Source organism: Pontibacter sp. JAM-7 (genome assembly GCF_048548695.2).
In the GTDB taxonomy this organism is placed as follows: domain Bacteria; phylum Pseudomonadota; class Gammaproteobacteria; order Pseudomonadales; family Balneatricaceae; genus Neptuniibacter.
In genome coordinates this window covers 72,890-130,431 of sequence record NZ_JBLYIF020000007.1, presented here as the reverse complement: position 1 = coordinate 130,431, position 57,542 = coordinate 72,890, and the positions used below count along the sequence as shown (strand labels likewise).

The 57,542-nt window shown below is 53.5% G+C and carries 51 protein-coding genes and 5 tRNA genes; 34 read left to right on the top strand and 22 right to left on the bottom strand.

All coding sequences use genetic code 11. The features are described 5' to 3' along the window. The first annotated feature begins 123 nt into the window (after positions 1 to 123). The 16 genes from ACFVYJ_RS10970 to ACFVYJ_RS10895 all read left to right on the top strand — a co-directional run bounded on the left by ACFVYJ_RS10970 (position 124) and on the right by ACFVYJ_RS10895 (position 15,264). Positions 124 to 624: a DUF411 domain-containing protein gene (locus ACFVYJ_RS10970; protein WP_419414948.1), complete on the top strand. Its 501-nt coding sequence runs from the start codon at positions 124 to 126 to the stop codon at positions 622 to 624. 11 nt (positions 625 to 635) lie between these two features. Next, a complete protein-coding gene (locus tag ACFVYJ_RS10965; RefSeq protein WP_419414949.1) occupies positions 636 to 1,973 on the top strand; it encodes a TolC family protein in 1,338 nt (445 codons plus the stop codon). Beyond that, on the top strand, positions 1,970 to 3,571 hold the full coding sequence (locus ACFVYJ_RS10960) for an efflux RND transporter periplasmic adaptor subunit (RefSeq protein WP_419414950.1): 1,602 nt from the start codon (positions 1,970 to 1,972) through the stop codon (positions 3,569 to 3,571). Before ACFVYJ_RS10965 ends, ACFVYJ_RS10960 begins: the two co-directional genes overlap by 4 nt. Then, the gene (locus ACFVYJ_RS10955; RefSeq protein ID WP_419414951.1) at positions 3,568 to 6,708 is read left to right on the top strand and encodes an efflux RND transporter permease subunit; all 3,141 of its coding nucleotides are present in this window, start codon (positions 3,568 to 3,570) and stop codon (positions 6,706 to 6,708) included. Before ACFVYJ_RS10960 ends, ACFVYJ_RS10955 begins: the two co-directional genes overlap by 4 nt. Positions 6,709 to 7,136: 428 nt before the next feature. Continuing rightward, positions 7,137 to 7,553, top strand: coding sequence for a MerR family transcriptional regulator (locus tag ACFVYJ_RS10950; RefSeq protein ID WP_419414952.1), 417 nt, complete (start codon positions 7,137 to 7,139; stop codon positions 7,551 to 7,553). Next, the gene (locus ACFVYJ_RS10945) at positions 7,550 to 7,870 is read left to right on the top strand and encodes a heavy-metal-associated domain-containing protein (protein WP_419414953.1); all 321 of its coding nucleotides are present in this window, start codon (positions 7,550 to 7,552) and stop codon (positions 7,868 to 7,870) included. Before ACFVYJ_RS10950 ends, ACFVYJ_RS10945 begins: the two co-directional genes overlap by 4 nt. A gap of 29 nt (positions 7,871 to 7,899) precedes the next feature. Further along, positions 7,900 to 10,224 carry a heavy metal translocating P-type ATPase gene (locus tag ACFVYJ_RS10940; protein ID WP_419414954.1) on the top strand — a complete coding sequence of 775 codons (2,325 nt, stop codon included), beginning with the start codon at positions 7,900 to 7,902 and terminating at the stop codon, positions 10,222 to 10,224. A 24-nt stretch (positions 10,225 to 10,248) separates the two neighbouring features. Continuing rightward, positions 10,249 to 10,602: a cupredoxin domain-containing protein gene (locus ACFVYJ_RS10935; RefSeq protein WP_419414955.1), complete on the top strand. Its 354-nt coding sequence runs from the start codon at positions 10,249 to 10,251 to the stop codon at positions 10,600 to 10,602. A 13-nt stretch (positions 10,603 to 10,615) separates the two neighbouring features. After that, a complete protein-coding gene (locus ACFVYJ_RS10930) occupies positions 10,616 to 10,954 on the top strand; it encodes a P-II family nitrogen regulator (protein WP_419414956.1) in 339 nt (112 codons plus the stop codon). 8 nt (positions 10,955 to 10,962) lie between these two features. After that, positions 10,963 to 11,232, top strand: coding sequence for a DUF2933 domain-containing protein (locus ACFVYJ_RS10925; RefSeq protein ID WP_419414957.1), 270 nt, complete (start codon positions 10,963 to 10,965; stop codon positions 11,230 to 11,232). A gap of 24 nt (positions 11,233 to 11,256) precedes the next feature. After that, positions 11,257 to 11,907, top strand: a complete 651-nt coding sequence (locus ACFVYJ_RS10920; protein ID WP_419414958.1) for a methyltransferase family protein — start codon at positions 11,257 to 11,259, stop codon at positions 11,905 to 11,907. 13 nt (positions 11,908 to 11,920) lie between these two features. Next, positions 11,921 to 12,364: a hypothetical protein gene (locus ACFVYJ_RS10915; protein ID WP_419414959.1), complete on the top strand. Its 444-nt coding sequence runs from the start codon at positions 11,921 to 11,923 to the stop codon at positions 12,362 to 12,364. Positions 12,365 to 12,405: 41 nt separating this feature from the next. Further along, positions 12,406 to 12,753 (top strand): hypothetical protein, encoded by a 348-nt coding sequence (locus ACFVYJ_RS10910; protein WP_419414960.1) that lies wholly within the window; start codon positions 12,406 to 12,408, stop codon positions 12,751 to 12,753. 189 nt (positions 12,754 to 12,942) lie between these two features. Continuing rightward, positions 12,943 to 14,295 (top strand): APC family permease, encoded by a 1,353-nt coding sequence (locus tag ACFVYJ_RS10905; RefSeq protein WP_419414961.1) that lies wholly within the window; start codon positions 12,943 to 12,945, stop codon positions 14,293 to 14,295. Positions 14,296 to 14,503: 208 nt separating this feature from the next. Further along, complete coding sequence (locus ACFVYJ_RS10900; protein WP_022960192.1) at positions 14,504 to 14,962, top strand: hypothetical protein; 459 nt, start codon at positions 14,504 to 14,506, stop codon at positions 14,960 to 14,962. Positions 14,963 to 15,009: 47 nt separating this feature from the next. Beyond that, on the top strand, positions 15,010 to 15,264 hold the full coding sequence (locus ACFVYJ_RS10895; RefSeq protein ID WP_022960193.1) for a DUF5676 family membrane protein: 255 nt from the start codon (positions 15,010 to 15,012) through the stop codon (positions 15,262 to 15,264). 24 nt (positions 15,265 to 15,288) lie between these two features. Here ACFVYJ_RS10895 and ACFVYJ_RS10890 read toward each other — a convergent pair whose 3' ends face one another. The 4 genes from ACFVYJ_RS10890 to ACFVYJ_RS10875 are packed head-to-tail and all read right to left on the bottom strand — an operon-like array spanning position 15,289 to position 18,966. Then, positions 15,289 to 15,870 (bottom strand): c-type cytochrome, encoded by a 582-nt coding sequence (locus ACFVYJ_RS10890; protein WP_419414962.1) that lies wholly within the window; start codon positions 15,868 to 15,870, stop codon positions 15,289 to 15,291. Positions 15,871 to 15,888: 18 nt separating this feature from the next. Beyond that, positions 15,889 to 16,182: a hypothetical protein gene (locus tag ACFVYJ_RS10885; protein ID WP_348431660.1), complete on the bottom strand. Its 294-nt coding sequence runs from the start codon at positions 16,180 to 16,182 to the stop codon at positions 15,889 to 15,891. Between the two features lie 52 nt (positions 16,183 to 16,234). Beyond that, positions 16,235 to 17,095, bottom strand: coding sequence for a copper resistance protein B (locus ACFVYJ_RS10880; RefSeq protein WP_419414963.1), 861 nt, complete (start codon positions 17,093 to 17,095; stop codon positions 16,235 to 16,237). Continuing rightward, a complete protein-coding gene (locus ACFVYJ_RS10875) occupies positions 17,092 to 18,966 on the bottom strand; it encodes a copper resistance system multicopper oxidase (protein ID WP_419414964.1) in 1,875 nt (624 codons plus the stop codon). Before ACFVYJ_RS10875 ends, ACFVYJ_RS10880 begins: the two co-directional genes overlap by 4 nt. A gap of 184 nt (positions 18,967 to 19,150) precedes the next feature. Between ACFVYJ_RS10875 and ACFVYJ_RS10870 the strand changes: the two genes are divergently transcribed. The 5 genes from ACFVYJ_RS10870 to ACFVYJ_RS10850 all read left to right on the top strand — a co-directional run bounded on the left by ACFVYJ_RS10870 (position 19,151) and on the right by ACFVYJ_RS10850 (position 25,120). Next, positions 19,151 to 19,843, top strand: coding sequence for a heavy metal response regulator transcription factor (locus ACFVYJ_RS10870; protein ID WP_419414965.1), 693 nt, complete (start codon positions 19,151 to 19,153; stop codon positions 19,841 to 19,843). Continuing rightward, positions 19,830 to 21,287, top strand: a complete 1,458-nt coding sequence (locus tag ACFVYJ_RS10865) for a Cu(+)/Ag(+) sensor histidine kinase (RefSeq protein WP_419414966.1) — start codon at positions 19,830 to 19,832, stop codon at positions 21,285 to 21,287. The genes ACFVYJ_RS10870 and ACFVYJ_RS10865 overlap by 14 nt, the downstream gene beginning before the upstream one ends. Further along, positions 21,265 to 21,375, top strand: coding sequence for a MerR family DNA-binding transcriptional regulator (locus ACFVYJ_RS10860; protein WP_231580283.1), 111 nt, complete (start codon positions 21,265 to 21,267; stop codon positions 21,373 to 21,375). The genes ACFVYJ_RS10865 and ACFVYJ_RS10860 overlap by 23 nt, the downstream gene beginning before the upstream one ends. A 187-nt stretch (positions 21,376 to 21,562) precedes the next feature. Next, complete coding sequence (locus ACFVYJ_RS10855) at positions 21,563 to 22,639, top strand: IS5 family transposase (RefSeq protein WP_419414967.1); 1,077 nt, start codon at positions 21,563 to 21,565, stop codon at positions 22,637 to 22,639. A 582-nt stretch (positions 22,640 to 23,221) separates the two neighbouring features. After that, positions 23,222 to 25,120 carry a cytochrome c/FTR1 family iron permease gene (locus ACFVYJ_RS10850; protein WP_419414968.1) on the top strand — a complete coding sequence of 633 codons (1,899 nt, stop codon included), beginning with the start codon at positions 23,222 to 23,224 and terminating at the stop codon, positions 25,118 to 25,120. On the opposite strand, the gene cadR is transcribed toward ACFVYJ_RS10850, so the two are convergent. Then, positions 25,098 to 25,508, bottom strand: coding sequence for a Cd(II)/Pb(II)-responsive transcriptional regulator (gene cadR, locus ACFVYJ_RS10845; protein ID WP_419414969.1), 411 nt, complete (start codon positions 25,506 to 25,508; stop codon positions 25,098 to 25,100). The genes ACFVYJ_RS10850 and cadR overlap by 23 nt on opposite strands. 77 nt (positions 25,509 to 25,585) lie before the next feature. On the opposite strand from cadR, the gene ACFVYJ_RS10840 reads away from it, so the two are divergent. Beyond that, positions 25,586 to 26,491 (top strand): cation efflux transmembrane domain-containing protein, encoded by a 906-nt coding sequence (locus ACFVYJ_RS10840; protein ID WP_419414970.1) that lies wholly within the window; start codon positions 25,586 to 25,588, stop codon positions 26,489 to 26,491. 106 nt (positions 26,492 to 26,597) lie between these two features. Here the strand turns inward: ACFVYJ_RS10840 and ACFVYJ_RS10835 are convergent, their stop codons facing one another. From ACFVYJ_RS10835 to merR, 8 genes are all read right to left on the bottom strand, one after another. Further along, positions 26,598 to 27,506 (bottom strand): cation diffusion facilitator family transporter, encoded by a 909-nt coding sequence (locus ACFVYJ_RS10835; RefSeq protein ID WP_027948657.1) that lies wholly within the window; start codon positions 27,504 to 27,506, stop codon positions 26,598 to 26,600. 109 nt (positions 27,507 to 27,615) lie between these two features. After that, a complete protein-coding gene (locus tag ACFVYJ_RS10830; protein ID WP_035526224.1) occupies positions 27,616 to 27,810 on the bottom strand; it encodes a DUF6316 family protein in 195 nt (64 codons plus the stop codon). A gap of 168 nt (positions 27,811 to 27,978) precedes the next feature. Then, complete coding sequence (locus tag ACFVYJ_RS10825) at positions 27,979 to 28,320, bottom strand: P-II family nitrogen regulator (protein WP_419414971.1); 342 nt, start codon at positions 28,318 to 28,320, stop codon at positions 27,979 to 27,981. Between the two features lie 15 nt (positions 28,321 to 28,335). After that, positions 28,336 to 31,437 carry an efflux RND transporter permease subunit gene (locus ACFVYJ_RS10820; RefSeq protein WP_419414972.1) on the bottom strand — a complete coding sequence of 1,034 codons (3,102 nt, stop codon included), beginning with the start codon at positions 31,435 to 31,437 and terminating at the stop codon, positions 28,336 to 28,338. A 15-nt stretch (positions 31,438 to 31,452) separates the two neighbouring features. Further along, complete coding sequence (locus ACFVYJ_RS10815; RefSeq protein WP_348432080.1) at positions 31,453 to 32,499, bottom strand: efflux RND transporter periplasmic adaptor subunit; 1,047 nt, start codon at positions 32,497 to 32,499, stop codon at positions 31,453 to 31,455. Then, positions 32,496 to 33,911 (bottom strand): TolC family protein, encoded by a 1,416-nt coding sequence (locus ACFVYJ_RS10810; RefSeq protein ID WP_419414973.1) that lies wholly within the window; start codon positions 33,909 to 33,911, stop codon positions 32,496 to 32,498. Before ACFVYJ_RS10810 ends, ACFVYJ_RS10815 begins: the two co-directional genes overlap by 4 nt. A 62-nt stretch (positions 33,912 to 33,973) precedes the next feature. Further along, positions 33,974 to 34,318 (bottom strand): hypothetical protein, encoded by a 345-nt coding sequence (locus tag ACFVYJ_RS10805; RefSeq protein ID WP_419414974.1) that lies wholly within the window; start codon positions 34,316 to 34,318, stop codon positions 33,974 to 33,976. A gap of 198 nt (positions 34,319 to 34,516) precedes the next feature. Continuing rightward, entirely contained in the window at positions 34,517 to 34,945 is a 429-nt protein-coding gene (merR, locus tag ACFVYJ_RS10800) for an Hg(II)-responsive transcriptional regulator (protein WP_431603795.1), read from the bottom strand. Between the two features lie 73 nt (positions 34,946 to 35,018). Between merR and merT the strand changes: the two genes are divergently transcribed. From merT to merA, 3 genes are read left to right on the top strand one after another with little or no spacing between them, the layout of a single operon-like run. Beyond that, positions 35,019 to 35,369, top strand: coding sequence for a mercuric ion transporter MerT (merT, locus tag ACFVYJ_RS10795; RefSeq protein WP_419414975.1), 351 nt, complete (start codon positions 35,019 to 35,021; stop codon positions 35,367 to 35,369). 12 nt (positions 35,370 to 35,381) lie between these two features. Then, the gene (gene merP / locus ACFVYJ_RS10790; protein ID WP_348680366.1) at positions 35,382 to 35,678 is read left to right on the top strand and encodes a mercury resistance system periplasmic binding protein MerP; all 297 of its coding nucleotides are present in this window, start codon (positions 35,382 to 35,384) and stop codon (positions 35,676 to 35,678) included. A gap of 36 nt (positions 35,679 to 35,714) precedes the next feature. Beyond that, positions 35,715 to 37,121 (top strand): mercury(II) reductase, encoded by a 1,407-nt coding sequence (gene merA, locus ACFVYJ_RS10785; RefSeq protein WP_419414976.1) that lies wholly within the window; start codon positions 35,715 to 35,717, stop codon positions 37,119 to 37,121. A 15-nt stretch (positions 37,122 to 37,136) separates the two neighbouring features. On the opposite strand, the gene ACFVYJ_RS10780 is transcribed toward merA, so the two are convergent. After that, positions 37,137 to 38,093 carry an arsenic resistance protein gene (locus tag ACFVYJ_RS10780; protein WP_419414977.1) on the bottom strand — a complete coding sequence of 319 codons (957 nt, stop codon included), beginning with the start codon at positions 38,091 to 38,093 and terminating at the stop codon, positions 37,137 to 37,139. Positions 38,094 to 38,595: 502 nt separating this feature from the next. Beyond that, a tRNA-Leu gene (locus tag ACFVYJ_RS10775) sits at positions 38,596 to 38,682 on the bottom strand. A 270-nt stretch (positions 38,683 to 38,952) separates the two neighbouring features. Here ACFVYJ_RS10775 and ACFVYJ_RS10770 point away from each other — a divergent pair. The 8 genes from ACFVYJ_RS10770 (at position 38,953) to rnr (ending at position 49,067) form a co-directional block, all read left to right on the top strand. Further along, a complete protein-coding gene (locus ACFVYJ_RS10770) occupies positions 38,953 to 39,486 on the top strand; it encodes a CHRD domain-containing protein (protein WP_419414978.1) in 534 nt (177 codons plus the stop codon). Positions 39,487 to 39,649: 163 nt separating this feature from the next. Beyond that, complete coding sequence (gene queA / locus ACFVYJ_RS10765) at positions 39,650 to 40,714, top strand: tRNA preQ1(34) S-adenosylmethionine ribosyltransferase-isomerase QueA (protein ID WP_419414979.1); 1,065 nt, start codon at positions 39,650 to 39,652, stop codon at positions 40,712 to 40,714. After that, entirely contained in the window at positions 40,711 to 41,850 is a 1,140-nt protein-coding gene (gene tgt, locus ACFVYJ_RS10760; RefSeq protein WP_419414980.1) for a tRNA guanosine(34) transglycosylase Tgt, read from the top strand. Before queA ends, tgt begins: the two co-directional genes overlap by 4 nt. A gap of 33 nt (positions 41,851 to 41,883) precedes the next feature. Continuing rightward, complete coding sequence (gene yajC, locus ACFVYJ_RS10755; protein WP_419414981.1) at positions 41,884 to 42,213, top strand: preprotein translocase subunit YajC; 330 nt, start codon at positions 41,884 to 41,886, stop codon at positions 42,211 to 42,213. Between the two features lie 65 nt (positions 42,214 to 42,278). Beyond that, the gene (gene secD, locus ACFVYJ_RS10750; RefSeq protein ID WP_419414982.1) at positions 42,279 to 44,129 is read left to right on the top strand and encodes a protein translocase subunit SecD; all 1,851 of its coding nucleotides are present in this window, start codon (positions 42,279 to 42,281) and stop codon (positions 44,127 to 44,129) included. A 10-nt stretch (positions 44,130 to 44,139) separates the two neighbouring features. Further along, positions 44,140 to 45,060, top strand: a complete 921-nt coding sequence (gene secF, locus ACFVYJ_RS10745; RefSeq protein WP_419414983.1) for a protein translocase subunit SecF — start codon at positions 44,140 to 44,142, stop codon at positions 45,058 to 45,060. A 208-nt stretch (positions 45,061 to 45,268) separates the two neighbouring features. Next, on the top strand, positions 45,269 to 46,504 hold the full coding sequence (gene nhaD / locus ACFVYJ_RS10740) for a sodium:proton antiporter NhaD (RefSeq protein WP_419414984.1): 1,236 nt from the start codon (positions 45,269 to 45,271) through the stop codon (positions 46,502 to 46,504). Between the two features lie 124 nt (positions 46,505 to 46,628). After that, positions 46,629 to 49,067 carry a ribonuclease R gene (rnr, locus tag ACFVYJ_RS10735; protein WP_419414985.1) on the top strand — a complete coding sequence of 813 codons (2,439 nt, stop codon included), beginning with the start codon at positions 46,629 to 46,631 and terminating at the stop codon, positions 49,065 to 49,067. A 241-nt stretch (positions 49,068 to 49,308) separates the two neighbouring features. Here the strand turns inward: rnr and ACFVYJ_RS10730 are convergent, their stop codons facing one another. Both ACFVYJ_RS10730 and ACFVYJ_RS10725 read right to left on the bottom strand, forming a co-directional pair. Then, positions 49,309 to 51,906, bottom strand: coding sequence for a PKD domain-containing protein (locus ACFVYJ_RS10730; RefSeq protein WP_419414986.1), 2,598 nt, complete (start codon positions 51,904 to 51,906; stop codon positions 49,309 to 49,311). Between the two features lie 110 nt (positions 51,907 to 52,016). Next, positions 52,017 to 53,321: a DedA family protein gene (locus ACFVYJ_RS10725; RefSeq protein WP_419414987.1), complete on the bottom strand. Its 1,305-nt coding sequence runs from the start codon at positions 53,319 to 53,321 to the stop codon at positions 52,017 to 52,019. 126 nt (positions 53,322 to 53,447) lie between these two features. Here ACFVYJ_RS10725 and serB point away from each other — a divergent pair, with 126 nt between their 5' ends. After that, on the top strand, positions 53,448 to 54,671 hold the full coding sequence (gene serB / locus ACFVYJ_RS10720) for a phosphoserine phosphatase SerB (protein ID WP_419414988.1): 1,224 nt from the start codon (positions 53,448 to 53,450) through the stop codon (positions 54,669 to 54,671). 6 nt (positions 54,672 to 54,677) lie between these two features. Here serB and ACFVYJ_RS10715 read toward each other — a convergent pair whose 3' ends face one another. The 5 genes from ACFVYJ_RS10715 to ACFVYJ_RS10695 all read right to left on the bottom strand — a co-directional run bounded on the left by ACFVYJ_RS10715 (position 54,678) and on the right by ACFVYJ_RS10695 (position 57,542). Continuing rightward, on the bottom strand, positions 54,678 to 56,813 hold the full coding sequence (locus tag ACFVYJ_RS10715) for an EAL domain-containing protein (protein ID WP_419414989.1): 2,136 nt from the start codon (positions 56,811 to 56,813) through the stop codon (positions 54,678 to 54,680). A gap of 368 nt (positions 56,814 to 57,181) precedes the next feature. Continuing rightward, a tRNA-Gln gene (locus ACFVYJ_RS10710) sits at positions 57,182 to 57,256 on the bottom strand. A gap of 33 nt (positions 57,257 to 57,289) precedes the next feature. After that, a tRNA-Met gene (locus ACFVYJ_RS10705) sits at positions 57,290 to 57,366 on the bottom strand. Between the two features lie 10 nt (positions 57,367 to 57,376). Then, positions 57,377 to 57,451 (bottom strand) — tRNA-Gln (locus ACFVYJ_RS10700). 15 nt (positions 57,452 to 57,466) lie between these two features. Beyond that, positions 57,467 to 57,542: transfer RNA gene (locus ACFVYJ_RS10695), tRNA-Met, on the bottom strand.

The window sequence follows — 57,542 nt, the reverse complement described above, 5'->3', positions numbered from 1 at the left end:
GGTACGCCTGAAATTCAGGCGTCTGACGACTCGATAAGCGGGAGATAAAAACTCCCATAACGTATGTTTAAAACGCGCCATCGCTACGAGCGCGTTCACTGCAACTCTTGATTGGGAGTCATCATGAAGCCGTTACATACCTATCTGCGCGTTCCGGCGCTGATCGTATTCCTGTTATTTCTCACCGCTTGTTCCGAAAGCGAAAATCACGCAACTAAAAGCGCAACGATTGCCACGTTGGATGTCTATAAAAGCCGCACCTGTCAATGCTGCCAGCAATGGGTTCACCATATGGAAGATGTTGGTTTTGACACAAAAACCCACCACCCGTCGGACTTGAATCGCATTAAAAATGACTATGGCATAGCACCTGAGTTCCAGTCCTGCCATACAGCAGTGACGAGTAACGGTTATGTGTTCGAAGGCCATATCCCTGCGCGCTTTGTTCAGCAGTTTCTGGAAAATCCTCCCGATGACGCCATCGGCCTTAGTGTGCCTGGCATGCCGGCAGGCAGCCCTGGTATGGAGATGGGTGACAGGTTTACGCCTTACAAGGTATGGCTGCTTAAAAAAGACGGTTCGGCTGACGTGTTTGCATCTGTGAATAGTCGCTATCAGCAATAGGACATATAACGATGAACATTCAATGGGTATTTTTATTGTTTTTGCTGGTGGGACTTCCTGTATTTGCGCAGAGCCCGGCTAATACGTTGAGTCTGAATGAGGCCATCGCCCATGCCATTGCCACGGATCCCTGGCTGAACGGTAGCCGGCATCGCGAAGACGCTTTGACCAGCGAATCAATTTCAGCATCGACGCTTCCAGACCCCAAGGTCAGCCTGATGGCGGCTAACTTTCCTACCGATAGCTTCGATATCAACCAGGAGCCTATGACGCAGCTCACTGTAGGTGTTAGTCAGATGTTTCCTCGCGGCGATAGTCTGGCGCTGTCCAGCCGTCAGAAACAGGAGTTGGCGGAACAGGAACCATTGCTCAGGCAGAATCGCCAGGCCAAGGTAGCGGCTACTGTCTCGCAGCTGTGGCTGGACGCATTCAGGGCCCAGGAGAGCATTCGATTGATTGAGCGGGATCGCTCGCTGTTTGAACATTTGGTGGATGCAACCAAAGCGAGCTATTCGTCGGCACTGGGACGTGCCCGCCAGCAGGATATTATCCGGGCCCAATTGGAGCTTACCCGGTTGGACGATCGTTTGACGGTGCTGCGGCAACAGTCGGAGTCAGCCCAACAGCGTTTATCCGAGTGGGTCGGCGGTCGCGCCCGTCTGCCGTTAGCGCAGCTTGTGCCCAGTCAGTACGGTGATGAGCCGACATCGGTGGGAGGTCAGCCGGATAGTGATCGTTGGCTCTATGAACAGGTCAATCGGCACCCACTCTTGCTGGCACTTGATCAGCGTATTGATGCCATGGAGACCGGGGTCGAATTAGCGCGCCAGAAATATAAACCTGAGTGGGGTCTTTCCGCCCAATACGGCTATAGGGACGATGATCCCATGGGTCGCGACCGCGCTGATTTGTTCTCTGTCGGTGTGACCTTTGACCTGCCGCTTTTCACCGGCAAGCGACAGGATAAAGACGTCAGTGCAGCCACTTCTCGGGCCGAGGCCTTGAAAACTGACAAGTTACTGATGGCGCGGCAGCTGATGGCGGAACTTGATACGGCCTTGGTCCAGCTACAGCGTCTGAATGATCGTCGCGCGCTCTACGCCGAGCAGTTATTGCCGCAAATGTCAGAGCAGGCCGAAGCTGCCCTGGCCGCCTACAACAACGACGACGGCGACTTTGCCGAAGCGGTGCGCGCCCGCATTGCTGAGTTAAATGCCAAGATCGACTTTTTAACGATCAGGATTGATCGGCTGAAGATGATTGCCGAGTTGAATTACCTCTTGTCCAAAAATGGTTCAGAACCGTTTCCCGCCACCAGCAGTGACCACGCGGAAGGATTAACCCCATGAAGATTCAATTGAATAAATCTTTTTTTATTACCGTTGCCTTGTTGATTGCGACAGCGACCCTTGCGCACTACTCGGCCCTATGGCGTATGAAAGAGACCACAGGCAGTGACGACGTAGCTGCCGAGAAAAAACCACTCTACTGGGTCGCGCCGATGGACCCCAATTATCAGCGCGATAATCCGGGTAAATCTCCTATGGGGATGGATCTGATACCAGTGTATGAAGACGCGGGCGGCGATCAGGAGATTGGCACTGTCACCATCTCTCCCGATGTGGTCAATAACCTTGGCGTACGTACAGCGTCTGCTACTCGGGGGCAGCTGGACGTCTCTGTCAATACCGTGGGCTATGTGCAATATGATGAAGACCGTCTTGTTCACATTCATCCACGGGTGGAGGGTTGGATTGAAAAACTCCATGTCAAAGCCGCCGGAGATCCGGTCACTCAGGGCGAACCGCTCTATGCCTTATATTCGCCTACCCTGGTCAATGCCCAGGAAGAACTGTTGCTGGCATTAAAGCGAAATAACCCAACACTAATCACTGCTGCCATGGAGCGGCTGTCGGCTTTACAGGTGCCGGAATCGGAGATCCACCGACTGAAAAAATCCGCAAAGGTCAGTCAGACCATCACCATCAAGGCCCCGCAATCCGGTGTATTGGACAATCTTATGGTCCGTGAAGGCATGTTTGTGAAACCCGGTATGGAAATGATGGCCATCGGGCAGCTGGAACATATCTGGGTCATTGGCGAAGTGTTCGAGCGTCAGGTCATGAGCGTACGGGAGGGCGATGCAGTGCGCATGCACCTCGATTATCTGCCAGGACGCACATGGTCTGGCACGGTTGACTATATCTACCCGTCTCTGAATACCCAGACTCGAACAGCTCGGGTGCGGGTACGATTCGACAACCCGGACGGCTACCTGCGACCGGGTATGTTTGCGCAAATGACGATAGCGACACAACCCGCTCGGGAGGCGTTGCTCATTCCCCGTGAAGCACTGATTCGCACGGGTAGTCAATCGCGGGTCGTGTTGGCTAAAGGTGACGGGCGCTTTAAATCCATCGCCGTCGAGGTGGGGCGGATTGGCGAGAACCGGGTGGAGATTCTGTCGGGGCTCAACGAGGGCGACCGGCTTGTGACCTCCGCGCAATTTTTGCTTGATTCCGAATCCAGCAAGACCTCGGATTTTCGTCGCATGAACCACAGCCCGGATGACGATACGCAGCCTGAAACACTGGCATCGGTATCGGTCGGCGCCCGCATTGAAGGCGTCATGGTCGAACACCGAATGCTCAAGCTGGCTCACGACCCCATCGATGTCTGGCAATGGCCGGCCATGACGATGGATTTCACTGTGGACCCTGCTGTGAATCTGGGTGGGCTTAAGCCCGGCATGAAGCTGCATGTGGAGATTCAACGGAACGGGGACAACCACTACGTTATCAGCCAGATCTATCGACTGGAACAGGTGTCCGAAGATGCGCCCAAGGAGGGTGACGGCCAATCCATGGACAACAGCCAGCATCAGGGTATGAGTCATGATGCGATGGATATGGATCAAGGCCAGCGCAACGGGGAGGACAAGCCATGATTGAAGGTATTATCCGCTGGTCTGTCCAAAACCGTTTTTTTGTGCTGCTGGCCACCCTGATTCTGGTGGGGATCGGCGGTTGGTCCCTGAAAAACACGCCGGTAGATGCCATTCCCGATTTGTCGGACGTGCAGGTGATTATCAAAACCAGTTATCCGGGGCAGGCGCCGCAGGTGGTGGAAGATCAGGTCACCTATCCACTGACCACCGCCATGTTATCGGTACCGGGTGCGGTTACCGTACGCGGCTACTCCTTTTTCGGCGACTCCTATGTCTACGTGATTTTTGATGAGGATACCGATGCTTACTGGGCGCGATCGCGGGTGCTGGAATACCTGTCGCAGGTGGCGCCGACTTTGCCGCCCAATGCCAGGCCGCAATTGGGGCCGGATGCCACCGGTGTGGGTTGGGTCTACCTCTACGCGCTGGTGGACCGCACCGGTCAGCACGATCTCAGCCAGCTGCGCAGCCTGCAGGACTGGTTCTTGAAATACGAGCTGCAAACGGTTCCCGGCGTGTCGGAAGTTTCCGCCCTGGGTGGCATGGTGAAGCAATATCAGGTCAGGGTTCACCCGGATAAGTTACGGGCCTTCAACATCCCGCTGTCCCATATCCAAATGGCGATCCAGAAGGGTAACCAGGAGGTCGGGGCGTCGGTGGTGGAAATGGCCGAAGCGGAATACATGGTGCGCGCGTCCGGCTACATCCAGGGGCGTGATGATCTGGCCAATATCCCTTTGGGCCTGAACGTGAACGGTACCCCCTTGCTGTTAAAGGATGTGGCCGACATCGAAATCGGGCCGCAGATGCGCCGGGGCATTGCCGAACTCAATGGCGAAGGTGAAACAGTAGGCGGTATCGTGGTCATGCGCTTTGGCGAGAATGCGCAAAAAACCATTGATGGCGTCAAAGCCAAGCTGGAGACACTCAAGGCCGGGTTGCCTGAGGGTGTGGAAATCGTGACGGTCTATGATCGTTCCGGCCTGATTGAGCGCGCCGTGGAAAACCTGTGGCACAAATTGCTGGAAGAGTTCATCGTCGTGGCCCTGGTGTGTGTCGTCTTCCTGTTTCATATCCGCTCCAGTCTGGTGGCCATTGTCAGTTTGCCAGTGGGTATTCTTGTCGCATTTATCGTCATGCATGCGCAAGGACTCAACGCCAATATCATGTCGTTGGGCGGGATTGCCATTGCCATCGGCGCCATGATCGACGGCGCCATCGTCATGATAGAGAACATGCACAAGCATATGGAGCGAACACCACTGACCAACGAAAATCGCTGGCAGGTAGTCGCGGAATCTGCCGCCGAGGTGGGGCCGGCGCTATTTTTCAGCCTGCTGATCATTACCGTGAGTTTCGTGCCGGTGTTTACCCTGGAGGCGCAGGAAGGCCGTATGTTCTCGCCGCTGGCCTTTACCAAAACCTATGCGATGGCCGCAAGCGCTGCATTAGCGGTAACGCTGGTGCCCGTGCTGATGGGCTATTTTATTCGTGGCAAAGTATTGCCCGAGCACAAAAATCCACTCAATCGCGCGTTGATTGGCGTGTATATGCCTGCGCTTAAAACTGTGCTCAATTACCCTAAAGCTACGCTCGTGTTAGCCCTGGTAATTACGGTTATCGGGTTTTGGCCAGTCAGCCAGATAGGTAGCGAATTTATTCCCCCCCTGGATGAGGGCGATTTGATGTATATGCCCACCACCTATCCTGGACTGTCCATAGGTAAAGCGCGCGAGATCCTGCAGCAGACCGACAAGTTGATTGCCACGGTACCCGAAGTGAAAAGCGTATTCGGCAAAATCGGTCGGGCAGAAACGGCCACTGACCCGGCGCCCCTGACCATGATTGAAACCTTTATCCAATTGAAACCGAGAGAGGAGTGGCGCGATGGCATGACCACCGAAACACTCAAAAAAGAAATGGATGCCCTGGTGAAGTTTCCTGGACTGACCAATGCCTGGGTGATGCCCATCAAAACCCGTATCGATATGCTGGCCACCGGTATTAAAACCCCGGTAGGCATCAAGGTGGCAGGCCCCGACCTCAAGGAAATCGAAAAGATCGGCAAGCGCCTGGAACAAGTACTCAAAGATGTACCGGGCACAGCCTCGGTTTATTCTGAACGGGTGGCCGGCGGTCGTTACATTAAAGTGGATATCCAGCGAGAAAAAGCCGCGCGCTATGGCCTCAATATCGCCGACGTACAGCAGGTGGTGGCCACCGCTATCGGCGGCATGAATGTAACCCAGACGATCGAGGGGCTGGAGCGTTACCCCGTCAATCTGCGTTATCCACAGGATTATCGTAATTCGCCAGAACAATTGGCTCTGTTGCCCATTGTAACAACCAGTGGCCAGCGCATTGCATTGGGGGATGTCGCTCGTGTTTTTGTTGAAGACGGCCCGCCTGCCATCAAGAGCGAGAATGCCCGCCTTAATGGCTGGACCTTTGTTGACATTGATGGCGTGGATATTGGCAGTTACGTAAAAAATGCCATGGCCGTGGTAGCCGATCAGGTCGAGCTACCCGCAGGCTACTCCCTGAACTGGTCGGGGCAGTACGAATACATGCTGAGAGCCAAAGAAAAACTCACCTATGTGGTGCCACTGACGTTGGCCATTATCATCGTGCTGCTCTATTTCAATTTTCGCAGCGTTGCCGAGGTCGCGATCATCATGGGGACTTTGCCGCTAGCCATGGTGGGCTCGATCTGGCTGATGTACTTGCTCGGCTACAACTTCTCCGTTGCGGTCGGCGTTGGGTTTATCGCACTGGCAGGCGTGGCAGTAGAAATCGGCGTCATCATGCTGGTGTACCTCAATCAGGCTTATCGCCAGTTGCTGGAAGAGTGTGAGCAGAAAGGTGTTGAACCGCGAAAGGAAACATTGCGCCACGCGGTGTTGCACGGTGCCGGCCTAAGGGTAAGACCCGTGATGATGACGGCGGCTGCGATTATCGTGGGGCTGTTACCCATTATGTACGGCACGGGTACCGGCTCGGAAGTTATGAGTCGGATTGCGGCGCCTATGGTTGGGGGAATGTTGAGCGCAGTCGTTTTGACCTTGCTGGTACTTCCTGCCATTTACCTGTTGTGGAGGCAAGGAACTTTGAGGGTTGAAAATGAAGCGACGGAATGAAGCCGCTGCTGGACTTCCTTCGACGCGGTTTTCATTCTATCCGGGAAGATTACATAAGCATTACCTAAATGTAATTCTAACGTCATCCGGGCGTCAGGATCACGGCCTTAGCATGGTCAACGGGCCAGTCTCGGTCAAAATTGTCAATGTCGGGGGGATATCGTGGTGAAGGAAATCGCCAGTGGAAATGCCTGGCCGGACTAAGTGCTGTACTACTTGATCCTTGTAGACATAAGCCGGTATGCCCGAGACAAAATGGCTTGACCTGTGCCATGGACACAGGTGTATAACCTCTACTATTACTCGGTGAAGAAGCTCGGTGTATCACCAAGGTTTAAGACTGGTGATTGACTCAGATCAAGATCCAAAACCCGAGTGGTGTTTAGGATGGTGTCTAACTACCTAGACCGGATCGAGAGGAGGGCGGTATGAAGGTAATTGAGGTTGCCAGGCTATTGGAGGTTACAGCAGACACGGTGCGGTTTTATACCCGGATCAAGATTTTGAATCCAACAAAAAGCAAGGCCAATGGTTACCGGGAATACAGTGATAAAGATGTTAATCGCTTACGGTTCGTGCTGAGTGCCCGACAGTTGGGATTTTCGGTAGAGGATATTCAGGAGATTCTCGCCCATGCGGACAAGAAAAAGTCTCCTTGCCCAACGGTGCGTCGCTTGATTGATCAGCGCCTGCATGAAACCGAGCGACAGCTCAGGGAAACATTGAAATTGCGGGATCGCATGCAACAGGCTGTGTTGGAGTGGAGTCAAAAGCCGGATAAGGCGCCAACGGGCCATATGCTTTGCCATCTGATCGAAGAATTCACTGCGGAGGATAGGTTATGAATACACACAAAACGCCAAGTGCGAATCTACACCGAGGTGGTTGTTGCTGCGTCGGCAAATCATCCGTTTCTGCTGAAGCCCGTGATATCCGCAGCGTTAGCGATACGTCTCTTCCTCTTCATCGTTTACAGGTTCAGGGTGCCAGCTGCGGTGGTTGCGTGAAAAGTATCGAACAGACGTTGAAATCCGTTGCAGGGGTTAGCGAAGTGTCGATGGACTTGGTAACGGGCATCGCTTCAGTCATTGGTGTGGTTGAACCAAAAAACCTTACCGATGCGTTGGATCGTGTGGGTTTTCCCGCAACGCTCATTCGCTAGTTGCTGTCAAGTAAACCAGGAGTATGGATATGAGTTCAACAAACACGGAATCTGGCAATCCATCCTGTCATGAAGGTACGGAAACTGGCCAGCATCACCACCATCATGTTCATGGCGGCAGCGCAGTAAGCCAGGAATTGATGATCGAAGGCGCTGGTTGTGCCAGCTGTGTGGGAAAAATCGAATCCGCCCTAAAAGCGATACCGGGTGTGGAAAACGCGGAAATGAATTTCGCTCAGCGAACCGTCAGCGTGTTGGGTTCGGCGCCTGCCGAGCAATTGATAAAAGCCGTTGAGGGCGCTGGTTATAACGCCAAAATCAGCCTTGCTGACAATGAAGACGATGCATTGGCGGAAAAAGAAAAAGCTGATTGGGCTTACTACAAACGACTGATGCGGGAAATGACCATCGCCCTCAGTCTGGGCGTGCCGCTGATGATTTACAGCATCGTAGTCGGCGAAATGACGGTAACAAGCACTGGTGAGCGCATTGCCTGGTTGGCTGTTGGATTACTGACGCTTGGGGTGATGGTGTTCTCCGGCAAACACTTTTATGTCGGTGCCTGGCAATCCTTTAAAAATCACTCGGCCAATATGGATACCTTGATTGCTTTAGGCACAGGTACGGCGTGGGTGTATTCGATGGTGGTGGTGTTTGTTCCTCACTTGGTGCCGGAAATGGCGCGCCATGTTTATTTCGAGGCGACCGCGATGATTATTGGTTTAATCGATCTCGGTCTTGCCCTGGAATTGAAAGCCCGCGGTCGTACCTCTGAGGCTATTAAGCGCCTGATTGGATTGCAGGCGAAAACGGCGCGGGTTATTCGCGATGACAAAGAACTGGATATCGCTATCGAACAGGTTCTACTGAACGATGTGGTCCGCGTGCGCCCAGGTGAAAAAATTCCCGTCGATGGTGAAGTGGTTGAAGGGCATACTGCGATTGACGAATCCATGCTCACCGGCGAGCCGATGCCGGTTGAAAAAGCCACTGGGGATACCGTGGCGGCGGGCACCATCAATAAGTCAGGCTCAATTCTGTTTAAAGCTACCCGCGTTGGTAAAGACACGGCGCTGGCGCAAATCATCAATATGGTCAAGCGCGCACAAAACTCCAAGCCGCCCATTGGTCGTTTGGCTGATGTCATCTCAGCGTATTTTGTTCCGGTGGTCATGATTATCGCTGTAGCGAGCGCCCTGACTTGGTTGAATTTTGGGCCGGAACCAGCGGTAGCTTTTGCGATTGTATCGGCGACCACCGTATTGATTATCGCCTGTCCCTGTGCGCTAGGTCTGGCCACGCCGATGTCGGTGATGGTGGGTGTGGGTAAGGCCGCAGAGGCGGGCGTGCTGATTCGTAACGGCGAGGCCCTGCAAACCGCGTCGAAGATATCGGCGATGATTCTGGATAAAACCGGCACCATCACCCTGGGCGCGCCGAAGGTTACCGATGTATTGGTGGCAGGTGAACATGACGAGCAGGCGGTGTTGCGATTGGCAGCAACGCTTGAATCAGGCTCCGAGCATCCTTTAGCGATGGCTATTGTTGAAAGTGCTCAGGAAAGGGGGATCGAAATGGGCAAGGTCTCCAATTTTAACGCCATTGCCGGCCATGGTGTGCAGGCTGACGTGGACGGAAAAACACTGTTGTTCGGCAATGAAAAGCTCATGCGCGAGCGCACTATCGAACTGGGTGATTTTGTTGAAAAGGCCCAGGCGCTGGCCGCCGAGGCTAAAACGCCGATGTATTTCGCCGTTGATAATAAGCTCGCAGCGATTATCGCAGTAGCCGATCCGATTAAGGAAGACTCCATCGCTGCCATCAAGCGCCTGCAACATAACGGTATACGGGTGGTGATGCTCACCGGCGATAACCGCGCCACAGCCAAAGCGGTGGCGGAAAAAGCCGGTATCAAGGAATTTTTCGCCGAAGTACTGCCGGAAGAAAAATCCAAAAAAGTGCAGGAACTGCAGATGGAAGGCGAAGTGGTGGGCATGACCGGGGACGGCATCAACGACGCGCCAGCCCTGGCCATCGCCAATGTCGGCTTCGCCATTGGCACAGGTACCGATGTGGCCATTGAAAGTGCCGACATCACCCTGATGCGGGGTTCGTTACATGGTTTGGCCGATGCCATTGCAGTGAGTAAAGCGACCTTGCGCAATATCAAACAGAATTTATTCGGCGCCTTTATTTACAACGTGGCCGGCGTACCTTTTGCGGCTGGCGTGTTGTACCCATTCTTGGGTTTGTTGTTGAACCCGGTGATTGCCGGGGCTGCGATGGCGTTTTCATCACTCACTGTTGTGACCAACGCCAATCGACTGCGTTTGTTTAAAGCGCAGGAACACTAAGTCCAACACCAGGAGAAATGCGACATGTTACTGATCAATATAGCCGGATTGGCGTTAATCGCTCTGATTGTGTGGTGGTTCTGGCTTTACAAGCCGAAAGAAGCCGAGCTGGGGGAAAGCGATTTGGTGATTACTGTTGAAAATGGCACCTATTCTCCTTCGCGGATTAAAGTGCCGACCGGAGAACCTGTCGAAATCAAATTTATCCGCAAAGATCAATCACCCTGTTCTGAGACTTTACTGATCCCCGAACTGCAAATCAGCGACACCCTGCCATTGAATAAATTGAAAACCATTCAGTTACCCGCGTTGGCAGCAGGTGAATACGCGTTTCATTGCCAGATGCAGATGTACCGTGGACTTATCACGGTGAAATAAGCAGGAGGAGCAAATGAACATCAATAAAGTTACGGCCATTTTTGATGAGTTTCGCCTGAAAGAGGTGGAAGAAACCTTGATACGACACGGAGTGAAGGGCTTTACCTTATACCCGGTTCGTGGCCGGGGCTATTACTTCGACAGTTTTAACGAAAACCACTTGATCAAGCATATTCAAATGGAGATTTATGCCAAGGCTGAGCAGGCGAGGGAAATTGCGCAGCTGATTGTGGATGCGGCGCATGTTAATGCCGATAGCGAAGGGCTGGTCTGCATTGTGCCGGTTAACGATCTGCTGTGGATACACGATAAACGCAGTGCAACAGACAACGATTTTCAATTACACAGGTGAGGTGTGACATGGCAACCAAAAAATCATCATTCTGGTTGACCCCCAAAGGCCTGGCCGCCCTGGGTTTAATTGCAGCGGCAAGCTATTTCCTATTGATCGAGCATCGGCAACACGTCTGGCAGTTTTTGCCTTTCTTGATTCTCTTAGCCTGTCCGTTTATGCATTTGTTTATGCACGGGGGGCATGGTGGACATGGCCAGCACGAGGATGAATCCGACAAGGCTGCCTATCAGCGTGGGCTGGAAGATGGTCGCAAAGAAAATGAGCATCATCACTAACAGAATATTAACAGGTGAAAAGCTATGCACGGTGAATCTGCTTACGGCCTCTGGACGCTGGTGATACTCAATTCGGCGATATTTATCTTCTTTGCCTTCAGCTTTACCAAGCCGCAAACCAAAACCGATTGGCGAAGCTTTGGCGCTTTCTCGGCGTTTATCATTGCACTGTTTACCGAGATGTATGGCTTTCCCTTAACCATTTATTTCCTCTCCGGTTGGTTGGCGGAAAAATATCCTGGCGTGGATTTTCTGTCCCACGAGAACGGCCATCTTCTGCATACCCTTTTCGGTTTTGAAGGCAACCCTCATTTTGATCCGCTGCATATCGCCAGTAATGTCCTGATCATTTTGGGCTTCTTCCTGCTTGCCTCAGCGTGGAATGTACTGCACAAGGCACAGCAGACCCGGTCGCTGGCGACCACCGGCTGGTACGCCCGCTGCCGTCACCCGCAGTACGTTGCTTTTATCCTGATTATGTTTGGCTTCCTGTTGCAGTGGCCGACGATCCTTACCGTAATCATGTTTCTGATATTGGTAGTGGTTTATGTGCGACTCGCTAAGCGTGAGGAGCGGATGGCACTGGATGAATTCGGTGATGAATATCGCCGCTATATGGAAGCCACGCCTGGCTGGATTCCGAAATTTAACGTCGATAAAACTGTTTCAACCTGATGAGGATAATTCGATGAAAAAACTAATCTCCACTGTGGTAATAGCCGCTGCGATTTCTTCGCCCGTCTTTGCGGAAAAAGGGCACGAACATGGCGACAGTAAAGACCAGCCGATGGGCGGAATGATGATGGACCATGAGCAAATGATGGCAATGCATGAGCACATGCAAAAGATGCACGACATGATGGCAAAAATCAAAACCGAAACCGATCCGGAAAAACGCCATCAATTAATGCAGGAACATATGCAAGCCATGCAGGATGGCATGCAGATGATGGGTGATGGCATGGGAATGGACATGAACAAAGGTGAGTCATCAAAAATGGACGGCATGGCGATGATGAAACGTATGGACATGATGGAAGAGCGAATGGGCATGATGCAGATGATGATGGGCCAAATGATGGATCATGAATCTGAGTCCAAAAAAACACCCGTCCATAAACACAAAAAGTAGATGGGTTGTTTGCTCAACTTGTCTGTTGGAGGAAAAATATTATGAGTGAGCATCGGCATGGTATCAATCCAGGTTTTTTAACCAGACATACCTTGAGCGTGTGCGGGATCAATGAAAGCAATGCCAAAGCGATTGTTGAGGAACTTGATGAACTGCCCTGTATGGATGGTGTGTGGCTGAACAAAAATGGCAACTTGCTCAAAATTGCCTACGACGCTTCTCACCACAATATCGATGAAATGATCGCCATTGTCGAAAAGCATGGTGCGGCAATAAAAGACAGCTGGTGGTCCCGAACCAGGCTGAGTTGGCAACGGCAGACCGATGAGAATATCGGGGATAACGCTAAACATGAGGCGCACTGCTGCAACAAGATGCCGCCTCATTAGATGAAAGAGAAAATGAGCAACAAAGAACATCGATTAGGTGTCTCGGAAATTAATCTGGTGAGGGGCCAATTGACGTTGGAACCTGTCGATATGACTAGCAGTCTGTTGAGAAATGCAGTTTTAAGCATCCTGTATACCTTGCAACGAATGCCCAGGAAGAGGGCTGACCATTATATTAAGGGGTCATGAATGGAGGAAAAAGACGATCGTTCGACACATTATGACGAGGGTAGCCTCTCTCTGTCAGGTACGGTGATGCTCGGGACTGGGGTGATGATCGGCGCAGGAATATTTGCGCTAACCGGGCAAATGGCAGAGATGACTGGTGCATTATTCCCATTGGCATTCCTCGCGGCCGCAATCATCGTTGGTTTCAGCGCTTACTCATACATCAAAATATCCAATGCCTTCCCATCAGCAGGGGGGATTGGCATGTATCTGCATAAGGCTTATGGCGACCGGTTGCCCACTGCGTTTAATGCACTACTTATGTATTTTTCGATGGTCATCGCGCAGAGTTTTCTAGCGCGTACGTTCGGTTCTTACACCATGCAATTATTTGGCGGTGACCCATCAGGACAAATGACACCTATACTCGGCGTCTCCCTAATCCTGGCGGCGTTCATTGTGAACCTGTTGGGAAATCGGCTGATTCAAGGGGTTGCAGGGTTTATCGGCCTACTGAAAATTGGTGGAATTCTAATCTTTGGTCTCGTCGGCATCTGGTTAGCTGATAGCCTGGCAGTGGACTTTGAACATGTAAGCGAGACCGGTTCAGCTAGTAATTTCCTCGGCGCCACAGCGCTGGGGATTCTGGCATTCAAAGGCTTTACCACCATTACCAATAGTGGTTCCGAGGTGATCGATCCACACCGCAATGTTGGTCGCGCCATTGTTATTTCGATTGCTGCCTGTGTCGTTATCTATACATTGGTTGGTTTTGCGGTGGCCAGCAATCTCTCGCTTAGTGAGATTATTCAAACTCGAGATTATTCCCTGGCTGCGGCCGCTCGACCTGCACTCGGTGAGTACGGCGTGTGGTTCACCGTTGCGATTGCCATGCTGGCGACGGCGGGAGGGATTCTTGCCAGTATTTTTGCGGTCTCCAGAATGCTGGCGATGCTAACGGAAATGAAGTTGGTGCCCCATAGCCATTTCGGTATGCCGGGCAGCATTCAGAAACATACATTGGTGTACACCGTGGTTCTTGGACTTGTGCTCACCGCGTTCTTTGATCTTTCCCGTATAGCAGCACTTGGCATCATATTCTATCTGGTGATGGATATCGCCATTCACTGGGGTGTTCTGCGCTACTTGTTGGACGATGTTAAAGCCAAAAGCTGGGTCCCCGTTACCGCGATTATATTAGATTCGCTTGCACTAAGCGGGTTCCTTTGGGTGAAGTTGAATTCAGATCCATTTGTGTTGGGTGTGGCCGTTGTCACAATGATGCTAATCGCGATCGGAGAGCAACTATTCCTTGGATCTGAAAAACGAAAGCAAGCTGTGTCCCAAAGTCAGGCGCATGAACATCATCATTAAAAATCATGTGGAGGAAGCCTGCCAGGCACAGAACGGGACCCTAGTGGTTAACTTTTGTTGTTTGGAGAATGGTAATGGATCAAGTTAGCACACTTAAAGCGATCTATATGGGCATCGACACCCACCAGGAACTGGTGGTGTGTATGCGCAGCTATAGTGACTTTTTGAGACTCTAATCGATGAGTCAATCCACAACTGAGAAAAAATTATGCAAATTGAAACCTTAAAAGATGTGCTGCACTGGACCCGGGAATTTCACCAACATCTCAGTCAGTGCTTATCCCATTGCGCAGACAAGAATACGGATGAACGGGCCCGGATGATTCTTGCTTACCTGTCCGATCACGAAAAAAGTCTCACAAAAGTTGTCAATGGCTTCGAAACCTCGGGCGATGAACATGCGCTGAACACCTGGTGTATGGAATATGTGGCAAAGCATCCTATCGTCCGACATGCACATTGCGACGCGCCTTTTGCCGAGCTTGATGCCGCGCAAATCATGGAGGTGATTGTCGATCAGCATCAGCAGGTGATTGAGCTGTATCGCTATCTCGCCTCAAGGGCGGATATCCCCTCTGCCAAGGAGTTGATGGAATCACTCCGGTCGCTGGAGGAACACGAAATGATGCGTATGGTGCAGTCTGCCAACCGGTTCGGGGATATGTAGAGACACTAATTTATTACAGATACACCACCATAAACGGAGGAATAGTCATGACACTTAATGCGTTCAAATTCGGGATAGCCAGCGCGATTACCGCGGCGATACTGTGGCTGGCTTGCAGCCTGTTGGTGATGTTAATGCCCGCCATGATGTTATCCATGTCTGGGGAAATGGTGCATATGCAACTGAATGAGATGGGTTGGCATTTGACATTCACTGGCGTTGTTGTGGGACTGGTGGCTTGGTCAGTGTCAGCGGGTATCGCCGGGTGGTTGCTGGCGGCTATTTACAACCGCTTGCAGTAAGCCGATGGATTATGAGGTGCCATATCAGTGACCATGCCCTTCCGAGTCTTGCCCACGTGCGGTGAGTATCTGGTATTGGTCGGGAGACAGTTCCGGCAACCGCTTCAGGAACGCTACCATGTTCCAGATGCGTTCATCGTCGTGCCCGGCTCCCCAGGCTGGCATGCCCGAGGCCTTGATGCCATGTTTGATAATCCAGAATTGTCGTTTACTGGCCTCGTCGTCATTTTCGGTGTTACCGGTATGATCGTGTCCATGTTCATCACCCGCTAGAGTTAGGTTGGGTGGTGTGGGATATAACCCCAGGGTGAAATCACTTTCGGTTTTGCCCGGTTTCAAATGGCATCCCGCGCACATATCATTGTAGTCGGCGCCACCCGCCAGTAACCGCTCCGGTGCATTTAGGTCGCCAGGAAGCTTAATGTCACTGGCAGCGCGTGCAACTGAACGTTCACGCAAGGTTTCCAGCAGCCAGTAGGTCAGCCGATTGTGTGGTACATCGGCGCCCATGGGGTAGAGACCTGAATAGAGAAACAGCCCGCCGCCCACCAGCGCGATGACAGCGGTAATGACCAGACTTTTGATAAAGGTGGTGAGCGCCGACATGAAAACTCCTTGGGTTGATCAGTGTTGGTGTTCTGAATGTTGCTCGCCTGAGCTTTTTTCTTTGTCCTGATGATCAGCCTGCGCTTGATCCTTTTCAGAGTCGTTATGATGCATGTCATTCATGCATTGTTTCATCATGGCTTGCATCACAGGATCATTCATATCCATCTTGCTGTGATCCATATTTGTCATGGCTGCACAATCCGGCTTTTCAGCGTCTTTCATATGTTCTTTAGGATCATGGGCCTGTGCAGAGAAAGCGATGCCCAGTGTGGAGAACACGATGACAGTGGCTAGTGTTTTCATATTCATAAAGGTGTTCCTCATAGGTGTTTGAAAAGTTTCTATATCAACTTGGCGATTGTTAAAACCAGAATCGCAGTCCGGCGACGAATTGGGTATCTGAGGTATCGTCGCCAGCCGCGCGGCGGTAATCGGCTGTGTCGCCATAGGTGTCTGTCCATTCCACACCGATGTAGGGCGCAAATTGACGGCTGAATTCGTAACGCAGGCGCAAGCCCAAGGCGAGATCCGAGAGGCCTGACCCCAAACCATTATCAGAATCATCCTTGCCATACAGATTGAGTTCCGCACGTGGTTGTAAAATGAGCCGCTGTGTCAGCAGCAACTCGTACTCGGCTTCGGCAGAGAGTGCGGTCCGACCGTCGTCGCTAACATATGCAGTCACATCCAGCTCAAACCAGTAGGGCGCCAGACCTTGCATACCAATTGCCAGCCACTGGCGATCCTTACCTTCGTCATATTGGTCAAGTCGAACACCGAGTTGGGTGTCGAAATAGGCATTAAGCGCATGGCCCCACAACAGGTCAGTTGAACTCTCCTCCAGTGTGCCGCCTGTAATATCACCCTCCGCTTTGATGACAAAGCGGTTGTAGGTGGTGCCATACCAAGCCTGGACATCGTAAACCGTGCTCTCGCTGTCTTCGTGATATTCCAGGCGATCACCCAGAACGGACCAGAAGGTGTGTTCGTCCGCCAGTTTCAGTTGCCGTGGCCCCGGCTGTGCATAGGGGCCTTCGGTCAAGGTGTAACCGTCGGAATAAGCGTGGGGATCGCGGGCATCGGCAGGAGCGCTTCCGCCCTGCATTTGTCCCATGTCTTGATGTTCAGGGCCGTGATCCATTTGTGCCAGTACCGTATTCACTTGAAGTGCAGCGACAGTAAAAACTAGTGTTGTAAGAAATTTCGCGGCATTCAGACTCATGACACCACCACCTCGCGGAACATGCCCGCGTCCATATGAAACAGCAAATGGCAATGCCAGGCCCAGCGGCCCAGATCATGGGGTGTGGTCAGGTAACTGATGCGCTGCGCTGGTTGCACGGGAATGGTATGGCGCCGAACCCGCAATTCGCCCTGATCGGTTTCCAGTTCGCTCCACATGCCGTGTAAATGCATTGGGTGGGTCATCATGGTGTCGTTTTGCAGAATAATTCTAACGCGTTCATTGTGGCGCAGGGAGACCGGTGTGCTTTTACCGAATTCGAGTCCGTCGAAAGACCAGCTATAGCGTTCCATATTGCCGGTAAGGTGTAGTTCCAGCTCCCTCGCGGGCGGGCGGCGGTCATCCAGCACACCATCGATGGATTTTAGGTCGGCCAGCGTCAGCACTCGGTGGCCCTGTGGGCGCAACCCACGCTGGCTTAAGTTGCGCAAGCCAATACCCGGATCGTCGAGATTGGTGCGTGGCATGTCCACTCGCATATCCACCGAAGCGCCGTATTCGGTTCGGGCGTGGCGTATGGTGGATGAGGGTTTGGCAAGAGGGTTATCAGAAGCCCGCTGCACGCCGTGCATACTGTGATCCATGGCCATGCCGCCGTGCATCTGGGAATGATCCATGGTGCTGTGATCCATGGCACCCATACTCATGGACCCCTGATCCATACCGCTATGATTCATGCCTTCGTGACCAGTGCCATGACTCATAGCCCCCATCATGTCAGCCATGGTCAACCACTCAACCGGGTCAGGATCTGGTACTGGAGCGGTTAAGCCTTGCCGCACGGTCAGGGTGCCGCGGGCATAGCCGCTGCGTTCCATGCTCTGGGCAAAGATGGTGTAAGCATCGTCCCGCGGTTCGACCATGACATCGTAGGTTTCGCCGGGGCCGAAACGGAATTCATCCACAGTGACAGGTTCAACATCCTGACCATCCGCTTGGATCACCGTTAGCTTCAAACCCGGAATGCGGATATCGTAAAAGCTGTTGCTGGCGGCATTAATAAAACGAAGCCGTACGCGATCACCGCGCTGGAACAACCCGCTCCAATTGCCCGCCGGGGTGGTGCCATTCATTAGGAAGGTGAGGGTGGCCGCCGACAGGTCCGCCAGATCGGTCGGGTTCATCCGCATCTGGTTCCACATCTGGCGCTTTTCCAGGGCTGCCTGTAAGCCCATCTTTGAAACATCGGCTGTGAAATCGAAAAAGGTGGGCTGATTGAAGTTGTAGACATCGCTTTGTACTTTCAGCTTGCTGAAGGTATGCATTGGATCTTCGTCGGTCCAGTCGGACAGCTGCACCACATAATCCTGGTCGGCACGGTGTCTTTCGCCTGCCCGCGGCTCAATGATCAGGGCGCCGTACATCCCGGTCATCTCCTGAAAGCCGGAGTGACTGTGGTACCAATAGGTGCCGCTCTGGCGGAGGGTAAAGCGGTAAACAAAGGTTTCTCCCGGTGCGATGCCTGGGTAGCTGATCCCCGGCACACCATCCATTTGATAGGGCAGCAAGATGCCGTGCCAGTGAATAGAGGTAGAAACAGGTAATCGGTTGGTGACGCGGATGGTGACGTCATCGCCCTCGCGCAGCCGTAGCGTCGGTGCCGGAATGGAGCCGTTGATGGTGGTAGCCATACGTGTGACACCGGTAAAATTGACAGGTGTTGCGGCGATTACCAGGTCGATTTCACGGCCGCTGAGTACCGGTGCCGAGCCCAGCGCGGTCGCGCCTTTTGCGGCGGCCTGCAACCAGGACGGTGTGGCGGCCAGCACGCCACCGGCTGCCAGGCCCTGCACGAAGCGGCGGCGACTAAGCTGCCAGGGCTGCTTGGGTCGGGGGAAACCATGGGTCATGAGTCAATCTCTTTTCGAATAAGTGATGGTTGTTCCACGTTCTGACTCCGCATACTAGCGAGCCGAGCCTGTCACCCGCATGACTTCAAAATGACAAAGTTGTAATCTAGTCGTCATCTTCTTGTGGGTTAGCCAGGTTTAGGCTGTTTCCAAACCCATTCTGAACATACGGAGCAGTGCAACGATGCGGCTATTGGTGGTCGAAGACGAAATCAAGACCGGCGATTATTTACAGCAGGGACTGACCGAGGCGGGCTTTCTGGTCACGCTGGTGCGCAATGGCCTCGACGGCCATCATTTGGCGATGACCGAGACCTTTGATTTGCTGGTGCTGGACGTCATGCTGCCGGATGTTGACGGCTGGCGAATCGTGCAGTCGTTGCGCGAGGCTGGCCGTCAGACACCAGTGCTGTTCCTGACCGCCCGCGACAGCGTGGATGACCGCGTTAAAGGCCTTGAATTGGGGGCTGATGATTACCTGGTCAAGCCCTTCGCTTTTGCGGAACTGCTGGCCCGGGTGCGCACTCTGTTGCGCCGCAGTGCGGTGCCGGTGATGACGGATCAGATCAGAGTCGCCGACCTCACCCTGGATTTGCCGCGGCACCGGGCCACGCGCGCCGGTCGCAGGATCAATCTCAGCCACAAGGAGTTTTGCCTGCTGGAACTGTTGGTCCGGCGGCAGGGTGAAGTATTACCGCGCTCCTTGATCGCCTCCCAGGTATGGGACATGAACTTCGATTCCGACACCAATGTGATTGATGTGGCCATACGGCGCCTAAGAGCAAAAATCGATGACGATTTTGAGCCCAAGCTGATTCACACCGTGCGCGGTATGGGTTACAAGCTGGAGGTTGAAGACGACCATGACGAAAGTTAGCCTCGCCCGGAGACGACCACTGTCACTCAATAGCCGTGTGATGTTGTTTGTCGCGGTCGCTATCGGTTTGAGCTTGCTGATGATCGGCCATTTGGTGCAAAAGGAGGTGGAGCGCCATTTTGCTGAACAGGATGCCGACGAATTGGTGGTGATTACTCGTGCTGTTGAGAAGGCCCTGCAAACGGCGAAGGATCAGGAATCGACACGGGAGCACACCCTTGCGCGAGCTGTTTCTGGTCATCATGGCGTCTATTTTCAGGTTTGGGAGGATGCTGGACGTTTGGTCTATAGTTCCGTGGACACCGGATCTTTGCCACAGGCGAACACCTATGCCCCTGTGGCCCGCATCCAGGTAGACAATCTTTACACCTGGCGATCTGATGGCAAAACCTACCGTGGCACTGCCACCCAAGCTCGTATCGGTGGTCAGGACTATCGCATCATTGCTGTCATCGATATGGATTCCCACATCCACTTTCTGGAAAATTTTCGTCGCAGTTTGTGGATGATCATGGTGGCGGCAGGGGCCATCACTCTCCTGGCGGCCTGGTATGGCGTGCATCAGGGGCATGCCCCAATACGTACTCTCAGTGAGTCTATGGGTAATGTCCAGGCTGATCGGCTGCATGTGCGTCTTGATCCCGATACCGTGCCGGGGGAGCTGAAAACGCTGGTTGATTCGTTCAACCATATGATTGGGCGATTGGAGGACAGTTTTGTTCGACTTTCTCATTTCTCTGCTGATATCGCCCATGAATTGCGCACACCGCTAACCAACCTGATCACCCAGACCCAGGTGGGTTTGGGTAAGTCCAGAAGCCTGGAAGAATATCGCGAACTGTTATATTCAAACCTGGAAGAACAGGAGCGCCTGACCAAAATGGTTAATGACATGCTCTGGCTGGCCCAGAGCGAACACGGCCTGCTCAAGCCTGTCTGGGAACCGCTGGATCTGGCTCGTGAAGTGCGCGAGCTGTTCGATTTTTTCGAGGCGCTGGCGGAGGAAAAACACATCGAATTGGTATTGGAGGGAAAGGCGCCGATCATACAGGGTGACCGCGCCATGCTGAGGCGCGCGTTATCCAACCTGCTGTCCAATGCCCTACGCCACACACCAGTGGGGGCAAGTGTACTGATCCGGCTGGATTCATCGGGCGAGAGTAGGGCGTTACTCAGCGTACAGAATCCGGGGCCGGCAATTCCAGCCGAGCATTTGCCCAGGATTTTCGACCGCTTTTACCGGATCGATCCCTCCCGACAACGTCAAAGCGAAGGCGCTGGTTTGGGGCTGGCTATCGTCAAGTCCATAGTCGAGGCCCATGAAGGAAACATCGCGGTGATCTCCGAACGCGGCGTCACGCGCTTCACGATCAGTTTACCCAGCATGGCTGATGTAGAGGTGAGTGCTACGGGAGAAAGTGATGAGTCAATTGACCATCGGTAAACTGGCACAAGCAGCTCGGGTCAGTGTCGAAACTATTCGTTATTACGAACGCCTCGGGCTTATCGAACAGCCGCTAAAGCCAGCTTAAGGATACCGCACCAACCCAAAAGCCACTCTGAAGCGGGTCTTCTTCATGAAATGAGCCCAAGAGCTAGGATCCACTTTGTAAGAAATCGATAATCTGTTGGCGCCTAGCAGGCTGTTGATTTTCTCCCCCGGGCTTGCTGGGTTAGATACAATAGAGCCAACGATAAACCATTGAGGATATTGGTTCAGTGCGCGGAGTAGATATTTTTCAAGAAGCTCTTTTTACGACGATTCAATTGGAGTCATTCGTCCCTAAAGATCATCCGCTACGCCCCATCAAGGCAATGCTTGATGAGGCGATGAAAGAGTTGAACTGGCTGTTCAGTAGCATTTATGCCGAAACAGGTAGAGAGTCCATTCCTCCAGAGCGTTTGATCCGGGCACAGTTGCTTCAGGTGCTTTACAGTATCCGCAGTGAGCGGCAGTTGGTAGAACAGATTAACTACAATCTTCTGTATCGCTGGTTTGTCGGATTGACGATAGACGATACTGTTTGGAATCACTCGGTGTTCAGTATCAACCGGGATCGATTGCTGGAGCACAATGTTGTCGGTGAGCTATTTGAGGAAGTGGTGGCGCTGGCGAGAAAGCGAGACTTGTTGTCGGATGAACACTTCAGTGTCGACGGCACCTTGATCCAGGCCTGGGCGCCACAAAAGAGTTACCGTCGTAAGGATGATGACCAGCCACCGTCGGGAGGCGGTCGAAACCGGGAAGCGAATTTTCACGGGGAAAAGCGCAGCAATGCGACCCATGAATCAAAAACAGACGGGGATGCTCGCATGGCCAGGAAGGGTCCCGGCAAAGAAGCACGACTCTCGTATATGGGACACACGGTGATGGAGAATCGCCACGGCTTGATTGTGAAAGCCGCAGCCAGTGAGGCAACGGGCACAGCGGAACGGGACATCGCACTGGATTTACTGACGACACTGCCTGGCAGGAAAAAGCGCACGGTGGGAGCTGACAAGAACTATGACACCGCAGACTTCGTTAAACGCTGTCGCGGACTGAAAGTCACCCCGCATGTAGCCAGGAATGATAATCGGCCAGGCGGTTCGGCGATAGATGGTCGAACCAGTCGACATGACGGCTATCACGTTAGCCAGCGAAACAGGAAACGAGTCGAAGAGCCTTTTGGTTGGGGCAAGACGGTGGGCTTGATCCGGCAGGTGAAATGCCGTGGTTTGGAGAAGGTAAACAGCGTGTTCATGATGACCATGATTGGCTGGAACCTGACCCGCATGAGGACGTTACAGGGGTAGTCCGTCTAAATGACGGAAAACACCCTGAGATTGGCCTAGAAATGCTCAAAAAAATGCCAAAAAGTTCGATTTAGCCCCGAAAATTCAGTTCCAAATGCTATTGGCGCTTGAAGCTGATAGAAAATCAACAGCCTGCTAGAGAATCGCATTGTCCGGGGTCGCCGTGAAGATCAGGATGATCATGCTGGTGTATCTCAACCAGTCCAATGTACAAACGCAAGAGGAGTGCGATGCGTGAGGTTGCTCCGACAGAAGATACGCACCGTAATGCCATTCTGCACGGCCCCGGACTGCGGGTACGACTGGTTATGAGAGCAGCTCAATGGAGGCAGAAGGATATCCCGTGTGCCGACAGGAGCCGTGTTGTCAGGAATGCCAACAAACCAGTCACACACTTGACTCTATAGCTACCATAGGCATTAGAATTGAGATTAATTATCATTAGCAACAAGCCAAGTAGAGATCTCGTTAATGCAGGCGCACTGGATATACCGTTTTATAAGCCCGAAGCAATTTGTTTTGAATGTCTCAGTACTGCTGCTGGGCTTATCGTGTTTGCTTCCAGCGACTAGTCAGGCCGAGATGAGTGATGACGGCTGGGCTCAGATGCGTCAATTGGCACAGCTGGCCGAATACATTGCTGTGGATTACGTGGAAGCCGTCAAAGATGGCCATGTGGTCAATGACGGTGAATATCAGGAAATGCTGGAGTTCTCCCAGCTCATTGTGACGAATATTTCTGAGATTCAGGATAAATCAGCCGACGCTGGCGACCTGACAGATCAGGCCAAGGCTTTACAGGAAGCCATCCAGAACAAACAGGCTATTGAAACAATTCGGCAAATGAGCGGCAGCCTGCGGGGTACGTTGTTGGCACTGATGCCTCAGTCGTCCTTACCGGATCGCCTGTTGTCCAAAGCTACTGTCAAAGGGTTGTATGAGAGCCAATGCGCTTCTTGCCATGGCGCAGCTGGTGGGGGCGATGGTGTGATGGCCGAACAGCTGGAGCCCGCTCCAACCGATTTCACCAGTAAAGAGCGAGCCTTGAACCGGTCACTTCTGGGCCTGTACGACGCCATCTCCAATGGCATAGACGATACCGCAATGCCGGCATTTACCCAACTGACGGAAGAGGAACGCTGGTCGCTGGCGTTCCATGTCGGCGGATTGGCATTTCAATCCGGCTCTGAAGTTACAGGCGAGGCACCCAGCGTCACCTTGTCACAGATGGTTAACCACACGCCGGTGCAACTCGCTGCTGAACATCCGGAGATGACGCAGCAGGCGATCGAACGGTTGCGCGCAAAGCCAGAACTGTTATTCCAGGAAACGACCAATCCTCTGAAAATCACCCGCGACCAACTGCTGCTAGCACAAGAGGCGCACCAGCGCGGCGATTATCAGACAGCACAAGCACTGGCGGTCAGTGCTTATCTGGATGGCTTTGAATTGGTCGAAAACAGCCTGGATGCGCAGGATAAAGCACTTCGCCAGACGCTCGAAGCCGATATGATGGCGATAAGGCAATTATTGAAGCAGGCACAGTCCCCGGGTGAGATGGAAAGCGCTGTGAGCCGGACGCTGGCAAGGTTGGATGATGCGGATCGATTGCTTTCGGAATCTACCTTGTCCGATGCGACCCTGTTCAGTGCCAGCTTGGTTATTCTGTTGCGGGAGGGGCTCGAAGCCCTGCTCGTGGTGATTGCCCTGGTGACTGTGCTGGTGCGAACCGGTCGGCGTGATGGACTTCGGTATGTGCATTTGGGTTGGGTAACGGCATTGGTGGCCGGTGTTGCGACCTGGGCTGCCGCGCAGTCCCTGGTGAGTATCAGCGGCGCCAGCCGCGAAGTCATGGAAGGGGTTGCTGCCCTTTTGGCGGCGGTCGTGTTGCTCTATGTCGGCATCTGGATGCACAGTAAAACCCATGCTGCCCAGTGGCAGGCCTATATCCAGCAGCACATCAACTCCCACCTGACTGCGGGTACCCTGTGGGGTCTTGCGCTGCTGGCATTTATTGCGGTTTATCGTGAAGTCTTTGAAACGGTCTTGTTTTATCAGGCGCTGCTGACCCAGGCTGCAGCCGCTCAATATTCATCCGTATTCAGCGGCTTTGTAGCCGGTACTGCTTTCTTGGCCGTATTGGCCTGGTTGCTGGTGCGTTACTCAGTGAAATTACCCATTGCCAGATTCTTTTCCGTCACCACCTACCTGTTGCTGGCCCTGGCGTTTATCCTCATGGGTAAGGCGATGTCGGCACTTCAGGAAGCGGATCTTATCGGTATTACCCCATTGCCTGTCAGTTTTGAATTCGATTGGGTCGGCGTCAAATCCACCTGGCAGGGGATCATGGCGCAATTGTCGGTACTGGTGGTTTTCCTAGTCTTTCTGGGGCTGGCGAGAAGGCAGCGGAAAAATGCCCCTGTTGCAGAACGTTCAGGAGAGTTTTTGGAACCGGGTGTCAGCCGCTCGAAACCGGAGTAGCCGACAAATTCCGCAATATGCCGCACTGCTCCACTGTCCGAAGGTTTGAACAGCTGCGGCGCAGCATTCTCAGTTGCTCGTTCAGCTTGGTGAGCTCCTGGATACGCGCCTCTACCTGCTCGATATGCCTATCCATCATCCGATTCACGTCACCACATTGTGCGCCGGGGGAACGGCTTAATCCCAATAATTGCCGGATCTCCGGCAAACTGAGATCCAGGCTGCGGCAGTGCTTGATAAACAATAATTGCTCAACGGCAACTTCATCGTACAGGCGAAAATTACCTTCACTGCGTTCTGCGGAGGCAATCAATTGTTCCTTTTCATAATGCCGGATGGTTTGCACGGAGCAGCCAGTCACTTTCGACAGTTCGCCGATTTTTATCATCTCTCAATATTCCGATTGACTCTATAGTTGTTATAGAGTTTATAGTGACCGTCTGTACATCCTCAAGGGCTTTTTCAATGTCTGACCCGTGCAATGACGGCTGCCAGAGCGCGAAGGTTGCCAATGTCCCCGCCTCTGGGATAGCGAATACTGATACGGCTTTTCAACATGGCTATGTCAGTGACTACCGGGTACCAAAAATGGACTGCCCGTCGGAAGAGGGGATGATCCGCATGGCCTTGGACAGTATTGAGCCCCGGGTTTTACTGGAGTTCGATACACCGAATCGGAAGGTGCGGGTATTCCATGGCGACAATGGGGCTGCCATCGAGGAGAGGATGCGCTCCCTGGGGCTGGGTGCCACGCTCGAAAAAACCACCCCGGTGGGGGAAGAGGATTTAGTCCTGGCCAGGGAGAAGGAAGAGGCAACCGCCCAGGTCGAAGCCGGTATACTGAAGTGGTTGCTGGCCATCAACGGCGTTATGTTCGTGGTTGAACTGACAGTAGGCTGGCTGGCGCAATCCACTGGCTTGATCGCGGATTCTTTGGACATGTTTGCTGATGCCGCCGTCTACGGCGTGGCACTGTATGCCGTTGGACACAGTGTGCGGATGAAGCTGCGCGCGGCGCATTTTTCCGGTTGGCTGCAGTTGATTCTGGCGCTGGGAGTCCTGGCTGAAGTCGGGCGGCGATTTGTCTTCGGCAGCGAACCTGTATCCGCGTTAATGATGGGTTTTGGTCTTGTGGCCCTGGCGGCCAACGTCTGGTGTCTGGTGCTTATCGCAAAAAACCGGCACGGCGGTGCACACATGAAAGCAAGTTGGATCTTTTCCGCTAATGATGTCATCGCCAATGTGGGGGTTATCGTCGCCGGTGTATTGGTCGCCTGGACGGGCTCCCGTTATCCCGACCTGGTCATTGGTCTGATCATCGGGCTGATTGTGCTGAATGGCGCCCGGCGTATTCTGCAACTGCGCTATTAGTCTCTGGTCCTTTCTCGCTGCTCGGATTCATGTCGGCAAAATTCCGCGCCTGGGCGGCCTATTAAAATAGTCGCCGCTCTCGCCGATGCTTATGGAGAATTTTCTGTCAACCGTGCCCATAGGTGTGGGCATTCTTGTGCATGTGGTCCGGGTGTTCGAATTCCAGTGTCGAATGACGTATGTTGAATTCCTGCGCCAGAGCCTGTTTTATCCTGTACTTGATATTCTCAAGCTGATCCCATGCACTTTCCTCGATAATCACATGAGCCTCCAGCGAGGCATCGTGTTCGCCCATCTGCCAAAAATGCACATGGTGAAGGTCGATAACGCCTTCGATGTTGGACAGGGCAACAATGACGGCATCGGTATCGATGTCCACCGGGCTACCCAACATGAGTGTTCTGATGGTACCGCCGATTTCTGTCAGACCCAGGTAGAGAATGTAGCCCGCGATGCCGATGGTGATGGCAGGATCAACCCAGCGCATGTCGAAGAGTAAAATAAGGGTTCCGCCAATGACCACGGCGACCGACGCCAGTGCATCCGACAGATTGTGAAGAAACAGTGCGCGGATATTGATGCTGTCTTTCTGCATCGAATAGGTAAGCAACGCTGTCAAGGCGTCCACGGCCAGAGCGATACCTCCAAGCCCGACGACCCACCAGCCCTTTACCTCTGGAGGATCGATTATCCGCATGCCACCTTCGTAAATCAGGTAGAACCCGATAATGATCAAGGTAGTGTAATTGATGAGGGCTGCAACGATTTCAATGCGTCCGTAGCCAAAGGTCATCCTTGCGTCAGCCGGGCGGCGCGCAATTTTTTGCGCTAAGAACGCGATGACGAGTGATGCCATGTCAGAGAAGTTATGTAAAGCGTCGGCGATAAGGGCGAGACTGCCGGCAAAGATACCGCCCCCAATCTGAGCCAGGGTCAGGATCCCGTTCGCCCAGATGGCGATGGCAACGCGTTTATCCTTGATCTCGGGGGCCATATGCACATGGTCGTGGCTCATTTGGTTAACCACGTTTGGTGTCTATGTATAAAAAAGCATCTGCTGTATTCGGCTTACTCTGTGCCTGGTCGCCTGTGCCTTGGCGACTTTGTGGATTTTGGGCCATTGGCTACTCATCCTTTTTGACAGTTTTCAGGAATTCCGCAAGGCTGTCTTCGGCCGCTTTTTTGTTCGGGAATGGCCCGATATTTTGACCTTCACGGGTTAAAAAATACCAGTCACTGTTGATGGCGTGGATACGATGTGTTCGAAAGTGTGGAGCTTCCTTCGGGTCATCTTTTCGTTGCTTGGGTGGATCACTCATAATCTTGTCCTGTCGTCATAACCCTGCACAGTAAAGCCATCCAAAACGGCTTGAACTGACTGTACAAGGTCATGAGCCACAGCTCCTGTTGGAGATGAATCATCAGGCGCAGAGGGAGCGAAAGCTGAAATGGAACCCCCGCTCGCCTGAAGAGGGCGGGTTTTTTTCTCAGACAACCGTATCGTCCTCGGCACCGTCTTCAATCCGGATTGCACGATTGACATCGCTGATAAAAATACGACCATCGCCGCGCAGTCCGGTATGCGCCTCGCTTTTCAGTACCCGTACGACCTCGTCCACGTACTGATCGTGACAGACGATTTCCACTTTCACGTGCTTGACAAAATCCCCCGCGCCCTCGATTGGGTTGGCAGCGCTGGTATTGACTTTGCTGCGGCCAAAGCCGACAACGTGGGCGACGCTCATGCCGGTGACGCCCTGCACGCGGTGCAGGGCCAGGGTCACGGCTTCCAGTTTGCGGTGTTTGATATAGGCTTTGATCTCTTGCATGACAGTCACTCCAGGTTAATGGGATTCGCTCATATCAGCGGGCTTGTCAGCAAACCAGTGATACAGTGCGGGTATAACCAATAGGGTCAGTATGGTGGCGGTGACCAGGCCGCCGACCACAACGGTGGCCAGTGGCCGCTGCACCTCGCTGCCGGTGCCGGTGGCGAACAACAGCGGGAACAGCCCCAGTGCGGTGGTGACGGCGGTCATGATTACCGCACGCAGCCTTGCACAAGCCGCCCGGACACTGGCCTCGGCAATGGACACCCCGTCCTTGACCAGTTCATTCAGGTAACTCACCAGCACCAGACCATTTTCCAGAGCGATGCCAAACAGGGCGATAAATCCCACCGAGGCCGGCACCGAGAGGCTCTGGCCACTTAGCCACAGGGCGACAATGCCGCCCACCAGCGCCAATGGAATATTGAGCATGATCAGCAGGGCGTTGCGCAGTGATCCGAAGTTGACGAACAGCATCAGGAACACCAGCGCCAGGGTAATTGGCACCACGATCATCAGGCGCTTGTTGGCCTGTTGTTGAAGTTCGAACTGCCCGCCCCATTTGAGAAAATAGCCCGGCGGCAAATCCACTTGCTGTGCAATGGCGGCATCGGCCTCGGCCACGAAGGAACCGATGTCCCGGTCGCGAACGTTGGTCTGGATGGTGATAAAGCGCTGATTGTTTTCCCGGGTGATCTGGCGCGGCCCCACCACCTCCTCGATGGCAGCCAGTTCCTCCAGGGGAATGCGCTGCCCGGCGGCGTTCTTGATAATGAGCTGCCCGATGACATCGGCCCGGTTGCGCGCGGGTTCTTCAAGGCGCACATAGATATCAAAGCGGCGGATGCCCTCGAACACCTGTCCGGCCTCGCTGCCGCCCACGGCCACGCTCAGGGTGCGTTGCACATCGCTGACATTGAGGCCGTAACGGGCAATGGCCTCCCGGTTCAACGAAATGCGCAGCTGCGGCGTACCGCCGATTTGGTCGCGCTGCACGTCCTGGGCGCCCTGCACGGTGCGCATCACCTTTTCTATAGCCTGTGCTTTCTCCACCAGCACATCCAGGTCATCGCCAAACAGCTTGGCGGCCAGTTCGGCCTTGGTACCGGTGAGCAATTCATCCACGGCGGCGGCGATCGGTTGGGTGAAGTTGAATTGCGCGCCGGGGAAATCCGCGAATTTTTCACTCATGGCCGCATACAAGCCATCCAGCGTCTCCGCGCTCTGCCATTGATCCTGGGGCTTAAGGGCGACGAAAATCTCCGCGTTATTCACCGGATCGGCATGGGCGCCGACTTCACCCCGACCAATGCGCGACACCACTTGGGTGACCTCCGGAAACGCTGCCATCAATTGCCGCTCGAATACGCCAATGGTCGTCTCGGCTTTTTCCAGCGAGATGGACGGCGCCATGGTGGCGCGGATCAGCAGATCCCCTTCATTGAAACGCGGCACAAACTCCGAGCCCAGCCGCGGCGCGACGGCAACGCCAATGAGCAGAACCACTGCCGCCAGGGTCACGGCAATCCAGCGGCGCGCGACTATGGCCTGAACCAGAGGTTGGTAGCCTTTCAGCAGTAAACTGACAATGTCCTTGCGGGGTTTGTCGGGGTCTGCGTCCGGCCGCTTCATCAACAGGGAGGAGGCCACCGGTGCCACAATCAGGGCAAAGAACAGCGAGCCAAGCATGGCCACGGCTACGGTATAGGCCAGTGGCCGGAAGGTCGCCCCTTCCACCCCCTGCAAGGTGAACAGCGGCAGGAACACAATGATGATAATGCTGATGGCAAACAGAATCGGGCGCGCCACTGACTGACAGGCCCGCGCCACCAGGTGCAGGCGTGATTCGTCCGGGGAGGATTCCCGCAACATCCGGTCGATGTTCTCCACCACGACCACCGCGCCATCCACCATCATGCCGATGGCGATGGCAATCCCGCCCAGCGACATCAGGTTGGCGGAGATATCGAAGAATTTCATGGCGAGGAAGGTGAAGCCGACGGAGAACGGAATCGACAGCGCCACCACCAGGCTGGGCCGCAGGCCGCCCATAAAAGCCAACAGCACCAGGGCCACCAGAATAATCCCCTGCAACAGGGCGTTGATCACCGTGCTCACCGCTGCCTTGACCAATGTCGCCTGGTCGTAATAGGGCTGCACCTCGACGCCTTCGGGCAGGTTGGCATTGATGGTGGCTAGTTCCTGCTTAACGGCGCCGATCACCTGGGAGGTATTGCTGCCGATCAGCTTCAATACCATGCCCACGACCACTTCACCTTCGCCGTCCTTGGTGGTGAGGCCGCGGCGGATTTCGCCGCCGATGTCCAGCTCGCCCAGCTGGTGCAGGTAAACGGGTGTGCCGTCGATGGTTTTCACCACGATATTGCGCAGGGCTTCAAGATCCGTGGCCAGACCCACGGAGCGGACGATGTACTCCTCATCGTTTTTGACGATGAACTGCGCCCCGGCGTTGGCATTGTTGGCCTCGATGCGCTCCTTGATGTCGGGCAGCGATACGTCGTAGCGGATCAGTGCGTCGGGGTCGATACGCACCTGGAACTGCTTGACCTCACCGCCGATGGAGAGGACTTCCGTAACGCCTTTTACCGTCTGTAGGTTGAACTTGACGATCCAGTCCTGAATTTCCCGCAGCTCGGTGTTGCTGTATTGCCCGCTGGTATCCTCCAGCACGTAGAACAGAATCTGGCCGAGTCCTGTCGTGATGGGGCCCATCACCGGTTCGCCGAAACCGTCGGGAATAGCCTCCCGGGCCACCTGTAGTCGTTCCCCCACCAGCTGGCGGGCAAAGTAAATATCGGTGCCATCCTCGAAGTAGATATTGACCACCGACAAGCCGAAGTTGGAGATCGACCGCACGTGATCCAGTTGCGGTAGGCCATTCATGGCGCTTTCGATGGGGTAGGTGACGTATTTCTCCACCTCCTCCGGCGCCAGGCCTTCGGTTTCCACAAAGACCTGCACCAACGCCGGTGAAATATCCGGGTAGGCGTCAACCGGCAGGGTGCGATAGGCGAAGTAACCGCCGATAAGCATCGCCAGAGAGATCACGACCACTAACAGTCGGTTCTCCAGCGCAAAACGAATAAGAGTTTGCATACTGTGCTCCCGCGATTAGTGGTTGTGACCGGATTCGAATTCGCTTTTTTGCAGCTGGGCCTTGAGCACGAATCCGCCTTTGGCCACATAGCGTTCACCCGCGTCGAGGCCCGCCAATATCTCCACCGCGTCGCTGTCACCGCGACCGAGCTTGGCCGGACGGGGTTCCCAGCTGCCGTCGTGCTGAACGAATATTGTGGGTTGGCCCTCCAGGTCGATAACGGCGGTCCTGGGTGCCACGACCGCGGCGGGAAATTCACCCAGAGTAATTTGGCCTTCAATGAACATCCCCGGCTTCCAGTCATTGTCAGGATTGGCCAGGAAGACCCGCGCCAGGCCTGTGCGGGTGGCCTCGTCTACCAGCGGCGCCACATAGTCCAGGCTGGTCTCCACGGGTGCGGGGCCATGGCTGGTGGTGATTCGCACCGGCTGTCCGGTTTTTACCAGCGGCACCTGCTTGGGATAGAGGGCAATATCCACCCACAGGGTGGACAGGTTCGCGACGACAAAAGCGGTATCGTCGGGCGCCAGGTGTTCTCCCAGGGTGACGTGGCGTTTGATAACCACGCCGTCGATCAGGGATTTCAGCTGAAAGCGGGACAGTGTCTCGGAACTCTCGGCCACGGCGAGCACATCGCCGGCCTTGACCCGGTCACCGGTTTTTGCCTGTACCTCGACGATCTTTGCCGCAAAGCGGGGCGTGATATGGGCCACGGCCTCCTCGTTGAGTTTCACCTCGCCGGGCAGCGAGACCTGTTGGCGAATCACACCGGCTTCAGCAGTGGCGATTTCACCACCAAAGTCCCGTAGCAGGTCGGCGCTAAAAGTCAGCTCGGGCTCTTCGTCTTCATGGCCTTCATGACCGGCTTCTTCGGCATGGTCGCCTTCATCTTCAGCGTGATCTTCCCCGGCATGTTCCTCTTCCGAGTGGTGCTTTTCATCTGCGTGCTGAGCCCCTTCTTCGGTGTGAGCGGCTTGATCCGATGGGGCGGCGATTGCGCTTTGAGATGCCATGGCAGCAAGCAGCAAGCCGCTCATTAAATAATTCAGTAACTTGTTCATTGTGATTCATCCTGTGGCGAAAGAGACCCTTCATCATCGATGCTGTCCAGTGTGGGCAGACGCAGATTGGACCGGAAATCATTGGCCCCGTCGGTGGGGTAGAGTGATAGGCGCTCCCCGGTAAGCGGCTGGCCGGTCAAGGTCTCCAGGGTGATAAGGGTTTGGTGAAAATCGGTGGCGGCGGCAACCGCCTCGGTTTCGAAGGACAGCAACTGGCGCCGGGCTTCCACCAGTTCCAGATAGGAAAAACGCCCGTCGCCGTAGCCTTCCTGAATCAGCGCCAGTGCCTGCTGTGCCTCGGGCAGTATCTGCTCACGTAACAGGGTAACCCGCTCGCGAGCCTGTTCCAGTTGGGCGAAGGCATTGCGCAGTTCCGTAAAAACCTTCACCCGGGTGGCTTTCTCTTCGAGATCCAGTTTCGCCAGATCCTCCCGCGCGGCCCTGATGTCGCCCTGGTTGCGGTTAGAGACGCCAAGAGGCATGGAAAACGAAAAAACCACACCCGTATCGCCGGTGCCTTCGACCCGCCTGATACCCGCGCCGACTTCGATGTCCTGTCGGCCCCGGGCAATGGCCAGGTCCAGTTCGGCCTTACGCAGTCTTTCCAGGGTCATAAACCGTTGCAGCTGCGGCGCCTGTTCTAGCTGGCGCTGGACGCTGGCAAACTCAGGCGTCGGCGCTAGCGCGAAGAGTTCGGCCTCTACATCACCAAAATCCGCCGAGGTTTCCCCCCACAGACTCGCGAGGCGCCGCTTAGCATTGCCCAGGCGCACGGTGAGATTGCTCACCGCCAGCTTGGCCTGCATCAAGTCCGTGCGGGCGCGGCTCAGTTCCGCCCGACTGGCGCTGCCTGCGTCAAACCGTCTTTGGGCGACCTTTTCTGCGGTGCTGGTAAAGTCCACGACTTGCCGGGCAAAGGCCAGCAGGCGCTGGGTTTGCGCCACTTCCAGGTAGCGGCTGGCCGCCGCCGACAGTGCGTCGAGGCGGGCCAGTTCGTAATCGCGCTCGACGGTTTGGCGACGCCACTGGCCGACATCCCGGCGCAGAGGGCGCTTGCCGCCCATCTCAATGACCTGGCTAAGCGCCAGGGTGGTTTCCATGGCGTCGGTGCCCGAGAACTCGCCGTTACCGGCGATATTCTCGACGTCGAGAGAGACCTGTGGGTTGGGTCGGAACCCGGCCTGGAGAACCCGCGCCTCGGCCGCGCGAATATCGTAGGGATACATCGCCAATTCGGGGTTATCACTGAGGACCCGTGCGAAGGCCTCGGGTAGGGTCAGTGTTGCCGGGTCGCGGTCAGCGGCCTGGATAAGCCCAGATAAGCTTACCAGCGCGCCGCAAATTAGCAGGCGTGTTGTCCGGATCATCAGGCTTCGGCCCGAATCCGGGGACAAACGGAATAGCATGAACATGAATTACCTCACGTAAAGATTTTAGAAAAATCCTGGCGCCGGTCGAGGACCGGAAAGTGAGGTTAGGCTATGGGCGGACGGAGGATCGCAGCGATGGGGGGAGAGGGGTGATCGACGGTATAGGTTAGCGTGACCTGGTTGGATGAGGCAGTCGGCAGCGTGGGCAGCTGCATGGACAGCAGCATATGAGAGCCATGGCAATGACAGGAGTGGCAATGGCTGGGCGGCGTGTTGTGGTCTGATCCCGGTGACGGGTCTGTCGCTTGGGTTGAACCGTCGCCCCCGGACATATCCGCCAACTCATGGGGTTGGTGATCCGAATGGATGGGCAATACATCAGCGGCGATGGATAGTGATTGCACTACCATCAATACCGCAAACAGTATTAGCGTCCAGTTTTTTGCCATTCGGTTATCTAGCGACTCGGTTAGAAGGAGATCCGAAGTCTAACATAAGTCAAGGTTCGATCAACTCAGGCCATTGTCCGAAATAGAGTTTCGCCAGCTGGGGGGGTAGGTTGCCCAAAGGCTGGTCTCGTTTTTTTTGGTTTGGACCTTGTACATCGCATCCGACTAGTTGCGACGATCTTTTTGTCATGTGTTCCATCATTTGGTAGCTGTATCAAACCCCTCGTGGAGGGAACCGATCAGCGGGCAGGTGACATTGTCCTTCTGCGTACAACATTCCTCGACGAGTTGGTCGAGCACGCCTTCAATTTGCTGAAGGCTGCGGATCTTGTCTCGCACGTTGCCCAGCTTGCGCTCGCCCAGTGCTTTGGCCTCGTCGCAATGGGTGCCGTCTTCGAGTTTCAGCAGTTCTCCGATTTCCTCCAGACTGAATCCCAGCCATCGTGCCCTGCGGATGAATCGAAGCCGTGCCAGCGCGACGTCGTCGTAGCGGCGAATCCCGCCTAAGGGCTTTTTTGGCTCCGTCATCAGCCCCAGCCGTTGGTAGTAGCGAATGGTTTCGACGTTTATCTCTGCGGCCTTGGCCAGACTGCCGATGGTCATGGAGGTGGATTTAGAACCGGACACGATGCTTGACTCCGTAGTCAACTACGGAGATAAGCTTGCCACAGTGGTGAATGAAACAACAGGAGATTTGTCCATGCCTGCATCCAATTCAGGACGCGGTTCGTTGCTTGCCGGGGGTGTCGCAGCCTTGCTGGCCTCTGCCTGTTGCCTGGGACCGCTGGTGTTGGTGGTGCTGGGGTTTTCCGGCGCCTGGATCGGCAATTTAACCGCATTGGAACCCTACCGTCCCTGGTTTCTGGGCGCCGCCCTGGTGGCCATGGTGTTGGCCTGGCGCCAGATATACCGGCCGGCCAGGGCTTGTGAACCCGGCGATGTGTGCGCTGCACCCAGGGTGCATGGCGCTTACAAAGCCGCCTTCTGGTTCGTAGCGTTGTTGATCGCCATCGCCGCGGTGTTCCCCTATGTCCTACCCCTGTTTTACTGAGAGGTCCGCAACATGAAAAAGTCCTTACTTGTGAGTTCACTGTTTGCCCTGTTCAGTTTACCCCTCTGGGGTGCGGAGCAGACCGTCACGCTGGATGTGCCCGGTATGACCTGCGCCGCCTGTCCGATCACCGTCAAGACCGCGCTCAACCGGGTCGAGGGTGTCAGGCAGGTCGATGTCAGCTTCGAGCGGCGCGAAGCCAGGGTCACCTTCGAGGACACGCAAACCTCCGTCGCAACGTTGATTGAAGCCACGGCCAACGCCGGTTATCCATCCACCCTCAAACAAGGCTCGACGGATCAGAAGTAATGAGATTGTAGGGTAATTTTCGGATAGGAAATTTTGATGAGTGAAGCGCAAGCAATACACATTGCTGTTATCGGTACCGGCGGTGCCGCCATGGCCGCGGCATTGAAAGCGACGGAACGCGGCGCCCGGATAACCGTGATCGAGCGAGACACCATTGGTGGCACCTGCGTGAATACCGGATGCATACCGTCGAAGACCCTAATCCGAGCGGCGCATATCGCTCACCTTCGAAGCAATAGCCCCTTTGACGATGGGCTCGGCGCCCGGGCACCGCTCGTAGATCGTGCCAGACTGCTGGAACAACAGCAAGGATTGGTAGAAGCGCTGCGCGAGGCTAAATATGCCCGTATTCTACGTGACAATCCGGCCATTACCCTGATCCAGGGAACAGCGCAATTCGTGGCGGCCAATTCGCTCGCCGTGACCACCCCGGAGGGCGAAGTGCGGCGGATCGAATTTGATCGGGCCTTTATCGGCACGGGTGCGCGGCCGGCGATCACACCCATTCGGGGGTTGGCCGATACGCCGTATCTGACTTCCACCTCCGCCTTGTCGCTTCCCGTCATCCCGAACTGCCTGTTGGTGATCGGGGGATCAGCGGTGGCATTGGAGCTTGCCCAGGCCTTTGCGCGGCTGGGCAGTCAGGTAACCATCCTGGCGCGTAGCCGACTGCTTTCCCGTGACGATCCGGCTGTAGGCGATGCCATTCGGAAGGCATTTGAGCAGGAAGGCATTCGGGTATTGCTGCGGACCCAGGCCAGCGGGGTCGATTACGCCGATGGCGAGTTCATACTGGACACCAGCGCGGGTGAACTGCGAGCAGAGCAGTTGTTGATCGCCACTGGACGCACACCCAATACTGAACGGTTGGGTCTGGAACAGATTGGCGTGAAGACAGTGCGTGGCGCGATTCAGGTGGATGGGCGAATGCAAACCAACGTGCCAGGCATCTATGCAGCGGGCGATTGCACCGACCAACCGCAGTTCGTCTATGTGGCCGCCGCCGGAGGCAGCCGGGCCGGGGTCAACATGACCGGTGGCGAGGCCATGCTCGATCTCAGTGCCATGCCTGCGGTGATTTTTACCGATCCGCAGGTGGCGACTGTTGGCTTGACGGAAGAACGGGCGACCACGCAGGGGTTGCAGGTTGATACCCGCGTGCTCGATCTGGCCAGTGTGCCGCGCGCCTTGGTGAATTTCGACACCGCCGGCTTTATCAAGATGGTGGCCGATCGCGACTCGGGGCGGCTGCTGGGCGTGCAGGCGGTTGCCGCCGAAGCTGGAGAGCTGATCCAGACGGCGGTCATGGCGATGCGGGCCAATATGACCGTGCAGGAATTGGCTGAAGAGCTGTTTCCCTACCTGACCATGGTGGAAGGGCTCAAACTCTGCGCCCAGACTTTTACAAAGGACGTGACTCAATTGTCCTGTTGCGCCGGGTAAGGCTGCGTTCCCGGCTCAGTCGGAATGCCTGATCAGGCGCGGCAGCCAGCGCAGATACGCCACCATGCCGAACAACTCGACCAGGGACTGGAACACAATGACAACGATGGCGACACGCCAGGGCTCCGGCAGTGACAGCGCCAGCGGCAGCATGACGAAGGAGTTGCGGGTACCAAAGCTGAAGGTGAGGGTGCGGCCGATAGTGGGCGTGAACCCGAATAGCTCACTGAGCCCCTTGCCGATAATGGCGGCGGCAACCAGGTAAAGCACAAAAACCACAAGCGCCGACCACAGCAGGGCGCCATTGTCGATCACCAGGCTGACTTGGGAGCCGGCAATTAGAAACACCACCAATGCCAGCAACGGCACGGGCAGCCACCCAAGCCAGTCCACCAGTGTTTGCGCGCGTGGGTGTTTTTCCGTCAACCGTTCGGTAATCCAGGCCAGGATCAGTGGGGTGACAATCAATCCGAAGAAAGCTGGCAGCAAATGGCTGGCGATCGCCAGCTCAATGGCGATATTGCCCATGAAAAGCCAGATATAAACGGGTAGCATAATGAGCTGGACAATCAGCAGGATCGGCGCAGCCGCGATGGCCCGGGCGCCGTCCCCACCGCCAAGATGGGTAAAACTGATAAACCAGTCCGTACAGGGCACCAGCAGTACCAGCAGTACGCCGAGACGAATAGCGGGATCATCCGGTAACAGCCACAACAGAAGACCAACGACCACCGGTATCAGGATAAAATTGCCCGTCAGCAAAGCGGCCAGAAAGCGGCGATCACGAAATGCCGACCTGAGATGTATCAGTGGTACCTGAGTGAAAGTGGTATACAGAAGAACACCTAGGGCCGGCCAAAGCAACACTTCCCAATGACGGGTCTGCTCTGGTGACATCCAGCCGATGGCCATGCCGACCAGGATGGCAACCAGATAAATCCAGACCTGATATCGCTCCAGTTGTTCGCGCATTTAAAGCTGTTCCTGCTGTTTTTCGAGGGCACGATAGTATCATTGGTGCGCAATGAGCTCCCGGGACACGCCCTAAGGGTTTCGGCAGACTCATCGAAAGGACTGAAATCTCTTTAGGCGGTGTCGGGAGAGATACGGTAAAATGGCCAGTGCCAGCATTTCACCTTTTTGCCGGCTAGTAGAGGGGAGGGTGTCCCTAAAGGGTTGTTGGTTTTTCCCCAGTTTGGCAGGTTCTGACCCTGTTGAGCGGGGTCACGGATGTAAGGTTAGTAGAACCTAAAGAAGCTGGTCAATTGCTCATGGACATACTGAGATATTTCGAGAGGGTAGAAAGCTATAGTCTTTAGCTTTGGTAATAGGTGTGGTGTAGCTTGAAATGTTTATTAGAAGGCATGCTTTAGATTTCTTCACATTACTCAGATTTGTATCCCAGTTGTATCCCAGAATTTCTATCTAGGTTGTGGGGTATAAAATAATCCGTTGCGTTTATGTAAGGGGGGGATGGTACCAGAGGCCGGACTCGAACCGGCACACCATTGCTGGCGGGAGATTTTGAATCTCCTGTGTCTACCAATTTCACCACTCTGGCACTGCTTAGATTTTACTATTTTCCCTTGGGATACAAAATCGCTTGAGAATTTTGAATCCCCTGTGTCTACCAATTTCACCACGCTGGCACGGTGTGAGCTGCGTATTATAGAAACCTTGCGAGCTGCGTCAATCTATCCGTACAGATAAAGTTAAAAAAAATGTAACAGGCGCAACATGATCTATCTCTCTGTTGGCTGCGTAGGCAGTTTTTAGACATGTGTTGTAGAGGAGTGTCTAAGTACTAAATCAAAACAATGAGGATAAAATCATGATGTTTAAAGGATTTAAACTCAGCTGCCGGAGGGATGTCGGTGCGGCAGCACTAATGCTAGCTATGGCTTCAATTGCTCATGCAGGTCATACCAACACGGTTCTGACCACTGATTTGTGGGGCGGTGAAGAGGTCAATAATGATGCAGCTGACAACCGTATAGCAGGTGACCCCAATGGGCGTGGTGAAGCTTATGTGTTTGGCATAGATGGTGATCCGCTAACACTCTGTTATGTACTAACCGTGGATAAGATTCAGACCGTGCCGGTTGCTGAAGGCATGGCGGCACACATTCACTTTGGCCAACGCGGCGAGAACGGTCCGCCTATTGCGTTTCTTGCCGGTCCTGAAGATGGCAATGCCGCTGATTGTCTGACTGAAGGCGAACCAGGTAAGTTTGAGGGGCCTGCAGGTATTGTGCAGACCATTCTGGAAAACCCCGAAGATTACTACATCAATGTGCATAACCTGGAATATCCGGGTGGTGCGATTCGTGGTCAGTTGCGCTATCAGGACCCCCACGACCATTAATCTGTAATGTTTCTGCCGGGCTCTTGCCAAATGCCATGGAGTTTTAGAGTCCGGCCTTTTCGCTCTTTCTGTAACCTCCCCATTTTGCATCTGCTGCAACTGAAAAAGTTCTGTCCATGCGGTACAATGCGCGCCCTGATTATGAGCTTGAGTGTGACTACCCATGCAGGTGGCTGATTTTAATTTTGACTTGCCTGAAGAGCTAATTGCCAGTTTCCCGCTGGAGCAGCGCAGTGCCAGTCGTCTGTTATGTCTTGATGGCCCATCCGGCGGTATCACCCACGGCCAGTTTACGGATCTGTTACACCAGATCGAGCCGGGTGACCTGATGATTTTTAATGATACCCGCGTGATCCCGGCACGTCTGTTTGGCCAAAAAACCAGCGGAGGCAAGATCGAGATGCTGGTGGAACGGGTGCTGGACGAACATCGGGCTCTGGCGCATATTCGCGCCAGTCGTTCACCGAAACCGGGTACCGAATTGATACTCGAAGGCGGCATTCAGGCGGAGGTGGTTGCCCGTCATGATAATCTGTTTGAGTTGCGTTTCGCTGGCAGTGATAACCTAGTGAGTCTGCTGGAAAATCATGGCCATATGCCACTACCGCCGTATATCAAGCGAGAAGATCAGTTGTCTGATCGCGAGCGGTATCAGACAGTTTATAACCGGAAGCCGGGTGCCGTGGCAGCCCCCACAGCGGGTTTGCACTTTGATCAAGCCATGCTGGCTGAACTGGATGCCCGAGGTGTGCAGCGGGCATTTGTTACCCTGCATGTTGGTGCTGGCACGTTTCAACCGGTAAAGGTTGATGCTATCGATGAGCACCGCATGCATGCGGAGTATATTGAAGTGAGCGAGGCCGTTTGCGAGCAGGTACGCGCAACACAGGCGGCGGGTAAGCGGGTGATCGCAGTGGGCACAACCAGTGTTCGCTGCCTGGAAACCGCAAGTCAGAGTGGTCAGATCGAAGCCTATTTCGGTGATACCGATATCTTTATTTATCCCGGTTACCAATTTCGCAGCGTTGATGCTCTGGTAACCAATTTCCACCTGCCTCAGTCCACTCTGCTGATGCTGGTCAGTGCTTTTGCTGGCATGCAGCCGGTTAAGGCCGCGTATGAGGCTGCCGTGGCCGAGCGGTATCGATTTTTTAGTTATGGCGATGCCATGTTTATGACCCGCAACGATGCCGTGCCGGGTTGTTATCGCAATGAGAGTTCCCGATGAGCAGAACCTGTTTTATGCAATTTGAACAACTGGCCTCAGATGGTAAAGCCCGGCGTGGTCGTCTGGATTTTCCGCGTGGTAGCGTGGCAACCCCGGCATTTATGCCGGTGGGCACCTACGGCACGGTAAAAGGCATGTTGCCCCGGGATATTGAAGCCACAGGTGCTCAGATTATTCTTGGTAACACCTTCCATCTGATGTTGCGTCCGGGAACCGAGATCGTGCAGCAGCACGGTGACCTGCATAATTTTATGCAATGGCAGGGACCGATCCTGACAGATTCTGGTGGGTTTCAGGTCTTCAGTCTGGGCAAGATGCGTAAGATCACTGAAGAGGGGGTATCGTTCCAGTCTCCGGTGGATGGCAGTAAGGTATTTCTCAGCCCTGAGCGTTCGATGGAGGTGCAGCGAGAACTGGGGTCTGACATTGTCATGATCTTTGATGAGTGTACCCCTTATCCGGCGACGGAGCAGGAAGCCGCTGATTCCATGCGGCTGTCGCTGCGTTGGGCCGAGCGCTCTAAAGTGGCACATGGTGATAATCCTTCAGCGCTGTTTGGTATCGTGCAGGGCGGCATGTATCCGGCATTGCGTAATGAGTCCATGACAGGGTTGAGCAAGATTGGTTTTGATGGCTATGCCATTGGCGGCCTGTCTGTGGGTGAACCCAAGGATGAGATGATAAAGGTGCTGGACCACCTGACTGGGCAAATGCCGCAGGATAAACCTCGTTATCTGATGGGGGTAGGTAAGCCGGAAGATATTGTCGAAGCGGTACGCCGCGGTGTGGATATGTTTGACTGTGTTATACCCACCCGCAATGCCCGTAATGGTTTTTTGTTTACCCGTAACGGGGTGGTGAAAATCCGGAACTCTGTGCATAAAACCGACCCTGCATCACTGGACCCGGAGTGCGGCTGTTATACCTGTCAAAACTTCACTCGTAGTTATTTACACCACCTGGACAAGTGCAAGGAAATTCTCGGCGCACAACTCAATACCATCCATAACCTTCATTATTATCAGGAGCTTATGGCCGGTTTGCGTCAGGCAATTGAACAGGGTACATTGAGCGCCTTTGTCGATGACTTTTATCAGCGGCGGGGGCTTGAAACCCCGGCAATTGACGCCATATAACAATCAGATTTTTACTTTCTTTCAGGAGTAGCCATGAGCTTCTTTATTTCTCCCGCCTTCGCTGAAGGCGCAGCTTCAGCGCCCGATACAGGCATGTTTAACCTGCTTTTCCTTGTTGGTTTTGGTCTGATCTTTTATTTCTTCATGTGGCGCCCACAGGCAAAACGTGCCAAAGAGCATAAAAATCTGCTGGCCGGCCTGAACAAGGGTGACGAAGTGATTACTGCCGGTGGTTTGCTAGGCAAGGTAGTAAACCTGAGTGATGACTATGTGGTTCTGGAAGTGTGTGAAGGCACTCAGTTGACGTTCCAGAAAACCCACGTCTCTGCCGCGGTACCTAAAGGCACGCTGAAAAGCATCTAAGCCTAAAAAGTAACGCCACTGGGTTTCTCAGTGGCGTTTTTCGTTTCTGACAGGGACCGGCGGTCATGCTCAATAAATACCCCTTATGGAAAAATTTGCTCATCATTACGGTGCTGTTGATTGGTGGGCTATACGCTGCGCCAAACATCTATCCTGAAGATTACGCCATTCAAATCACAGGCACCCGTGAAGTGCATGAGGTTGATGCTGCTTTGATGGAGCGGATCAGCCAGACGCTGGCCCAGCAGGGTATTGTGGTGAAATCTTCCGAGCTGGAAAACGGCAGTGGCTTGATCCGCTTTGTTGACAGTGATGCGCAACTGGCGGCGAAAGCTTCTATGCATCAGGTAGTTGGCGATGATTATGTGGTCGCGCTTAATCTGGCACCTACCACACCCGACTGGTTAACCTCTATTGGTGCCGGGCCTATGAAACTTGGTCTGGACCTGCGCGGTGGTGTTCACTTCTTGCTGGAAGTTGATCTGCCTAAAGCGGTTGATCAGAAACTGGAAAACTACGCTTCTGAGATCAAAGGCAAGTTGCGCGAAGAGAAGCTGCGTTATCGTACCCTGGACATTGAAAGCAGCACCATGTGGGTGAAGTTCGGCGATGCTTCAGTAAGGGAAGAAGCGTTAGATGTGCTGGCTAAAGAGTATCCGAGCTTTCTGGTTAGCGCCGCAGACCGTGACGAGAGCTTTTATGTCACGGTTGCCCTGTCTGAGCAGGCGATCCGGGATATCGAAACCTATGCCATTAAACAGAATCTGACCACCCTGCGTAACCGTGTTAATGAGCTGGGTGTAGCTGAGCCGCTGGTACAGCGTCAGGGTCGCAACCGGATTGTGGTTCAGTTACCGGGTATTCAGGATACTGCTGCGGCAAAACGTATTATTGGTAAAACTGCGACTCTGGAGTTCCGACTGGAAGCCAAGTCGGGCACCAGCTCGGCCCGTAGTGAACTGCATAGCTTCCGTAGCGACCCTGAGCGTCGGGCCACGCTGGAAAAAGATATCATCATCAAAGGTGACAATGTGGCCAATGCCCAGGCCTCCTTCGATGAAAATGGCCAGCCACAGGTCAATATTACCCTGGATTCCAAGGGTGGTGATCTGATGGCGCGCACCACGAAAGGCGCGGTTCAGCGCCGGATGGCGGTGTTGTTTGTCGAAGATAAAGAGCGCACTGTTTATAAAAAAGTGGATGGTGAGCAGGTCGCGGAAAAGATCCGCTATCAGGAAAAAGGCATTATCTCGCTGGCGACGATTCAGTCAGTGCTGGGCAGTCAATTCCGTATTACCGGCCTGGACGGTGCGGGAGAGTCATCTGAACTGGCACTGCTGTTGCGCGCCGGTGCCCTGGCAGCGCCGATCTACTTTGTAGAAGAGCGCACGGTTGGTCCAAGCCTGGGGGCGCAAAATATCGCAACCGGCGTACTGTCTGTGCAGATAGGTTTTGCTTTGGTATTGGTATTCATGTTCGTCTACTACCGGGTATTTGGTCTGATGGCGAACATCGCGCTAACACTTAACCTGGTACTGCTGGTAGCCGTGATGTCTATGCTGTCCGCTACCCTGACGTTGCCGGGTATTGCCGGGATCGTGCTGACAGTGGGTATGGCGGTGGATGCCAACGTACTGATCTTCTCGCGTATACGGGAAGAGTTGAAAAACGGCCTGCCACCGCAGTCGGCGATTCATGCAGGCTTTGGTCGTGCCTTTACCACAATTCTCGACGCTAACGTCACCACCTTGATAGCGGCAGTGATTCTGTTTGCCATGGGAACTGGCCCGGTGAAAGGTTTTGCTATCACCCTGTCGGTGGGTATTCTGACGTCTATGTTCACCGCGATTCTGGTGACCCGTTCACTGGTGAATCTGGTGTATGGCGGTCGTCAGATCAAGAAGCTGTCAATCTGAGGAACTGCTGATGTCTATGTCTAAGATTTACAACTTCATGGGGTTCCGCAAGGCGGCAACAGCGCTATCAGGTTTGCTGCTGGTTATCTCTATTGCGTCTCTGGCCATTAATGGTCTTAAGTTTGGTCTGGATTTCACCGGCGGTAGTCTGGTGGAGATCGGTTATGAGCAGGCCCCGGATCTGAATCAGATTCGTGATCAGCTTAAGCAGGTGGGCTATAACGATGCCGTGGTGCAGACCTTTGGTACCCCGACAGATATCCTGATTCGGCTGGGTCAGGATCATGATCCGAAACTGGGTGATAAAGTGCTTGCTACGTTGCAGGAGGGGCAGGAGCAAAGCCTTGAACTGCGTCGTAATGAGTTCGTTGGTGCTCAGGTGGGTGAAGAGCTGCGGGAGCAGGGTGGGCTTGGCATGCTGCTGGCCCTGTTTATGATCATGGTATACGTTGCATTACGTTTCCAGATCAAGTTTTCCGTTGGTGCCGTAGCAGCACTGGTGCATGACGTATTGATTGTGCTCGGCTTCTTCTCGGTACTGCAGGTAGATTTCGATCTGACCGTGCTGGCTGCAGTGCTGGCGGTAATCGGTTACTCGCTTAACGACACCATCGTTGTGGCGGACCGTATACGCGAAAACTTCCGTATTATGCGCAAGGGGTCGCCAACCGAGATCATGAACACCTCGCTGTCACAGACCCTGGGTCGTACCCTGGTCACCTCTTTGACAACCATACTGGTGCTGGTGGCGTTGTTCGTATTCGGTGGTGAAATGATCCACGGTTTTGCTACGGCATTATTGGTGGGTGTGCTGGTGGGTACATATTCTTCCATCTATGTGGCGGCTAACGTGATGCTGATGATGGGCATCTGTAAAGAAGACCTGATGCCGCCGGAAGAGAAAGAAGAAACGGTGGATGAACTGCCCTGATGACATGGATAAAGGCTGGCGTTGCCAGCCTTTAACTTTTCCCCTAAGTACCCATCAGAATTCTAGTTTGTCGATATGGTTCTAAAGTGCCGGATTGGCCAGATCCGCCTCGTTATTTAGCCTCTTGTTAACGCTCTGCCCTCGACCGCCTTTCAAGAAACCCTGATAATTACGCGTCTTTTTTTTCGGTTCCGCTTAGGAGTTGCCAATGCATACGATACTGCTCGGCCTGATAGTGCTGGCATTTGTCTTGATTGTGCTTGAGGATGTGATTCATCTTAATAAAGCCAAGTCTACGCTGTTTATTGGCACTCTGGTTTGGATCCTGGCGTTTGTCTTCCCGGAACACAGCGTTGAGCATATTCAGGAAGGGCTGAATGAAAATCTGCTCGACATTGCGACGCTGTGGTTGTTTCTGATGGCAGCCATGACCTTCGTGGCTTATCTCAACCAGCAGGGCCTGATTACCCAGCTGGTCTATCGTCTGCTGCCGGGCCGCCTGACCCTGCGCAAATTAATGATTTTGATGTCGTTGCTGGCGCTGCTGTTCTCTTCGTTGGCAGATAACATCACCGCATCTCTGATTATGCTGTCATTGCTGTCTTCGTTGCAGCTTGATCAGAAAACAGTGCTTAAATTTGCCACTTTGATTGTGTTTGCAGTCAACTCAGGTGGTGTGTCCTTGATCACCGGTGATGTCACCACACTGATGATCTTCCTGGCGGGTAAAGTCAGCATTACAGATCTATTCTTGCTGGTTATTCCTGCAGTGTCGGGGGTTATGGTATTGGCGCTGTTGCTGATGTGGGGTGCCAATGAAGAGGTTCAGCTGCCTAAGTTTAAGCGCCCGATTGCTACAGGGGATAAATTTATTGCCCTGCTGTTTTTGCTGACCATTCTGAGCACTCTGTTTATGAGTGTGGCGTTCTCGGTACCACCGGTACTGACATTCCTGTTTGGCTTGTCGCTGATGTTTATGGTGCACCGTTTTATCTATCGCAGTGAGAAAAAGCCTAATGTGTTGGAGTATGTGCGGGAAATAGAATTCGATACCCTGCTGTTTTTCCTCGGGGTTTTGCTGCTGGTCGGTATGCTCAAAGAGCTATCGGTACTGGATTATCTGCCCCAACTCTATAGCTTAATGCCGGTGTATATGGCCAACTTTATCGTCGGCATTCTGTCAGCACTGGTGGATAACGTGCCACTGACCGCGGCGATTCTGAAATCAGGCATTGAAATGACCACGGCTGACTGGCTGGGTTTGACCTATGCTGTGGGTGTGGGTGGTTCTATACTGGTGATAGGGTCGGCGGCCGGTGTGATTGCGCTGAGTAAACTACAGCAATTGACCTTTATTACCTATCTGCGTTTTGTCCATTGGCTGCTGGTGGCTTATACCCTGGGCTATATTGCGGTGATGCTGTTCAGCCGCCTCTCAAGTTAAAGACGGCAATTAAATTACCCCTTGCCCTAGTATTGGCTTATCATCAATTGATAAGTTACTGAATCAAAAAGGGCGAGGGCAAAAGCCTTCGTCCATCGCGCGCGCGAAGGAATCCCCGCACATTATGAGTAAAGATTGGCTGCAAAATGATCCCCATGCTTCAACAGAAGCTGAAAAGTATGATAATCCGGTACCCAGTCGGGAGTATATCCTGCGCTTTATGCAGGATTGGGGGAAGCCGATTAGCCATGGCCAGCTGTGCCACGAAATGGGGGTGCACGCAGAAGCCAGTCAAGAAGCTGTCTCCTATCGCCTGCGTGCCATGTGCCGTGATGGACAGCTGATCAGTAATCGTAATAACGAGTTTGGCTTGGTGGACAAGATGTCCCTGATTAAGGGACGGGTGATTGGTCACCGGGATGGTTTTGGTTTTGTTAAGCCGGATGAAGGCGGTAACGACCTGAAGCTGAGTCCACGTCAGATGCGTCAGGTGTTTGATGGTGACCGTGTGATGGTGCAGGAGATCAATGTCGATCCCAAGGGCCGTCGCGAAGGCAAGATTATCGAAGTGATGGAGCGTAATACCCGCAAACTGGTCGGTCGGTTTCAGGGTGAAAACGGGTTTGGTTACCTGCGTCCGGAAAACCAGCGGATTACCCAGCAGATCATTATCGCACCAGATCCGGAGCAGTCGCTTAGCTATAAAGATGGTCAGTTAGTGGTAGCAGAACTGATGCTGCAGCCGGGTAAGCGTCAGATGCCGCAAGCCAAGGTGGTGGAAGTTCTGGGTGATCATATGGCCCCGGGGATGGAAATCACCGTGGCTATACACAATTACGGTATCCCGAATGAATGGCCCGATGAAGTACGCCAGGAGATTGGCGAACTCAGTGCTGAAGTCGAAGAAACAGCCAAACAGAATCGGGTCGATCTGCGCCAGCTTCCCCTGGTGACCATTGATGGTGAAGATGCCAAGGACTTTGATGATGCGGTTTATGCCGAGGCAAAACGCGGTGGTGGCTGGCGTTTATGGGTCGCCATTGCTGATGTGTCCTGGTATGTAAGACCCGGCAGTGCACTGGATCATGAAGCCATGAACCGTGCTAACTCAACTTACTTCCCCGAATATGTTGTCCCCATGTTGCCGGAGCTGCTGTCTAACGGCCTCTGTTCGCTCAACCCGCAGGTAGATCGTCTGGCGATGGTATGTGAAATGACCGTGAGCGCCTCAGGCAATCTGTCCGGTTACCAGTTTTATGAAGCCGTGATCAGTTCCCATGCTCGTCTGACCTACAACAAAGTCGGCGAAATGTTGATGGACCCGGACAGTGATGAGGGTCAGCGTTTGCGTCAGGAGTACGCGCCGCTGGTGCCGCATCTGGAAGATCTGTACAACCTGTACTTTGCCTTACGCGGTGCGCGTGAGGCCCGCGGTGCTATTGATTTTGAAACCACAGAAACCCGGATGCTGTTTAGTGAACAGCGCAAGATTGAACAGATTATCCCGGTTCAGCGGAATGATGCTCACAAGCTGATTGAAGAATGTATGCTGTGTGCAAACGTGGCGACTGCGCGTTTTCTCAGTAAGCTGAAAAAACCCGCGCTGTATCGTGTGCATGAAGGACCGAAAGCGCAAAAGCTGGAGAATCTGCGGGCTTACCTGGGTGAGCTGGGGCTTAACCTGCCAGGTGGGGAAAAACCGGAGCCGTTACATTATCAGGAGCTGGCAGAACATATTCATGATCGACCTGACCAGCACTTAATTCAGACCATGATGCTGCGCTCAATGCAGCAGGCGGTTTACTCGCCGGATAATCAAGGCCACTTTGGCCTGGCTTATCCCGCGTATACTCATTTTACGTCTCCCATCCGGCGCTACCCAGACCTGATAGTGCATCGCTTGATTCGCAGTGCCTTGCACAGCGGCGTGCAGGATGCGGGTTTGCTGCAGCCTGATGGTTTTGTTGCCAATTCTGCCTTCCATTGTAATTACAGCATGGAGCAGATGCTGCAATTGGGTGAACACTGCTCTATGACTGAGCGGCGCTCGGATGATGCGACCCGGGATGTGGTGTCTTGGCTGAAATGTGAATATATGCAAGACCACGTTGGCGATGAGTTTAATGGGGTGATTGCTGCGGTCACTGGCTTTGGTGTGTTTGTTGAGCTGGATGAGCTGTATGTTGAGGGCTTGGTGCATATTTCTGCGCTGCCAGGAGACTATTATGTCTTTGATCAGGCGAAGCAGCGTTTGGTGGGTGAGCGTACCCGCAAGGTATACAAGCTTGGTGATCGTCTCAAGGTAAAAGTGCTGCGCGTCGATCTGGATGATCGAAAAATCGATTTTGATCTGGTTGAAGTGACTGCCGTCAGAAAGAAAAGTACCCGCCAGATGTTGGCCGAGGGCAAGCTGACGGGGGCGGAAAAAGGCACTAAGAAGCAGGGTGGTGCAACCCAAAACCGCAGCAAACGGACAAACGGTAAAAAAGAATCTGGTTCGGCGCGCGCTAAACCGGGTTCGCAACGGGAAGCGCTACTCAACCCGCGAAAAAAAAAAGGCTGATCAGCTGGGTCAGCAGCAAACTACCCAAAAGGAAAAAAACCTGAAAAAGGTTTCGGGCAAAGCTACGCGTAAAAAAGAGCTGTCGCCGGCCGAGCTGGAACAGATGCAGTACACCACACCTGCACCGGGAAAAAGCAAGAAAGCCAAGCAGCGAAATAGCAGCAAACGCTCCAAACCCAGGCAATAACAGCTAGGTGGTTGGCCGTTGCTAATACACAACAGCCACCCCATCAGCCTGATTTCAGTTTTTGGTCACCAGGATGGAAATTTCATCCGTACTGGTCAGGCCCAGGTCGTCAGTGACAGTGAGCTGGAACACCAATACCTTGCTTTTCGCTTTGCCTTTCAGTCTTGGTGCGCTGAAGGTCACTCTGGACTGGTTATCGGCGCTTAAGATCACCGTACTGCTAGAGGTTTGCAGCCATTGATAGCTGACGATGGAACCATCGCTATCCATTGAATCACTGGCATCCAGTAATACCGTTGATCCCTGTTTAACCGTTTGGTTGGTCCCAGCGTTGGCAGCAGGCGCTTGATTCGCCTGCAGGAAGACTGTCACCGTGTCGCTGCTGCTCAGGCCGTGTTCATCGGTCACTGTCAGGGAGAAAGTAAGGGTGGCGGCTTCGCCAGCTGCAAGGATCGGCGTGGTGAACGTTGGCTGTGAACTACTGCTGTCGCTCAGGCTGACCAATGGGCCTTGGATCTGTTGCCATAGGTAGCTGATGCTGTCGCCATCGGGGTCCTGACTGAGGCTGCCGTCCAGTATTGCCAGACTGTTCTGCGAGAGGGTTTGGTCACTGCCTGCAGCGGCCAAGGGAGCCTGGTTGTCGCTCACGCTGATGGTGATCGTATCGCTGTCGGTCAGGCCATTTTCATCAGTCACGGTTAACTGAAATACCAGGTCACCGCCCATGGGTGGTGAAGTAAAGCTGGTGCTGGCATTATCCGGGCTGTCCAGGCTCACAGCAGTGCCTGATAACTGCTGCCAGTGATAAGAAATGATGGCGGTGTCATTATCGTAGGAGGCGCTGCCGTCCAGATAAACCTGCAGGCTTTGGTCCACCGCCTGATCAGCGCCGGCCTCGGCAACCGGCGTCAGGTTGCTGATATGGAACACCATGTTGTCGCTGTCGCTCAGACCTGAATCGTCAGTGACAGTAAGCCGGAAAACCAGGCTGGTGCTGGTGTCGGGAGAGAGCTCGGGTGCTGAAAAGCCTGCAACACCCGGTTCGGGGTCCTCATTTAAAGTGACAGGAGTGCCGGACAGTTGTTCCCATTGATAGTCGGTAATAGTGCCGTCGCTGTCATAGGAGTCTGAACTGAACAGGTAATAATAACCACCGCTGTGGCCTGAGCGGTCTGCTCCGGCTTCGGCAACAGGGGGTAAGTTGCTGACTGCGATCAGCACACTGTCGCTGTGTTTCTGGCCGGTATCATCGGTAACCGTCAATCTGAATTCCAGTTCAAGTGTGCTACCCGCCGGTACAGCGGGCGCGGTAAAGCTTTCCACGCCGGGGGCGACGGGGGTGAAACTGACCGATTCTCCAGCGGTTTGTGTCCAGTTGTAGTCGAGTAAGGTGCCGTCCGAATCGTAAGAGTCGCTGCCATCCAGATATACTGTGCTGTTCATCGCTACCATCTGATCGTCACCGGCGATGGCTACGGGAGGCTCACCGAGTGCAGGGTTCTGGCCGTTCATTACCACCAGACCGTAGTTGTAGTTGGCCACCGCTACGTCGGGCAAGCCATCGCCGTTGATGTCTCCAACAGCCATGCCCTGGCGGTTGTAGTGGCTGGCATAGGGTTGACTGAAAAGCTGTTCGTCCAGCAGTCTGCCGCCATTGGTTTGGGCATAGACCCCTAAGCGGTACCAGCCACCATGCAGCACCAGAAGGTCATCTTTATTATCCAGGTCCATATCGGCAACAAGGATAGTTTCCGGAACATCATAACTGTTCAGTACGGTAGCTGATTCCAGGCCACCTTTATTGTCCTGATAAAAGATACCGATTTTGGCAGTGGGCTGATTACCGCCAAAGGAAACGGCGATATCGTTACGGCCATCATTGTCCAGATCACCTATGGTTACTCCTTTGGTCAGCTCATTCCCGCCCAAGTCGTGATGGGTTTCCGGTTGAAAGCTGCCATCACTGTTCCCTCGGATGACCGTCAGGTTGTCATAGGCATAGCCGGATCCGCTCATCAGAACAATGTCGTTGTTGCCATCGTTATTGATGTCTCCCAAGGCCATGTCGGAATAGTTGTCATTGCCGGTGGCCAATACATAAGGGCTTGGCGTAATGGTGCCGTTGTTCTGATAAAACAGGGCGGTTTCTGTTCTATAGCTCCCCACAATATCATCCAGTCCGTCAGCATTGAGGTCGGCCGCTTTTAAATGGTAGGAGTAGGGGGTACTAATACTAGAATCTAGCACCATCTCTCCGGTTTCTGACTGCAGGAAAATCTCGATGGAGGTGCCTTCCACACCCACACAGAGGTCGGCCAGGCCGTCGCCGTTAAAGTCTCCGGTGGCCAGAGAGTCCGGGCGGTAGGTATAGCCTGCATTCAGGGGAAGGGTGATCTGGGGTGCCAGCTCACCGGCTTCGTCCTGATAAAATAGCTTCAGCGTATAGTCATTGGCTTCGTCAAAATAATAGGAGGTGGTCAACGCCACGTCCTGTCTGCCGTCATTGTTTAAATCGGCAATCACCACGGCTTCGGGCCAGGAGCCGGTGGTTATGGTGTAATAGTTCTGGAAATTGATGTCGGCCTGGGCTTGTGGATACAGGCAAAACAGCGTGATGGCGGAGGCGGCGAATTGCCGGCTGAAACAGGTCATTGGATCCTTCCTTTATTTGACACAGTGGCAGTTTCGCAGTTTAGCATGGCTGTACGTTTGTATTATGAAAGCTGTAAGTAAAGCAGTAACAGTTTTCAAACGCCCGTTGGCTAGCCGGTTAAAACTGTATAGAGTAGGCCATAAATGATGACACAGACAAACAGCAGGGCTTTCCAGCCGGGTGGGGCTGATACCTGGGAAAAGGCCAGGCGATAGCAGGCGGCTGCGGACAGGCCCAGACTGAGGCCGGCGAGGTCGTCTATGGGGCGATTTTGGCCCAGTAATATCTGGCTCAGGGCAATCGCTAATGTGATAAATAAACAGCACAAATAGATCCAGCGTCGGTGTTGTGCTGGTATTCCGGTCGTAAAAATGACGGCCAACATGACGCACAGGCCGCCAATAAGCGAGATACGTGTGCCGGAAAAATTGTCAGTATCTGCGACACCGGGCTGGGGTGTTTCTATGGTAAACATGATATTCAGTGCTTGATCAGCAGCAAAGAGCAGTAGCAGGATCAGTAGAAACCAGATGGCGTTGCCGGGGCTTCGAGGTAGCAGGTTAAGGCATACAATCAGGGTCGCTCCAATGACGAATTCTGGGTCTGCTAAACCTGTTAGCCAGAGCATGATGTCGACGCTCCAGTCAGGTATCAGCTGTGTTAGAGAGATGACTGTCTGCTGCCATTGTTGCAGCAAGGGGTTGAGCTGTAGGAAAGCGCAGGCAAGAAACAACAGCAGGCTGGAAATCAACATAAACCAGGCCCCAAGTTGTTCCTGCGCTATCGGTATCCTGTGGGTAGCTCTTGCCACTGCACCGTCAGGTTGTAGTGCTCTGTGGATAGGGGGTAATAACAGCAGGCCGATGAAAAACGGTAACAGTAATAGGGTGAGATCAAGCCAGTATGGTGGTAACAGGTTACTGCCATAGCCGAGCATATAACCAGGTAGAAGGTAAATCGGCGACCAGAGCAGGGCCGAGAGCAGATTGACACCAACAAACAGGGTCGGGGGCATACGGCACATGCCGGCGACAAACGGCATCACAGGCCGGATCGGGCCGATAAAACGCCCCAGCACCACACTCACGACACCATAACGCTGAAAGTACTGCTGGCTGTTCCCCACCCAGTTTGGATGTTGTTGAACCAGTCGGAATCGCAGAATGGTTGGTGCAGCATAGCGGCCACAGAAATAACTGAAGATATCTCCGGTGGCTGCCCCCAGGAATCCAGCCAGCAGCAGCAGGTTGAGGCTCACCATTTGGTGCCCCGCTGCTGACGTCAGTGCCAGTAATATGGCGATACCGGGTACCACTATGCCAATAAAAGCCAGGGACTCCAGCAAGCAGACCAGCGCCACAATGACCAGTAGGGTGCTGGGTGTAGTGGCAAAATTCAGTAAACTATCGATCACCAGTTACATTCTCATACGCTTAAGCATTGATTGCATACCCCTCGAAAATCACTATCAGGAATTAACATGCTGATAGGGGTTGGCTTTGTTATAATCGCCGCCGTTACTTGCCTGCGGGAATCCCAGATGAAAGAGATTATTCTGCTTACAATTTCCGGTGAAGATAAACCCGGTGTCACTTCTGCCATGACCAGTATTCTGGCGGAGTATCACTTGAACATCCTTGATATCGGGCAGGCGGTAATTCATAACACCCTTTCATTAGGTATTCTGGTTGAGGTGACTCGCCAGGCAGAGTCCTCACCTATGCTCAGGGATGTGCTGTTCAAAGCCCACGAGCTGAATATGAATATCCGCTTTCAGCCAATTGAGGTCGACAGTTACAGCCACTGGGTTGAAGGTCAGGGCAAGTCCCGCCATATCATTACTTTGTTGTCCCGCAAACTGAGCGCGCATCATATTGCTACGGTTACTCGTATCGCTGCAAGCCATGGTTTGAATATAGATAATATCAGTCGCTTGTCAGGGCGTATCAGTCTTGATGAGGGGCCAAGTCAGACCAAGGCCTGTGTTGAATTTTCAGTACGGGGAGCACCGAAAGATACCGCAGCCCTGAGGGCCGAATTTCTTAAGGCTGCCAGTGATCTGGACGTGGATATTGCCTTTCAGGAAGACAATATTTATCGCCGCAACCGCCGCCTGGTTGTGTTTGATATGGACTCCACACTGATTGAAGCGGAAGTCATTGATGAGCTGGCTAAAGAGGCCGGGGTGGGTGAGCAGGTTGCCGAAATCACTGAAGCGGCAATGCGAGGTGATATCGACTTCAATGAGAGCTTTCGTCGCCGTATGGCGTTACTGAAAGGTCTGGATGTCAGTGTGCTGGAATCTATAGCAGAGCGCCTCCCGCTGACTGAGGGTGCTGAGGAACTGGTCTCTAACCTGAAAGCACTGGGTTTTAAGACCGCGATTCTTTCAGGAGGCTTTACCTATTTTGCCGAGCGATTGCAAAAACGCCTAGGCTTTGACTATGTCTATGCCAATGAGTTGGATGTACAGGATGGCAAGGTCACCGGGGAAGTGAAGGGCAACATCGTTAACGGTGAACGTAAGGCTGAATTGCTACGCAGTATTGCTGAAAAAGAGGGCATTCAGCTGGAGCAGACCATTGCCGTGGGTGATGGTGCGAATGACCTGCCGATGCTGTCTATTGCCGGGTTGGGGATCGCCTTCCGTGCTAAGCCGCTGGTCAGGCAGAGTGCCAAACAATCCATCAGCACTCTGGGACTGGATGGCATTCTTTATCTGATAGGCTTCCGGGACCGGGATACTCTGGATGGCGACAAATAACAGCGGTCAGCCCTGTTCAAAGAAATCATAATCCATGGTTGTTTTTGGTGGTTGCAGGTAGAAGCCTTGAATAAAGTCGACCCCGGCTTTCCAGAGTTTGCACATGACTTGAGTGTCTTCGACCATTGGTGCGATGACTTTTTTCTCTTGCGCTCGCAGCTTATCAACGGTGTCTTTAAAGCTGGTATCGAAGCTGTTGTTTTCCTGCAAGTCTCGGATGTATGAACCATCCAGTTTGACATAGTGTGACTTGACCCGCTTTAGGATCTCTCTGGAGTTTGGTGCACTACCGAAGTGTTTAATACACACTTGGCAGCTCATATTCGCCAGTTCCTGAGTGAATTGTCGAATCGACTGAATATCCAGGCCGATATCTGTTTCACTAATCTGGAAAATTAAGCTGTTGGCACTGAGCTGGTGTTCTCGTAGTCGTTCCGCCAACCAAACCAGGGTTTCCGGATGCACCATGGTTTTGTGACTCAGGCTGATGGCCAGGCGTTGCTGGTTTTTGGAGCCAGAGTGCTTCAGCGCTGTCAGACTTTGCTCAATCACCCAGCGGTCGATAGCCACTTTCAGTTCTGGGTCATTGATACGTTGCATCAGCCCACTGGGCGACAACGATTTATTGCGTCCATCAATAAAGCGCAACAGAACTTCATAGTACTCGACCCCGCTGGGGTTAGAATTCATCTCGACAATGGGCTGAAACATCAGTTGCAGGCTGTTTTCGCGCACTAGTATCCAGAGTTTGTCAGTCAAACTGCTATTATCCTGGTTGTGCTTTTCCAGCCGTGGGGTGACTAAGCCAATGGCGTCACCTTTTTCGCTGCTGCTCAGTTGACGGGCCATATCTGCGGCCTGCTGCAGGGCTTCTTCTTTACCCGGCGCATTATCATTGATCGGAGAGACGCTGACCGAACAGCTGGTGTTGAGGGTTGTGTCGCCAAATTCGACTTCACAGCGGCGAATTTCACGACGCAGTTTTTTCGCCAACTGCATGGCTTTGTCGGTACTGGAGTCGAAAAAAATCAGCGCGAATGTGTCGTTGTCCGGTCGAGCGATCAGGTGGACCCGGTTAATCATCTTTTGCAGTAGCTGAGCCACTGTGCGAATCATCTGTTCGGTAGCTTCCTCGCCATGTTGCTGTTCTACCGCTTGATAATTATCGAGACAGAGATACAGCAGATGACAGTCGTGGCCGCCATCCAAAGCCTTGTGGATTACATAACCCAGTTCTTTGCTTAAATAGCTTTGGTTATAGAGTCCGGACAGGTAATCGATACCTTCATGCAGGATGTTTTCGGTGACAATATTTTTGGCATGCAGGGTTGCTTGCAGGGTAAGTTGGTCCTGCAGGCGTAGTTTTTTCAATACTATACGACAGTTCAGCTCGCTTTTATCGGCGCGTTCTACCGGCAGGTTGATGCAGTATTCAAAGCTGTCGCTATTTTCAAAATTGCGCAACAACGTAGAGAATTCACGACGGTTGCCTTTGCTTATCAGGCTGCTGAAGTTTTCGTTTTCCAGCTCTTGTGGTTCAAGATAACCTAAGAAATCCAGTAAGCTGGCATTGGTAGAACTGATACGCCCTTCGCGGCAAAGCAGAATGGGTTGAGATGACTCGTTGATCAACTGACGAATGTTTTCCTCGCAATCACTTAAGTCCGCCTGCGCCTTACGGAGTTGCTTGCGATTATGCAGATGCTGAAGCTCGCGTTGAATTAAATGCAGTGCCAGGCTGTCATTATCCTGGGGAATGATGCAGTCGGGTTGTTGTTGCAGTGCGGTATCCAAAATATCAGGATGCATGCTGTCAACCAGCTTGATCACCGGGATATCTCTGTTTCGCTCCTGCAGGGCGTTATGCAGCTCATCAAGGCTGATTTCTGCCGTAGACTCATCGATTAGCAATAGATCCCATGAGCGTTCACTCAGTGCTGCTGTCAGGCTGCTGAGGTCGGCGACATCACGGCCGCGGGGAGACATTCTTACCGAGCGCAGCAGGTTAAGTATACGGGCGGAGTGTTCAGTTGAAATGCCAACAAACAGTACTTGGATATCTTTGTTCAGGCGTTGGCTGCGGCGAGCGTTGGTACTGAATTGTTCCAGTTTTTGTTTGGCTTCAAACAATGCGGTTAACATGAAAACGCAACTCCTGAGCTTGGTCTGGCGGGTGTTTTCGGGCTACTGCAACGCCAGCGTATCTTATTATTATATGTTTCAATACAGTGCTATGCCCTCTTTACAGTATATCTGTTCTCGGTACGCTGACCCAGCTTTGCAACAGACTTCCTGTATGCAGCAGTGTGCAATCAATATTCAGTGTGTGTAAGCCCCTATACAACTGAGCCTTGAGGGGGTGTTTAGTCTGGTAACAAGCCGATGATGTGGTGTGTCTGCCGTCCGGTATTGGTGTCAGTCGCACATTGCGTTGCAATGACTCGAACCTCTGGCGGTTCTCATCAATGGAGTCTTTCAATAGTTCGGAGATAGGTTGAAGTATGAAGAATTGGCTGGGGTAGGAGGATTCGAACCTCCGCATACTGGAATCAGAATCCAGTGCCTTACCGCTTGGCGATACCCCAGTAGCCGGGCTGTGCTAATGACTCACGTGCAAATGGTGGCAATAGCGGGACTCGAACCTGCGACCCTCGCATTATGAATGCGATGCTCTAACCAACTGAGCTATATTGCCACGCAGGAAGTGGCTGGGGTAGCAGGATTCGAACCTGCGCATGACGGGATCAAAACCCGTTGCCTTACCGCTTGGCTATACCCCAGCATTATCCGAAACATGGTGGCAATAGCGGGACTCGAACCTGCGACCCTCGCATTATGAATGCGATGCTCTAACCAACTGAGCTATATTGC

Coding starts and splice junctions, on each gene's coding strand:
- ACFVYJ_RS10970 (WP_419414948.1), top strand. CDS start 124: ATGAAGCCGTTACATACCTATCTGCGCGTTCCGGCGCTGATCGTATTC.
- ACFVYJ_RS10965 (WP_419414949.1), top strand. CDS start 636: ATGAACATTCAATGGGTATTTTTATTGTTTTTGCTGGTGGGACTTCCT.
- ACFVYJ_RS10960 (WP_419414950.1), top strand. CDS start 1,970: ATGAAGATTCAATTGAATAAATCTTTTTTTATTACCGTTGCCTTGTTG.
- ACFVYJ_RS10955 (WP_419414951.1), top strand. CDS start 3,568: ATGATTGAAGGTATTATCCGCTGGTCTGTCCAAAACCGTTTTTTTGTG.
- ACFVYJ_RS10950 (WP_419414952.1), top strand. CDS start 7,137: ATGAAGGTAATTGAGGTTGCCAGGCTATTGGAGGTTACAGCAGACACG.
- ACFVYJ_RS10945 (WP_419414953.1), top strand. CDS start 7,550: ATGAATACACACAAAACGCCAAGTGCGAATCTACACCGAGGTGGTTGT.
- ACFVYJ_RS10940 (WP_419414954.1), top strand. CDS start 7,900: ATGAGTTCAACAAACACGGAATCTGGCAATCCATCCTGTCATGAAGGT.
- ACFVYJ_RS10935 (WP_419414955.1), top strand. CDS start 10,249: ATGTTACTGATCAATATAGCCGGATTGGCGTTAATCGCTCTGATTGTG.
- ACFVYJ_RS10930 (WP_419414956.1), top strand. CDS start 10,616: ATGAACATCAATAAAGTTACGGCCATTTTTGATGAGTTTCGCCTGAAA.
- ACFVYJ_RS10925 (WP_419414957.1), top strand. CDS start 10,963: ATGGCAACCAAAAAATCATCATTCTGGTTGACCCCCAAAGGCCTGGCC.
- ACFVYJ_RS10920 (WP_419414958.1), top strand. CDS start 11,257: ATGCACGGTGAATCTGCTTACGGCCTCTGGACGCTGGTGATACTCAAT.
- ACFVYJ_RS10915 (WP_419414959.1), top strand. CDS start 11,921: ATGAAAAAACTAATCTCCACTGTGGTAATAGCCGCTGCGATTTCTTCG.
- ACFVYJ_RS10910 (WP_419414960.1), top strand. CDS start 12,406: ATGAGTGAGCATCGGCATGGTATCAATCCAGGTTTTTTAACCAGACAT.
- ACFVYJ_RS10905 (WP_419414961.1), top strand. CDS start 12,943: ATGGAGGAAAAAGACGATCGTTCGACACATTATGACGAGGGTAGCCTC.
- ACFVYJ_RS10900 (WP_022960192.1), top strand. CDS start 14,504: ATGCAAATTGAAACCTTAAAAGATGTGCTGCACTGGACCCGGGAATTT.
- ACFVYJ_RS10895 (WP_022960193.1), top strand. CDS start 15,010: ATGACACTTAATGCGTTCAAATTCGGGATAGCCAGCGCGATTACCGCG.
- ACFVYJ_RS10890 (WP_419414962.1), bottom strand. CDS start 15,870: ATGTCGGCGCTCACCACCTTTATCAAAAGTCTGGTCATTACCGCTGTC.
- ACFVYJ_RS10885 (WP_348431660.1), bottom strand. CDS start 16,182: ATGAATATGAAAACACTAGCCACTGTCATCGTGTTCTCCACACTGGGC.
- ACFVYJ_RS10880 (WP_419414963.1), bottom strand. CDS start 17,095: ATGAGTCTGAATGCCGCGAAATTTCTTACAACACTAGTTTTTACTGTC.
- ACFVYJ_RS10875 (WP_419414964.1), bottom strand. CDS start 18,966: ATGACCCATGGTTTCCCCCGACCCAAGCAGCCCTGGCAGCTTAGTCGC.
- ACFVYJ_RS10870 (WP_419414965.1), top strand. CDS start 19,151: ATGCGGCTATTGGTGGTCGAAGACGAAATCAAGACCGGCGATTATTTA.
- ACFVYJ_RS10865 (WP_419414966.1), top strand. CDS start 19,830: ATGACGAAAGTTAGCCTCGCCCGGAGACGACCACTGTCACTCAATAGC.
- ACFVYJ_RS10860 (WP_231580283.1), top strand. CDS start 21,265: ATGAGTCAATTGACCATCGGTAAACTGGCACAAGCAGCTCGGGTCAGT.
- ACFVYJ_RS10850 (WP_419414968.1), top strand. CDS start 23,222: ATGAGTGATGACGGCTGGGCTCAGATGCGTCAATTGGCACAGCTGGCC.
- cadR (WP_419414969.1), bottom strand. CDS start 25,508: ATGATAAAAATCGGCGAACTGTCGAAAGTGACTGGCTGCTCCGTGCAA.
- ACFVYJ_RS10840 (WP_419414970.1), top strand. CDS start 25,586: ATGTCTGACCCGTGCAATGACGGCTGCCAGAGCGCGAAGGTTGCCAAT.
- ACFVYJ_RS10835 (WP_027948657.1), bottom strand. CDS start 27,506: ATGAGCCACGACCATGTGCATATGGCCCCCGAGATCAAGGATAAACGC.
- ACFVYJ_RS10830 (WP_035526224.1), bottom strand. CDS start 27,810: ATGAGTGATCCACCCAAGCAACGAAAAGATGACCCGAAGGAAGCTCCA.
- ACFVYJ_RS10825 (WP_419414971.1), bottom strand. CDS start 28,320: ATGCAAGAGATCAAAGCCTATATCAAACACCGCAAACTGGAAGCCGTG.
- ACFVYJ_RS10820 (WP_419414972.1), bottom strand. CDS start 31,437: ATGCAAACTCTTATTCGTTTTGCGCTGGAGAACCGACTGTTAGTGGTC.
- ACFVYJ_RS10815 (WP_348432080.1), bottom strand. CDS start 32,499: ATGAACAAGTTACTGAATTATTTAATGAGCGGCTTGCTGCTTGCTGCC.
- ACFVYJ_RS10810 (WP_419414973.1), bottom strand. CDS start 33,911: ATGTTCATGCTATTCCGTTTGTCCCCGGATTCGGGCCGAAGCCTGATG.
- ACFVYJ_RS10805 (WP_419414974.1), bottom strand. CDS start 34,318: ATGGCAAAAAACTGGACGCTAATACTGTTTGCGGTATTGATGGTAGTG.
- merT (WP_419414975.1), top strand. CDS start 35,019: ATGCCTGCATCCAATTCAGGACGCGGTTCGTTGCTTGCCGGGGGTGTC.
- merP (WP_348680366.1), top strand. CDS start 35,382: ATGAAAAAGTCCTTACTTGTGAGTTCACTGTTTGCCCTGTTCAGTTTA.
- merA (WP_419414976.1), top strand. CDS start 35,715: ATGAGTGAAGCGCAAGCAATACACATTGCTGTTATCGGTACCGGCGGT.
- ACFVYJ_RS10780 (WP_419414977.1), bottom strand. CDS start 38,093: ATGCGCGAACAACTGGAGCGATATCAGGTCTGGATTTATCTGGTTGCC.
- ACFVYJ_RS10770 (WP_419414978.1), top strand. CDS start 38,953: ATGATGTTTAAAGGATTTAAACTCAGCTGCCGGAGGGATGTCGGTGCG.
- queA (WP_419414979.1), top strand. CDS start 39,650: ATGCAGGTGGCTGATTTTAATTTTGACTTGCCTGAAGAGCTAATTGCC.
- tgt (WP_419414980.1), top strand. CDS start 40,711: ATGAGCAGAACCTGTTTTATGCAATTTGAACAACTGGCCTCAGATGGT.
- yajC (WP_419414981.1), top strand. CDS start 41,884: ATGAGCTTCTTTATTTCTCCCGCCTTCGCTGAAGGCGCAGCTTCAGCG.
- secD (WP_419414982.1), top strand. CDS start 42,279: ATGCTCAATAAATACCCCTTATGGAAAAATTTGCTCATCATTACGGTG.
- secF (WP_419414983.1), top strand. CDS start 44,140: ATGTCTATGTCTAAGATTTACAACTTCATGGGGTTCCGCAAGGCGGCA.
- nhaD (WP_419414984.1), top strand. CDS start 45,269: ATGCATACGATACTGCTCGGCCTGATAGTGCTGGCATTTGTCTTGATT.
- rnr (WP_419414985.1), top strand. CDS start 46,629: ATGAGTAAAGATTGGCTGCAAAATGATCCCCATGCTTCAACAGAAGCT.
- ACFVYJ_RS10730 (WP_419414986.1), bottom strand. CDS start 51,906: ATGACCTGTTTCAGCCGGCAATTCGCCGCCTCCGCCATCACGCTGTTT.
- serB (WP_419414988.1), top strand. CDS start 53,448: ATGAAAGAGATTATTCTGCTTACAATTTCCGGTGAAGATAAACCCGGT.
- ACFVYJ_RS10715 (WP_419414989.1), bottom strand. CDS start 56,813: ATGTTAACCGCATTGTTTGAAGCCAAACAAAAACTGGAACAATTCAGT.